Below are 57671 nucleotides of genomic sequence, written 5' to 3'. Positions count from 1 at the left end.
GACCTGTGTGAGTTTATCGGCGTCGAGTATGAGGACGAAATTGGCGCCTCTGTTCATACCTCCTCGAAAGAGAAGTGGATGGCCAACGAGAATTACACGCTGCAGCTCGACCACTCGGTCAGTCAGATTGCCAAAGCCTTCGGCTATCAGGATCTGGAACTGACCAATCCACATAAACCGACGGCGGCTACTATTGCCGCAATGCAGCCCGATCTGAAAACCCGTGTAAAAAAATTCATGGTTCGCGTGCGCGACCGGGTGGTTCGACCTGTTTATCTGAAACTTAAAGCATCGCGGGCTGCAAAGAAATGAAGGATATGAAACGTCCAACTCTCGGGGTTGTCTCGATCTCTTATAACGAAGAACGAGATATGGGCGGCTTTTTGGAAAACCTTGCCGAATGGGTTGACGAGATCATTGTTGTGGATGACGGCTCAACCGACCAAACTGAAGAGATTGCGCAGGCTTATGGCGACAAAGTCAAATTTCTCAGAAGTCCGCGCAAGGAAGGCGAGTACTTCAGCCATCAGCGTAACAAGGGGATTGAGGCAGCCACCAGCGACTGGTTGCTGCATATGGATATTGATGAGCGCGTCAGTCCCGAACTGGCCAAGGAAATCCTAGAAGGCATCGTCGACACGGAAAAGGATGGCTACAGGTATCGGCGACTGAACTATTTCATGCACCGTCCCATGAAGGGAGGGGGCTGGCGGGACTGGAATCTGGTTCATCTGGCGCGGCGGGAAAAGTTCCGCTTCGGGGGTATGTTCCATGAAAGCTGTCTGATAGATGCGCCTGCTGAACGGATAGGCCAACTCAAGGGGTTGATGATCCATTTCAACGAAGACAACTTCGAAAAACGCATCCGCAAAAGCACGACCTATTTGGAAGAGGTCGCCAAAGGTGTCGAAAGCCGTGGGCGACCGGTAACGTGGATTGACGTAGCGGGGCGACCGGTCGCGGAATTTGCCCGCAAATACCTGGTAAAGCGCGGGTTTCTGGATGGTGTGCCGGGCTTTATCTCGGCAGTTCATTCGGCCACAGCAATTTTCAGGGCGAATGCGGTTGTCTGGGACCGGCAGAACGCGATCGCACGGGAACAGCTCGACAAAGATCTAAACGAGATGTGGATGGATACGCCTGTTTCAATAAAGACACCAGATCCACAAAAGCCTGCCACCGAATGACTTTGACCCCGCATATCCTGTTCCACCGACCGACGTTGTGGAGTTCGGACATCCAGTGTTCGACCAAGGTTCTGGCCCGGCTGTTTGCACAGCGCGGGTTTGATGTCAGCTATCTGGAAAACCCGCTTGATCCCGTGCATCTTCTGCGTGGCAAAGGCTATGTACAGGAGTGGAAAAAGGCTCCGTACACAGACAGGAAGGTTCGGGTCCTGAATTTGGCTACGCCTGTGCCGGTTCGTGATGTCTGGCCCCTGAACACCTCCAACGCATCATATTTGAAATATAGACTTATGATGCCGTCGCTTCGGACTTGCATAACCGGGCAGGGGAGGTCTGCACCCGATCTCATATGGACTACCGTGCCAGGTAGCGTTGCGGCGCTGAAAAAGATTTTCCCCCAAGCGCAGGTCATCTTTCATGTCGTGGATTACTATCCGGCGTTTCGCGGTGCAGCGGTTGTCCCGCTGGAGCGTCAGGACTATGCACAGGCGGATGCCGTCTATGTTATTGGCACGAGCCTGCAGACTTATCTGGTGGACGATCTGGACGTTCCCGCCACCAAGGTGGCAGTTTTGGGGCAGGGGGCCGAACTGGAAATCTATCACACGGAAACTGCCACCCCGGATGAGGTCGCGCATCTGCCCCGCCCCCGAGCTATCTGGTGCGGTGTGCTGGCAAAGGGCGACCCAGGCCTTTTTGGAGCGCTTGCCAAAGAGATGGCTGCACGAGGTGGATCATTGATACTGATCGGCCCACAGGCGCAATGGGCGCATAATCTGGCGAACCAGATGCCCGGTACGGTCTCGCTTTTGGGTCCGAAAGCCCCGCCCGATTTACCCGCATACCTCAAGGCTGCAGATATCGGCGTGATGCTCTATGACCGCGGGCGGCAAGAGGTTTATCGCGGACAAAACCCGCTCAAGCTGTATGAGTACACTGCTGCCGGGCTTCCCGTACTCTCAACCGCCCATGATGAATTCAATACGTTACACCCGCCCGTAACGCAGATCGAAACCGAAGCAGACATTGCACCAGCGATTGAGGCTATCCTGGCTGACACCGACGATCAGAAAGCCGCAGTATCTGCATTTTCCGCCCGACATAGCTGGCAGTCGAAGGTGGACACGCTCATAGGGCGATTTTTTCCAGACATTTCTAACCAGCAGCAGAGGCATAGCGTGCAGTGTTAAATGTCGCCTATTTTTCCAACCAGTTTGCGACTTCTCAAGGGCATGGCATCACCCGTTATGCACAGGAGATGTACAGGGGGTTACGGAAGTGTGATGACCTTGCCATCCGGCCGGTAGCGGCTTGGTCCTCGCTGCCGCCCGAAAAACTGTCTGCCCTGCGGGCGGATACAGGTCTTGAACTGGTCGGATTGGGGCGCAGGCTGACGCCGCTGGCCTGGCATTACCTCGATATGCCCACACTAGAGCGCTTGATTGGCGAGCCCGTAGATGTGGTCCATGCGGTCTCTTTGGGATATGCAATTGCCACGCGCAAACCTTACGTGGTGACGATTCATGATCTGGGACCGCTCACACATCCCGAGTATTTCACCAACACCAAGCCCTGGATTATGGAGCGAAGCCTGCGGCAGGCTGAAGCCCGTGCCGATGCGATTGTTTGTGTCTCGCAATCCACCGCAGATGAGGTGGAGGGCTATCTTGGCCGCCATGTGGTAAACCGCATTCGCGTGATCAAGGAAGGCGTCTCACCAGAGTTCTTCGGTCCGCGCGATATGACCTGTCTTGCCGGGTTGAACCTTCCGCCCGATGATATCCCGATCATTCTAACGGCGGGAAAGATCAGCCCCCGCAAGAACGTGCAGGGCGTCCTGCGCGCCCTAAAACTGGTGCAGGACAAGATTGACCACCATTTGGTTCTGGTCGGCGGCGCAGGGTGGGAAACCGAAGCTGTGCTCAAAGAACTGGATGACAGCCACCTGCTAAGTCGCACCCACCTGCTGGACTACGTCACCGACGCACAGCTTCTTGCTCTTTACAAACGGGCGTCGCTCTATATCCACCCGTCACTTTATGAGGGCTTTGGTTTGACGGTTTTAGAGGCTATGGCGTCAGGTGTACCGGTGATCACATCAAATACCTCTTCCTTGCCAGAGGTAGCCGGAGATGCCGGTCTTCTGGTGGACCCGGGCAATGATGATGAGATTGCCCAAGCAATACACGCCATTTGCACGGATACCGCACTCAGAGAGACGAAAATCAAACAGGGTATCGCACGCGCAGGACTGTTTTCCTGGGATGAATGCGCCCGAGAACTGAGACATGTTTATTCAGAACTGAGCCCGCACAGTGCGTTATAGATATCATCTGTTCGGGTTTCTCGTTTTGTCTGCATTCGAGTTCTTCGAAAACTTCCGCGAGCAAATCGGAGGAAGTGCAACTTTGATCTTCAGTCAAAGACTCTCGACCGAGCGTGTGGCAGATCACAGCCATGTGTTCGACAAAGGGAAGATTATCAAGCACGGCACTCATGACCAGTTGACTGCTGCCGAAGAGCACTATGCTGATCTGTTAGAGCGTCAGGGGCTAAACTATAGTGAAATATCATGATTGCTGCACAGAAAACGTACACGCAACGCAGGCCAGTTGCAGCACTAAGCTGCGACCACAAAAAATGCAGCGCAGGTGGCCCAAGGCCTCTATTCGACAAAAGCCCGCCGCACCTAAAAACTCTGTAGCCAAGTATGGAGTTATGAAGCATAGCTCCAAAAGAAATTTTAACTTATGTGTATAGACCCATGAACGTTGTTCGAAAATCTCTCAAAATGATGGATCGCCGGGAAAAGCGGACAGGCTTTTTTCTTTTATGCCTAACGGTTTTAAAGGGGTTGGCCGATACCGCCGGGATTGCCTCAATCATGCCATTCCTGGCTGTTTTGGGACAGCCTGAGTTAGTTGAAACAAACCCGTTTGCATTCAGGGTATACCAAGCCCTTGGTTTTACGTCCGTTGACGATTTTCTCTTTGCGCTTGGGTTATTGGTTATTTTTGTTATTGCTGTGAGTGGTCTTCTGAAAGTGGTAACTGTCTATGCCAGTTTCAGATGGATTGAGATGCGAGAATACGGTTTGTCCCGCAAGCTTCTGCAAACCTACCTCAGGCAACCATATTCCTTTTTTCTAAGCCGAAACACATCTGAGATGGGCTCAGCCATTCTGGTGGAAACGCGGAACGTCATCATCGGGATTTATCGGCCCGCCATTGACCTGTTTGGTGCGGCAACCAGCTTTGTGTTGCTCTGTGCACTTCTTCTCTGGGCCAACCCGGTGACTACAATCGTAACAGTACTGACCATAGGAGGAACTTATTTCCTTTTTTTTGCCTGTTTCAAAGGGCTAATAACCACCAAAGGCGAGATCATACTTGCAGCCAATAAATCTCGGTTTCGTCGAATGAGCGAAACTTTTACGGGGATCAAACAGATTAAGGTATCCAGCCTAGAAAACTTCGCCTTCGCTCTTTTTTCAGATCCTTCAAGAAAACTTGCACAGGCAAGGGCAATCAGTTCCACACTCAGCTTGGTTCCGAGGTTTGGTCTGGAAGTTGTCGCATTTGGCGGTATTGTCATGTTAACCTTGATCCTATTTAAGCAAAACGATGGTTCAATTGAGAAAATCTTGCCATTGTTGGGTCTCTATGCATTTGCGGGGTACAGATTACTCCCCGTCCTGCAGATCATGTACAGTTCATTTATTCAGCTCAGGCTGAATATTCCGGCAATGGACAGTGTCTTCGAAGACGTTCAAAGCATGGCCCGCTTGGCGCGGCTCCCAAGCTCGAAAATTGAGCCAATGCCCCTTGAGACATCAATTAAACTGCAATCGGCTACGTATAGTTACCCAGAGACGGACTCTACTGGTCTGCGGCACATCGATTTAGAGATACTCAAAGGACAAAGCCTAGGCATTGTTGGCACGACGGGTGCGGGTAAAACGACACTCGTCGATGTTTTACTTGGACTGCTTGAAATTCAACAAGGTAGCATTCTCATCGACGAGATCAGGCTTGACCCAAGTAACGTGCGCAGTTGGCAAGCCAGTATTGGGTATGTACCCCAAGATATATTTTTGTCAGACGCGAGTGTCGCTGAAAACATAGCAATGGGAATCGACAAAGCTCATATTTCACCAGAGAAACTCGAGCGCGCGGCACGTGCAGCACGGCTTTACGAATTTGTCATCAATGACCTCCCGCAAGGTTTTGAAACCACCGTCGGCGAACGGGGAGTACGCCTTTCAGGGGGGCAGAGACAACGCCTCGGAATAGCGAGAGCACTCTATAGCAATCCCCAGGTCATTATCTTTGACGAGGCGACCAGCGCTTTGGACAATACGACCGAACGTGAACTCATTTCGGAGATTTCTCAAATGAGCGGAGAGCAGACGATCATCATGATCGCGCACCGTCTCAGCACAATAAAGCACTGTGACCAAATCGTTATGCTCGACAAAGGCAAGATTGTTGGGAAGGGAACATACGAAGAACTTATTGAAGAAAGTTCTGATTTCAGGGAGATGGCCCTACGATAGAAAACAAACCTTCATTTGTATGGGGCGTCTGGCGAAGATGTGTTTTGAGCTTACGTTTAAAGTTCAAACACACTGAATCATTCAACAATACGTGATTTATGAGCAGATTGCTTCTTTGCAGTTGGTTTGGGAGGATTCTTGGCAGTTAAAATATGCTATGATGACGTGACTTAAGTTAAACTAGTTGGTAAACAACTATTAAGTGTGAACCAGAGTGTAGGTAAAGAGTGTGAAAAGTTTTGAAGAAGACGACATTGAAAACACAGAGCGCAGAGAAGTTCTTGCAGCGCTTGTGAAGTATACCGCGGTCGTTGGGGGAGCATCGACAGTCGTTCTCTCAGCATCCGAAGCAGTTGCTAAGTCGGCAGCGAGCGGGACTGGTTACCACCCAGACGATGAAGACGATGAGAGAGTCCGCTGGAAGAAAAAAAAGCGGAGAAAAAAACGGAAGAAACGCAGACGCGCTTATCGTCGAGCCAGGTTGTTCTGGGGCGATGATAAAAAGGAAAATCGCTAAGGTTGCTTGAGTTGGGCAGGTCGTTGGCTAGATTCGACGCTATCCAATGTGCGTCAAGAAAGCTGCAAACCGTCCCGATTGGGCAATCATTTGTGCTCCACTCGGCTTCGAGCGGCTGTATTGTTGTAACTAATGCTCTAGGCGTTGCAGTGTTGGAACAAGTCAAGTCCGCAGGCGGTGCATCCTACATTGTGAACCAATTGACGGATGTCGTTGAAGTCAGTTCTGCTGACAAACAAGCATATATAAAAGTCGTTTTTGAAATTATTGACACTTGGCGAGCTGCCGGACTCTTTGAAGCGAAACCGGCACCATTTCCCCACCCCGCGAAAGAAAGTCCGGATGTTGTCGCGAAACGCATTAGCTTCAGTGGTCCTGGGGGTCACTTTGTTGTCGAATTGGACAGCGAAATTTTATCCGGTGAATTGAAGCAGATTTTAGCCTGTTGTGATCCAAAGCAGTCCAACGCTCCTGCATCAGAAGTATTTCGATGTGTCACTGATGCACAGGGTGGTTTCGCCTTGAGCCTAAATGGTATTCCAATATGGAGCAGAACCGACCGGGATGAAGCGCGATTCCTTTTGTTGAAGGAAGCGGCACAGGTTCTTTTCACCCCTACCGAAGTGGGCGCGGTACTACATGGTGCAGCTGTCTTAGATTCGAACGGCCGCGCCATGCTTTTCATTGCAGAAAGCGGATCTGGAAAATCCACTCTCAGCCAGGGGCTCATTGCCCAAGGGTTTGGGTTTCTGGCCGACGACCACATTCCTCTTTCGGCTGATGGACAATCGGTGTTTTCCTTTCCAACGGCAGCTGCAGTCAAATCGGGGGCTATGTGTCTACCGGAGATCGAACAATTAGTAGCGCTGCATGGTGAACCCAAAAGTGCACGAGAAAATGTTACGTACTTGTCCCTGCCCGCCGGAGCATCTTTGGGCTCCAAAGTGGATATTGGCGCGGTTATAGTGCCGGAATATGCTGAGAACGGGGCGTTTGAACTTCAATCAATGTCACCTGAAGAAGCCTTTTCAGCTTGCATAGTTTCTGGTGCGCGCGCCTGTCGCCGCGACCCTCAAATCCGACCACTTGCATCCCTTTGTAATGCGGTTCCGTTCTACAAATTACGGTATTCTTCATCGAAGCAATCTATTCCAGCTTGCATGGATATCGTAGCGACATGACCCGCGCCGAAGCACGCTTGTCAGACGCACATCGAGCCGTTCTACTCCTTGCAAAAGCCTATGTTTCGGATGTCGTGCCTCACGAGTTGCCAGTTTTACTGCGCGCAACGCAACCCGAGAATCTAGTGAGAATTGCCCAAGGCAATCATCTGCATGCATTGGTCGGGAAAGTACTTATCGAAGTGGCCGAATTGCGTGAGGCGGTACCAAGGGATTTATACCTATATTTTAAAACCATGTACGAGGCTAACCGGTCGAGATTGTCACTGGCGAGAAGGCAACTTGAACAGATCGACATTGCGTTTGCACGGGCAAAGATTCCATGTGTCGTCATGAAAGGTGGCGGGGATTTACTAGACCCTTTGCACCAGGATCCGGGCATTCGTTTCATAGGAGACCTAGATCTCCTTGTCCCTCGTGAGTTTACGGAGGCTGCAAAAGCGGCTCTTTACGAAATTGGTGCGACTACGGCGTCTATTGCGTTGTCTCGATCAAACGACAGCATCAACCAGCGCGGTGTTGCACTCCCCCAGCATCACTTACCTAAAATTTTGCATTCCGACTGGGAACTACCGGTGGAGCTTCATTTTGAAGTTGGCCGAAACCCGATGGATCAAATTCTGCCGGCAGAAAAAGTATTGTCCCGCGCCAATACGACGACATGCGGCCATCTTATGATTATGTCACCCCAAGATCGCGCCTGCCACTTGATTGCACATGCCGATCATCATTCTGGTGAGCTTGATTTGCGTTCATGGTTGGATTGGACGGAATTGCGTAGCAGATGCGATCCCATAGCCGTGCAAGCGCGCCTTGAAAAATATGGTTTGACGGATGTTTTCGCTGTCTTTGAGGATATGTGTGAATCTTTGGAATCCCCGGATGATGGGGAGCTATTAAGTTTAAGAAACTCTTCTTCCGCTTCTGCAATCAGCAGATTTGGTGGCACGCGCAGTCGCAAAATACACTATGTTTCACGTCTTTTTGTGTCCAAAGTAAAAGCTCTTTCGAAATCTCCCGAATATCGCGGGCACGTATTCTCTCGCCTGCTCAACCGATCATGGTGGCGTGACGTCTGTAAAAACCACTGGGCAAAGATAAGAAACCAGCGATGAGTGCGCATAGCCGGATGAGCAGAGAAACAAGAAACGATTTTTAGACAACGCCGGGGCAGAACTCACTATGATGTGTCAATCAAACACTTCTGACCCTCCAGATAGGCTCGACGTAGATCTATGCATTGTTGGCGCAGGTGCTGCAGGCCTGACTGTGGCACATGAGCTGGTCGACATGGGCTTGACGATCGCAATCCTCGATACCGGCGACCTTGATCGAAACCATGCTGCACAGACGTTTTCCGACGTCGAAAGCCCTGAATGCGAAGTGCCGCGTCATGCGCGAATTCGCCAGTTCGGAGGGTCCACTACCGCCTGGTCAGGAAAGTGGTTGCCGCTAACACCGGAAGACTTGCAAGGGAAAAATTGGGGAGAAGACAGTGGTTGGCCCATCGGAATCGAAGAACTGTACCCATATTATGCGCGCGCCTCCATAATCCATAAAGGACCAGCACTCGAGGACTACGCTCAATGGGCGACCGCACCGGATACGCGCCTTAAGCCCGCTTCGGTTTACTGGCTTGACAAGGGACAATTGGATTTTGGCCAAACGATAGGTAAGGTCGTCGTAAAAAGTGAGATGGCGACCGTGTTTCTGCAATGTACAGCAACCAATATCGTCCTCGCAGACGATTTGTCCCGAGTGGCGTATCTTGAAGCTCAGTCCAATCCGAACCAGAAGACGATGCGAGTGATCGCACGAGAATATGTGCTAGCTGCGGGTGGCATTGAAAACGCGCGTCTTTTGCTGGCGTCAAATGGGCAGATGAAGAATGGGATCGGAAACACACACGATGTCGTTGGTCGCTATTATATGGACCACCCCAGCGGAAGTGTCGCGACGGTGACACTCAATCGCGGGAAGACCTTCCCGGACGATCTTGGCATGACCATCCCGTCGAATGGCCAAAACAGGATGGATACCGGGTCATACATGACCCCTCAAACGCGCGAGAATGAGCGCTTCGTCAATTCGTACTTTGTTTGGCGGGCCGCACTGGACGTGGTGCCGACCGCTGAGATCCGCAAGCTCTTTTCAACACTTGTGTTGATCAAACACCGCCCGAACCATTTCAAATTATACGTCGAACTATTGCGCGATCTGTTTAAGGTGCAGAAGATCCTTGCTGTCCGATACTTGTGGTTTATTGTGTCTAAGAAGGCGGGGCTTCGGGGGCCTGACCGCAAGTTCCGGATCAATTACCATATCGAAATGGTGCCGGACCCTGAAAACAGGGTGACCCTGTCGGATAGGCTGGACCCTCTCGGAAAGCCATTGTCAAAAGTGCGCTGGAAGGCGTCAGAAACTGAATTGCAGTCAATCCTGAAGCTCCATGACGAAATCCAGACCCTTCTGGATGACACCAGTGCCGGAACGCTTTCCTGGGATGCAGGCCGACCGCCGAAGATCGACGAGCTGCCCTATTCCAGTGCCTCGCACCATATGGGCACAACCAGAATGGGCGAAGATCCGGCAAACTCCGTTGTTGATGTGCAATGTCAGGTACATGGCATCGACAATTTGCACATTGCCGGGTCTTCAGTATTTCCCTCCGGCGGTTTTGCCAACCCAACTTTCACCATAGTTGCTCTGGCTCTTCGCCTCGCGGCCCGACTTAAGGTAAAGCTCTTATGACGCAGAAAATTTCTATCATTGGTGCGGGAAAACGCGTCAAGTTCACGGTTCTACCCGCCATTCTGGCCTTGGGAGACCAGGTCGTGCTCTCTGGTATCCATAGCCGCAAGCCTCGTTCTGTAGCGCTACCAGATGGCACCGAGCTGTCCACGATCACATCCTTGGATGCGAAGCACTTTGAAGACATCGATATAGTTATCGTAGCTGTGCGTACGAACGCGATCCGAGACGTTCTTAATGCGCTCAACGATATTCCACGCAAAAATGATATTTCCATTGTTATGGATACGCCTCCTCTACGAATTTCTGATTTTGTAAAAACGCGCACATTTTCAGACTTCAAGTCGGTCATCGTAGGGGAGGACTGGTTTAAGCTCTCCCCGATACTGCTCATCAAAGATCTCATTGCCCGCAATGCGATAGGTACGCCGCAACAGATCATATTGGATCGCATGAGCTATCGTTATCACGGGCTGGCAGCCCTGCGATCCATTGCCGATACGCGCTGGCTCCGTTCGATAAGGGCGCCGAAGTCGGAAGATGGCAAAACGTCATATGCGGTTGTCACCGGGAACGGCATTTCCTGCCGGACGATCATGCCAAGAGACTACGCGCGCGGCTCCATATCTGTAGCCGGAACCCACGGTTGGATATCCAACCATGCACCTGATGATGACTCAGGCGGTGGTCATCTTATTGGATTTCCGCAGGAGGCGTCTGGCTGGTATCAGCCGATATCGCTCAATGGGGACACGTTACCCGCCGATGCTGTTGAGCAATACATGGCAGGCCTCCCATACGAGTATCTCGAAGACCAAACCACAATTAACCGTCTGAAAATCAGAGGTTATGCAAGATTGATCGAAGACCTGATTTCCGATTCCGTGGAGTATGATATTGTTGACGGTCTCTATGACTACGTTGCCACCACAGCCGTGGAGCGCCTAAAGCGCTTCCACGATCTTTCAGTGCGCAGCCCACAACAAAGTGTCCTACGTACCATGCTGTGCTTTCATCGGCGAGACCGGTAGAGTGATCTATGTAGGTCTGCATTGCAGAGGCGCTTTCATAAACACGCATAGACCCAGCGCCTCAGGATTAACCGCCTATTACAAAGACGTCCGGTCGCCATACTGATCAGCCTATGAGCAGCCTCATCTGACTGGTCCAAATTGATTGTTAGTACATCATCAGCGTGTGATCCATCGGGACGATGGTTTCAGGCGCTGGCGGGCACCCTTTGGCGAATACCATTCAGTGAATGTCAAAGGGCTGTTGTCGAATGATTGAAAATCTATGCCGCTGTAAACCCCAAGGGCGGTACGGTTAAATCGTCCATACTCATTGCCTTGGCCTCAGCATTGCGCAATCAGGGAAAAGGCGTGCGTATCCTCGATCCGAACTCAAAAGCCACCCTGTTAAGGTGACTGATCTCCGCCATTTGCTCTCAGCTGAAAGGAATCCTAAATCGGGTTGGCTTCCGCGAACCTGCGAATATACGCGAGAAATGCTCGGTCGGGGTCGTTGGGTGGGTCCATTCCTGCTGACCAGTCACGCCATTGGCCTTCAATGTAGTAGATGTCATACCCTGGATGGCGTAGACGAGCGGTCTCGTAAGTTTCAGTCTTTAAGACGTCACCTCTTTTTTCTAGCCAAGCCGGGCGTGGCTTAATGCTTGGGGCAACCGGTACTTGAGCATTTTCTTCCTGCCTTTGAGCCTTAGCCTTACGTCCAACGGACGAAAACTTTAGGGCACGCCCTGCGGCCCCCTGCCCTTCTCCGTCCTTCTTCCACCATCGCAATTCGACGTGAGTCACACGGCGCCCGGTCTTTATTGGGTCAATCGCCACCATGTAATCCGACAGCGCATTAACTTCAGCAATAGCCGGTTCGATCGCACGGAGCTTCAGGTTGCTCCAGTTGGTTAGCTTACCCTTTGGTACACCTAGAATGCCGCGTAGATCATCGACAGAAAACTTCTCAGACGAGCGCCAGCGCAGATTGCCGCGTTTCTGCACAATCTCATACAAGGTCAGTGCATATTTGGAGCTCAGCGCGAACATGATCTCGCGCTGTAAACGAGCAAAAACTGTCGAGTTTGAAATAATTTTGCGCAACCGTGCCGGGATCTCGTATTCAACTAGCCCGTCGTTTCGCACTGTTTCCACGTTGCCGCCCAACAACTGAACCCGCTCGATCGCAGGTTCGCCATCCCATACGACCTCCACTTTCACAATGGCGGACATCAGCCGCTCAATCGACTCCCCTACCCTGTCGTTCGAGTTATGCGACCCACGCAGCATGGATTTCTGGATCACATGGCTGACAGGCTTGTCGATCGCATCCCAAGCGTTTTCCAAAAGCTGATTGTAGATTCGCCGGTCATTCAAGGTCAGCGGTGTAACCTCAACCACATCCACCAACTCGCCAGGCTTGATCAAGCTCTCCGAGTTTGGCCGTGCGTCTAAAGTACGATATGATTTTTTTGACACGCTCTGCCCAACATATAACTCTTACTTTTGTATGGTTTATAATGTAAGCATAACCATCGCCAGTGCCTCGGTCCAGCACCCAATCTGTAGTTTTTTGAACCAGAACCGAGCCTCGCTTGATTCACCGGAATCCCATTAACTCCAATAAAACAAAGGTTTTTCGATTCACCTCTTCCATCCCCAAAAGTAGGATTTAGGCCCGTCCCGAAATGTAAGTTTTAGCCATCCGAAACGTAAGCCAAAGCATTCCAATCCGTAAGAGTTTACGCCCGATATGTAAGAGTATAGTCTTTCAAGATACTGTTTTTATTACAAAATCGTCTATGTGAACATTGAATCCATGAATATTGAACAAGATTGTTTTTTATTTTGGGCTAAAGGGGGATTGGTACCTGCGGCATCGCCAGACATCAAATGCATTCGCATTGTAAATTCTACGCTAGAACGGAGCTACCAATGACTTTCGATTGACTTCCAATTCCACTCCTATAGCCGTTACCTTCAGTTTTCTCGTTTTTTCGGCAATAAGTCCCAAAAACCGCACTTGAGCCAATTCACCAATCGGGGCATGCTTCACGAAAGGCAGATTTCTACAGGACAAAGCCCATGACCACCTCCCCCTTGCCCATCGTTGGGCTGGAAGAGATAGAGCAACTAACTGATCGTGCCAGTACCGTGATGGAGCGATTGCGTGACAGGGTATTTTCCCCCGACACAGGAAAAACGCTAAACTTAAACTTCAATGTTCGTTCCGCCGCCGAAATGGTAGGTCGATCAGAGAAGTTGATCCGTGATGCTGAAGCGGACGGCCGTTTGCCTGAACCCGAAAAAGATCCAGTCACAGGGAGAAGGACCGGATACTCGCTCTCTGACGTAAATCGGATGCGAGAAGTGTTTGGTACCTTACCTCACCGCGCAACAGACGATCCGACACTGGTTTTGTCAATTCAGTCATTCAAGGGTGGAGTAGGAAAATCGACTGTAACAACCCATCTTGCCCAATTCCTCGCGCTCAAAGGCTATAGAGTTTGCATGATCGATTGCGATAGCCAGGCTTCAACGACTTCGATCTTTGGCCTTAATCCTGACATTGACGTGGATGAGACTGAAGATACGCTTTACCCATTCTTTCAGCATGGTGGTCCGCAGACACTTCACTATGCTTTACGCGCTACGTATTGGCCTGGCATTGCGCTCATCCCTGCAAACCTCGGTCTCTATGACGCTGAGTATGAATTCGCAGCTCGAATGGCCAGGGATCAAGTTTTCGTGTTGGACCGTTTGCGAGATGGGATCAGCACCATAGCCGATCAATTCGACGTAATCCTTTTGGACCCGCCGCCTGCGCTAGGAATGATTTCTCTTTCAGTGCTTCGAGCAGCGAACGCGATGGTGATCCCTGCCCCGCCAAATAATATCGACTTTGGATCCACTGCCCATTTTCTCAAGATGATGGGCGCAACGTTGAACGAACTGGCTCAACATGGCGGAGCTCGTGATTATTCATTCGTCAAAATTCTCGCCACCAAGATGAACGACAACAAATCTGCCCATGCTGCCATCAAACGGATGATGGACGCGGTGTTTCCACAAGACATGTTGGCCAGTGTTCTAAAGGACAGTGCCGAAATTGATAACGCTACGGCGAACTTAGGTACGGTGTACGAGATTACTGGGCCTGCAGCACGCACAGAAACCCACAAACGCTGCCGGGCATACCTGGACGCGGTGGGGCGCGAGGTTGAGGTTTTGATGCGCAAAACCTGGCCCAGCCACCATGCAGCATTGCGCAAGGAGGGAGTGTTATGAGCAAGAAACATGACGCAATTTTCGATGACGTACTAAGCGGTCTCGATAGTGGCGCTGCCCCCAAAGCAGAACGCGCTGGCGCTCGATTTCTAAACCGCTCTAACAGGGTTGCGGAACGGTTGTCGGGAGATATCGAGGAGAAGTCCCTGAGGTGGGTCGATCCTGGAGAGTGCCGTATGTGGGAGCGACATAACCGTGCGTATGACCTACTGTCGGAGGACAACTGTCGAGATCTGATTGACGGAATCCGCAGTCAGGGTCGGCAAGAGTTTCCGGCTATCGTGCGAAAGACAGGCGATTCAAATCAGCCATATGAAGTAATCTGCGGTGCAAGGCGACATTTTGCAATTAGCTGGCTTCGCGCCAATAACTACCCACAGTTTCGCTACTTGGTAGATGTTCGGGAGTTGACTGATGAGGAAGCTTTCAGACTGGGCGACATCGAGAACCGTGATAGAGAAGATATCTCTGACTATGAGCGCGCTCGTGACTATGCAGACGCTGTAGCTCGCTACTACGGTGGAAAGCAAAAAGCGATGGCCGCACGGCTGGAAGTCAGTGAAGCTTGGCTTTCACGTTACCTTCAATTAGCCAAACTGCCGAACGAGATCGTTGCGGCATTCCCTTCGATCCGAGAAATCAAAGAACTGCACGCTCGTACGTTGAAGCCGTTTCTGGGTCGGCCCGAAGATCGTGAGAAGCTGTTGGAAACAGCACATCAGATGGCGACGGATGGGGTCAATCGTGACGGCGCGCAGGTTATGAATGTGTTCAAGGCAGCGCTAAGACCTCCTGCTGCGGCAACAGCTAACTCGGTGATCCTTCAATCGTCACCCGAAAAGTCTGCGATGACATACAAGCGCAAAGGCAAAAAGATCGTGTTGGAGTTTCCGATTGACGCGAGCAAAGATGATCTGCACGAAGCCTTCGCGATCTTTGTAGACAGGCATTTTGCCACAAATCGAGACTGATCTACTTTAGCGACATGGGAAATTGCCAATTGGCAATTTCCTCACGACGTCAACCGTTCCAAAAAATTGCCAATTGGCAATTTTGGCAACCTCTTCACTCAAACAACGTTTTAAGCACTCGCAGGGGCTGCATCTTTGCCAGTGCCATCGAACCAATTACTTCGGCCGTTGGAGAGACTTTCATCCGCGACAAGTTCAATAGCTGAAGGTTGGATTTCGACCTGCGTAGCTTGATTGGGAGCCAGATGAGCAGCCACGCTACTAAAGTAAATCCAACTTGTACTCAGTCGAATTTTTGCCGGCGGCCCTTTGAATCCGGACCTGTTAGTAGGAGTAGGGTGGTCTCAATTTGCCCGCATGGTTAGTTGAGAGCATGGGCAGATGGGTGGATCATGCCGCAATACTGCGTCATCTAAACTCAAGCGATACTGAATAATTTATATGGGCCTTCCGCAGTCTCACGGTACCGGTTGCTTCTTGGCAAACAGCTACCTCAACAAGTCCGTTGCCGGGTTTTCTGCGATGTCGACGTCGTCGTAATATTTCTGCGCCTGGGCCACGGAGCGGTGCAGCGAGAGGCGCATGGCAGCCTGGATTGGGGCGCCGTCGAAGGCAGCCTGGGTCAGGAACCCTGAACGCAGCCCGTGGGGCGAGGCGAAGTCTTCGGGCAGCCCGGCCAACCGGAGGCGATGTTTGACGATCTGGTAGATCGCGTCGGGGCTGAGACGGCGTTTCAGAACGCGGTCCGCCTTGGAGATCGGCCGGAACAGCGGCCCGTCGCTGACCTCACCCACCTCGATCCAATGCACCAGCGCCTGCGCCGCCCGGCCCTTGAGGACTAGGCGCGGCGTTTCCCCTTTGGTGGTGGTCTTGGTCTGCAGCAGTGAGATCCAAACCAGGCTTTTCTCGTCGAACTCCTTCAGCGAGACGTCTTCAAACATCAACCCGGTGATCTCCGAGCGCCGTCTGCCACCAGAAGCCCAACCCAGCATCAGCAGCGCCCGATCGCGGCAATCCCTCCGGGACCCCCGACAGGTGGACAGCAGCTGTTCCAGCACATCGCGGGTAATCGGGTGCTGCGATTTTGGGGCAGGGGGGCGAGCTGCAGCGCGACGCGCTTTGGACCGGGCCTGTTTCACCTGCGGCGCATCAAATGGGCTGGCGAGATTCTTCATCCGGTGGAACGCCAGCCAGGAGGCGATGCGCCGATCCAGCGTCGACGGTGCCGGACAGGCAAGAGACCTGCGCAAGCCCTGCGCGATCAGCGCCTCTGCCGTCTGGCGGGCTATATCCGTTTCTGGCGCATCCTTCAGATCTCGGGCGTGATCGAGAATGAAGGCCAGGGCCGTGGCCTCGCTCTCGGGCCAGTTGAGGGCCGTCCCGAAGCGCGCCTGGTTCCAGGCAGTGATGTAGAGCAGGTCGCGCTCATAAGCCCGCAGCGTATTGGCCGGCGTGCCGCGGATATAGAGATCGGTCAGCGCCTCCTGATCTGCCGCAGACAGGGCAGGGAATGCGGCGGGCAGATAGGGCGCGGGCGGTTTCATGGGGCACATTCTGCGTCGATTTCTCCTGAAAATCAATCAAACGTGATAAGGGATACTTATCACGTTTGATTAAGAATTGATGATGTGACTAAAGTAAAGCTCGAAAAGAAACTTTTTTGCGCATAAAAAGGGAAGGGGCCTGTAAACGCTAACAAGCACCTGCAAATGAGCTCAGGTCCAAAAAGTGTTGTGGGACAGTTTATGGATAGTGTGCATTTTTGATGGCGGTAGGTTTGAGCGGTGGCGCTATGGCAACCGGAAATGTGAGAAGAGTGAGCGAAAATGAGTGTAGCTAAGGCGACTGATTTGCAGGGAGCCAAGATAGCCGTCATCTGTAACAACGCGGTTGTGGCCTACCTGAGAGATGATTTGGACCACATTCCTAATCCAAATCAATGGGACCTACCAGGTGGCGTGCGTGAAAATGATGAAACCGCACTGGAATGCGCATTGCGCGAAACAAAGGAGGAATTTGGTATCTGTTTGTCAAAGAGCCCGATTATTTACGAAGCGACATACGTCGCAGAAGCCGCGAGTTTTCTTCCCAGTCGCGAAGTTGCTCTATTCGCAAGCATTGTGTCGGAAGACGTTATTTCGAAGATTAGGTTTGGTGAAGAGGGGCAGTATTGGCGGATGATGTCAATCCACGAATTTGTCATTCGCACCGACACTGTCCCTGAGTTGCAAGCCGCGTTTCGGGTTTTCTGCGAAGGTTGATGGGTGAATGCACACAATTTCTGCGGAAGAATATGACCTCATCTGTTCAAAGAGGTCGAACACAAACAGTCAGCCAGGTCCAAGAGGTAGTAAAATTTGCAATCTCTATCGCAGAGTGCTCGGCTTTTGTTGTCGCAACCAGTGTATCTTCTGCAAATTTTAAACTAGTTCGAAGTCTGAAAATCGCTCCCCTTACTGGTGCTTTTGTTGGCACTTGAACACTTGGTTGAAATTCAACTTGCGCGATGAGCAGAATGGAAGAAAACCAAGAATTGATTCAGGGCACTTTGGGTCGAAACGTTTTATGGACAGGCAAGTTACTTGATGACATCTAGGTCGATTTTCCAATCTTGGCCGACACCGCTCGGCATCGCAGCTAGTTTCGCTATTCTTATTATTATTTCGATTGCAAGTCTTTGGCCATCCGGTGATGTGGTTGATCCGGGTAGCGCAAACAATACTACACATGTAGTAGACAAAATCATGCATTTAGTCGCATACGCGGTGACGATTTTACCATTGGTGGTAGTTAAGCAAAATGTAGGTTTAAGCATTGCGTTGGTAGCTCTAGTTTGGAGCGGCGTAATCGAGCTGTTGCAACCATTTGTAGGGCGATCAGCCAGTACAATCGATTTGTTGTTTAATGCTTTTGGTATAGTCTTGGGTTTAACGGCGGTGAGGCTTCTTAAACTTGCTTTTAAGAACAACTAATCCAATCAAAGCGCGTGATAATCGGAAAGCGGGAGCCCAGTTGTGGCACACCGCTGTGCGGCGTGGCTTTCGGGCGCAGACCCGGAGACCAAATTGAAAATCTATGCGGCCGTAAACTCCAAGGGCGGGGTGGGGAAATCTTCCATGCTCATCGCCTTTGCTTTCGCTTTGCACCATCAGGGCAAACGTGTCCGCATCCTTGATCTGGATTCACAAGGAACACTCTCGGAATGGTTGAATCCGAACAACGGGCTGGAGCCGATCCCTACCGATGAGCTTCTAATCGAGGCCGGGCAATTTGCCGAGGAAGATGCGGAGAATGACAAACTCGCTTATGCCCACATTCTTGAAGCAGAAAAGGCGGGGGGCTTTGACTACCTGCTGATCGACACCAAAGGCGAACCCAGTATGACGGCCGCGATGGCGATGGCTGTTGCCGACATGGTGCTGTGCCCGTCTGATGGATCGTCGGCAGAATACAATCTTATCACAGTGACCTTCAGGATTTATGAAGCTGCGTTGAAGCAAATCGGCAGCAAAGCCGATCCGCATGACAAGTTCCAGATCGTCTTCACCCGACAATCCATCGCGCAGTCAGCCGGTATTCAAAAAGGTAAGCTGGCGCTACAAAAGCGGTTTCGCTGAGTTAGAGATACAGCAGGTAGAGACCTAATCGATCAGGTCGAATGCGCGCCGCATAGCGGGTCGTTTTAGGAAGGCATCTCTACACGAATTACGGTCGACCTAGCCGCCGAGTACCACAAAGAGTAGACGCTATGATTGACGCGACCTATCCAAAGGCACACCATACTGCGACTGATATGGCCGCAAAAAGGGGGCCACCAGATTCGGTAGAGCCAAGGGCAAGCTGCATGCTATCTGTGATAGCCAAGGGCAGCTATTTAATCTGTTTGTCAACGCCGGTCAAATATGACAAGCGCAGATATAAGTGGCGAAACCGCACCGAGATCGTGTTTGCTGGTCGGCTCAAGGATTGCGCGCGCGTAGCGACCCGATGTGACCGTTGCCCCGAGGTATTCCTCTCTGCAATCTCCCTAGCAACCGTCAGTTATTGGCTATAGATTCTTACTCTAGGCCACTTGTCGTGTTTTTTTGGTTGCGCTTTCTTGTCATGCTAAATGCCCGCCTAGATCATTTTTCAGTGGTGGCATAACCTGCTTTTGTGGATAAAGCAGAGTTAATCTTGTCTGAAACTGTCTTTTCTAAGTCTTTTTATGCGCGAAACTCTTGTTGTTGATCTGGATCACACGCTTCTGAAAAGCGATGCTCTATTCGAGAGTTTCTGGTCGGCTTTCAGTCGGGACTGGCGCAGTCCATTCCGATCTGTATTGGCGCTGTCGCAAGGTAAAGCAGCCTTGAAGCGGTATCTTGCCCAGGCGGCACAAGTCGATGTGACAACGCTTCCCTATGATGCCGAGGTGGTCAATTACATTAAGTCTTGGCGTGAAGCGGGTGGGCGCACGGCCTTGGTCACAGCTTCAGACGACAAAATCGCACAGGAAATTGGGGCGCACCTCAAGCTCTTTGATGAGGTTCATGGATCAGACGGCGTGAAGAACCTCAAAGGGGAGCGCAAGGCACAATTTCTGATCGAGACCTATGGCGAAAAGCAATTTGCTTACATGGGTGACTCCGAAGCTGATCTCGCCGTTTGGAAGCACGCGAAACAGGCAATCACGGTCAACCTGTCCGACACAATGAAGACGCGTGCCACCCAAGTTGCAGGTGAGATCGAGCATCTTGCGACCCATTCGCCAACGATTGCTGCCTATCTCAAAGCCATTCGGCCCCATCAGTGGATGAAGAATGTCTTAGTGTTCCTGCCCATGCTGGCCGCACACCAAATCAATGGGGCCAGTCTTTTTGCCTCATTGCTCGCTTTCATCTCGTTCAGTCTGGTCGCCTCCAGTGTTTATGTGCTGAACGATCTTCTCGATCTCAATGCGGATCGCGCCCATCCGCGCAAGCGCCTTAGGCCCTTTGCCTCTGGCAGCATTCCAATTGCCTCTGGCACATGGATGGCTGCGGGCCTGTTGGGTTTGGGAGCTATGACTGCCGCCGTTCTGGGGCCAGCCTTCTTCGGTGTGATGGTTGGGTACTACGCACTGACCACCGGATATTCGCTATATCTGAAACGGCGCGTCGTAGTTGATATCTGTGTTCTTGCCGGGCTTTATACGGTGCGCCTCGTGGCGGGTGCGGTCGCTACGGATATACCGCTGTCCGTGTGGCTCCTTGCATTTTCGGTCTTCTTTTTCTTGTCCCTTGCGGCGGTCAAGCGCCAGGCAGAGCTGGTCGATAACGTTAAGCAAGGCAAGCTCAAAACCTCAGGTCGCGGTTATCATGTGGACGATCTGCCAATCATTTCGATGGTTTCCATCAGTGCCGGATATGTCGCTGTTTTGGTGATGGCACTTTATGTGAGCTCCCCAGCCGTTATGCAACTCTATGCACACCCCGAGGCGTTGTGGGGCGTATGCGCCATCCTGATTTATTGGATCACGCGCACTGTCATGCTCGCGCATCGCGGGGCGATGCATGACGATCCGGTTGTCTATGCGGCAAAGGATCGGGTCAGCCAGGTATGTTTCTTGTTCATACTTGCTTTTGTTGTGGCAGGAGCTGCGCTGTGACCCTGCGAGTATTGATTTTCAGATATGCTGCATTCGCGATGATGGCTACCATCGCGAATTTGGGTGTCCAGCGATTGGTGCTGACCCAAGGTAGTGATGGGATGACTTTTGCTTTGGCCATAGGGGCTGGAACCTTGGTTGGCTTGGTCATCAAGTACATCCTCGACAAGAGGTGGATATTCTACGATCTCGGCACTGGCGTGAGGGCCCACGGGCAGAAATTCTCGCTCTACACCGCCATGGGATTAATTACGACAATGATCTTCTGGGGTACTGAGACTGCCTTCTGGCTGATCTGGCAAACGGATATCATGCGGGAACTTGGTGCGGTGATTGGTCTGAGCATTGGCTATATCGTCAAATACAACCTAGATCGACTATTTGTATTCACCGACAGTCGTTTGGAGGTGCCGACATGATGTTGTCAGGATGGGGGCGCTATCCGATACTAGAGGCCAGTGTGCATGCACCGCGCAGCATTGCTGCGCTTCAGGACGTGGTGCGCTCGGAGCCTAGTGTGATCGCGCGCGGCAATGGACGAGCCTACGGCGACAGCGCCATCAACAACGCCGCTACCTTGGAGACGCGGCACCTCAATCGCATGTTGGCATTCGATTCTGACGCCGGTCAGTTGATAGCAGAGCCCGGCGTCTTGCTTGGTGACATCATCACCGCGTTTTTGCCGCGGGGATGGTTTCCCCAGATCACACCTGGTACCAAGTTCGTGACGCTCGGCGGGGCCATCGCAGCGGATGTGCACGGCAAGAACCACCACAAAGATGGCAGCTTCCGCACCTGTGTCGATTGGGTAGACGTTATGGGGGCTGCTGGTGCGATCAAACGCTGCAGTCGCACAGAAAACCCCGTTCTTTTTGAACACACCGTTGGCGGGATGGGTCTCACTGGGATCATCACACAGGCCGCGATCCGGTTGCAGCCTGTCGAAACGGCCTGGATACGGCAAAGCACACACCCAGCGCCGAACCTGAAAGCAGCCATGGGTGTATTTGAGGCTAACCACGACGCCACCTATTCCGTTGCATGGATCGATTGCCTTGCCAGAGGGGCGGATCTGGGTCGCTCCTTGGTCATGCTTGGCGAACATGCCGGCCTGAGTGACCTTTCCGAAATACAGATCAAAGCACCTTTCGAAGTGCCCCAGAAAACAAAGCGCACCGTGCCCTTTGATTTCCCGGGATTCGCTCTAAATCCGATCACAGTACGCGCTTTCAATGCGCTCTATTATTGGGCGGGAGCTCGAAAGACTGGGCCGCAAATTGTCGATTGGGATACGTATTTCTACCCACTCGACGCCATCTTGCAGTGGAACCGCATCTACGGGCGCAAGGGCTTTGCACAATTTCAGTGCGTATTGCCGCTTGATGCTTCTGAAGAAGGTCTGTCAGAACTCCTCAAAGCAATCTCAAAAGCAGGCGCTGGGTCATTTCTAGCAGTCCTGAAACGCTTTGGTGTGCAAGACAGCGTGTTTTCTTTCCCGATGGAAGGCTACACGCTTTGCCTTGATTTCCCGATCAACGCAAAAACGCTCGCACTGCTCAACGAGCTTGACCAGATAACGCTTGAGCATGGCGGGCGCTTCTATCTTGCCAAGGACAGCCGTATGTCCGCCGAAACCTTTGCCGCCTCGGACAAAAGGATCGGAGCATTTCGTACGCAGCGCAAAGATTGCGCCTGGCAAGAAAGTTTTACCTCAGCACAATCAGAAAGGCTCGCCCTATGACGAAGCCCACCGTCCTCATCCTGGGCGCGCGTTCTGACATCGGCAAAGCCACGGCCCATGCCTTTGCCGCCCTTGGCCATCCAATTCAACTTGCTGCACGCAGAGCCAAGACGCTCGAATCCGACCAATCCGACATCGCGCTCCGGCATGGCGTGAACGTCACCCTGCATGAGTTCGACGCGCTAGACATCCAGTCTCATGCCTCGTTCATTGATCAGCTACCAGAGTTGCCGGAAATTGCAGTCTGCGCTGTTGGGTTGATGGGCGAACAGTCAGAAAACGAACATGATTTGGACGCCGCAACCCTCGTGATGCGCAGCAACTACGAGGGACCCGCCAGCATCCTCGCGGTGCTCGCAAACCGCTTCGAAGATCGCGGCCACGGCACTCTCGTCGGCATCAGCTCCGTCGCAGGGGAACGAGGTCGTGCCACAAACTACGTATACGGCTCTGCCAAGGCTGGTTTCACAGCGTTTTTATCAGGCCTGCGCAACCGGCTTTCTAAAAAGGGCGTGCATGTCGTAACCGTACTCCCAGGATTCGTCGCCACTCAAATGACCGAAGGCATGGATTTGCCCCCAAAATTGACTGCACAACCGAGAGAAATAGGATTGGCCATTGCTCGCGCGGTCGCGAACAAGCGGGACATCATCTATGTGCGAGCTATCTGGAAAACAATCATGGCAATTATTCGAAGCATACCAGAGAAAAAATTCAAAAAGATGAGTATTTAGCTGAGAAAAAAATAATTCTCAACGATCGCGAGCGAACAAAAGAAAAACTTTCTCGAATATAAAAAAGGAGCATTCAATGCGGGCAATCCAGAACCGGAATAGTATTATGAGCTATCTCACAAACGAGATAGTTTTTGTGCCCGTTTTTTTTGCTCTGGGGTTTACGTTGTTCTGGAGCACGTTCCAAGTAGGGTATTTCGGAGATGATTTTGAATTTTTGCGCCTAGAAGGCCCTTGGTGGCGTACATTTTCGGAAGCAAACAGGACGGGATTCCTGCGCCCCATAGAATCTTTTGTAATCTATATATCGCAATCAATCTGGGGAGATGATCCTCTCTTTCTGCATATCTTTAATCTTCTTGGCCACATACTTTATTCAATTACTACTTTTTACTTTTGCCTAATACTTACAGACAATCGAGAAGCATCTCTCATTGCCGCTTTTTTTACGCTTATCTGCCAAGCTGCGGTCTACCCGCTCGGAAATATTGATACAATTTCGCAAGTTTTTGCGAGCCTTTTCGGCCTACTTTCAATCGTTCTGGTTTGCCTGGCGATCCAGAGCTCCGATACTGCCAAAGCTTATTCTCTCAGTTTGGTTGCATTTCTTTTTTCGATATTGAGTAAAGAAGGTGGCGTCGGATATGTCCCTGCTCTTTTTTTAGTCGTTGTATATCAAGTTTGGCGCGATCCAAGCGGGACTAATCGCCAAAAGATGACTAACGTTTTTAAAATATTCTTGCCGTTTCTTTTGGTCTTTCTTGCCTATTTTTTCTTTTACCGAGCGAACGCCGTCGGTGAAATTTCTTCAGATCGATATTCTCTTTCAATTGGATTGAATATCATTAAAAATATTGGCTTAGTCACTGCGGGATTGTTCTTTCCATTTTCTAAGTTTGATATAGTTCTTGCATTGCATAGACAGGACTACTTAGAAGTCGCGTTTTTTGTTTTTCTTTCGTTTTCTTTCTGGATTGCCATCTATGTTGGTGTTCGAGAATTTACGAGAAATCGCGGGTGGGTATTACCGCTTCTTTTCTTGCTACTAGCCTATATCGCCTTAAGTCCCACCTTGCTTACACAAAAAGTTGGCGAGCTATATTTGTACTCATCTCTTCCATTTCTATTTGCATTTATTGGGATAGGACTTTGGCATCTCTGTTCTGACGTCAGGTTTTATAGACGTGCCGTAGCCCTTACAGCTGGTCTCATGCTTGTCATCGTGAATGTCACCGCCATCAAATCAAAGGCGAACTATATGGTCAAGGAGAGCACAACATCGACAGCCTTTTATACAGGGATTGAAAACAACCTTTCCATGTACTCTCACGTAAAGGAAATTTTTATCCTAGACAAAACAAATGACGTTGAACCCTATTATTCCGCATTCAGCCGCCCAACGCGCAGCATGATCGGAAACGCGCAAAACTTTTTGGCATCTCAATATCTCGGATTGCCCAGCATCCATTTAATCAGCACCGCGGATTTTAAATCTGGTCAACCTGAATATGCGTCTTCGGTTGTCTTGACCTTAACACCTAACATGCTGCTTGAGTGCAGCGACCCTGTTTCAGAGGTAGATTGCAAGGTTCTGTCCCAGGTGCCTTGGGACTGGTATATAAAATCAAATGACTAAAGCGCGCCGCCCAAAACCAGAATCGCGGGAATTCCCAACAAGCTGATTTTGTGATTCACCCTGATTGGGAGGATGGATCATGTCAGCACCTTTGCCGGAAGCCCTTCGGGCGCGGTTTCAGAGATTGATTGAGGAAGGGTTAAGCGGACGGGCGGCGGCCTTGCGATTGAAGCTTTCGCTAGCCACGGGAGCCCGATGGGCATTGCGATCCGACAGAAAGGTCGGGCGGAGGCAGCGCCTCAGGGGCGACCGAAAGGTAGGGGCAAGCTTGACCCGCACCGACACACGAATGCGCAGGGGCAAGAGATGAGGAAGGCCATCAATGAGCATGTGTGTTTGGTGCGAGAAATAGAGCAACTATAAGATAGCGGCGGTTATCGGCAATAGGGTCCGCTGCGTCGATGTGTCGTATCAAAGTGGAAGTGCCCTTTGTGAAATCGGTCGGCATCGGGCCCGAGTACCGTACCGAACAATCCGCAAGCGCCGGCGTGAAGTTCGCGCATAACTGTGCTTGTCTCTTTGTTCGTCCATCCTTCTTGAACAGTAATCACAGTGCCATCCATGAGTATGAATGACGATATGTCTATGGCACGCCCGTAAGCATGTGCCGAAAGACGAGCACCAGGTTGATTGTTTTGGGTTTTGCAAGCGTAGTGGCCGGATAAACGCAGGCCCTTCAGTCCACCTCCCTGATCCGCAAAGGCCGGTTTTGCTGTATTCTCCAACCATGTCTTCAAGGTAACGGCGGTCTCGCAATCCATTAGCGCCAACTGGCTGAGCAAGATTTCAGACACAATGCGGATGCGAACAGGTTCGGCAATGCCGCATCCCCGAAGTCGCCCTTTAATCGGCTTGCGGTTTTCACCGATGATGGTCCAATCGCCACAAACTACTCCACGTTCGCGCATCTTTTTGCGTCCAACTTCGAATTGGCGAAACTTGCATGGCCGTAAGCGTGGCCTTGGAGAAATTGTTAAATCTCGTTTCGGGTTGGCAGCTATGGCCCCTTCCTCGGAGTTCATTTCAGGATCTTTTGGTAGTTCGTACTCTACTACCTCTTGCAGTCGCCCATTCGCGCCTTCCTCGCAGTCGGGAGCCGCGTTCGCGATACTTGCGCAAAAGATAAACAATGGAAAAAATACCCGCATTGACCAGCAATATACCTTTTGAGCCCGAAAAAACGCCCTGCTGCAAGTTTCTGAAGATTGACGGTATCCGACAATAATATGTGCGAGTCCGTTCGGACTCTTGAGCAGCCTGATCTGGCTGATCCAAATTGATTGTTAGTGCATGATTGGCCTCAGTTCCATCGAGATGATGGTTTCTGGGGCTGGTGGATGATAACCCAAAGCACTATGCGGTCTCTTCTTATTGTAGTGTTTCCTCCATTGTTCGATCAGAATTTGAACCTCGCGCAAGCTGTAGAAGATCTCGCCGTTGAGCAGTTCATCCCTCATCCTCCCGTTGAAGCTTTCGCAATATCCGTTTTTCCAAGGTGATCTTAGCTGTCACTGTACCCTTAATTACTGGGCGCTGGCTCAAAAAGGTTTTTTAAATCAGTGCCTTATTGTGCCTTTAATTTCTGGACTGTATCACGAATTACCGGATTTCACTCTCATTTCCACTCTCTGATGGTTACGATGAGCCTGAAATCCTCCGCTACGCAATCAACCTATTCTGTTCCATGGATGCTGATGGCCTACACTAGGCGACCTGTGGATATCCTGAAATTAAGGGAACCGTGACAGCTTAGTCCCGACACAAGTCCTGAGTTGGTTATTATCGACTTCAATTTTTGTAAAAGAAACCTAAGCTGCATGGGTACGATAGTAGGCATTGGGCTCGTTCAGAGCATGAAAAAAGATACGTTTTCAACCGATTGATCTTGTCGCAGACACTGCTTACTTGGCGTGCAGAATCTGAGCACTTTCATTGCGATGGATTGGAGCAAAAGATGTTGAAAGCCTGGACCGCCAAGCGGCGAGAGAAATATCAAGTATCTCGGCCGATAGAGCCAGAACATCAGTTCTATGCAATCGGTGATATCCACGGTCGTTCCGATCTGTTGGAACGTGTGCTGTTGCAACTGCCTGAGGCCTCCCAGGTTGTTTTCGTCGGGGACTATATCGACCGTGGTGAAGATAGCGCAGGTGTTTTGCGTAGACTTATTGGTCGCCCCAACTCTCATTTTCTCATGGGAAATCACGAGGAGATGCTGTTGGCATTTCTAGAAAATCCACTTGCGAATGGCTCTAGATGGCTGCGCTATGGTGGTTTACAAACATTGGCTAGCTTTGGTGTTTCGAACGTGACGGAAACCTGCGATCCAAACAGACTGGAAGCTGTACGAGATGCTCTTCGCAAAGCGATGGGGCCAGAGCAAATCTTCTGGTTGCGCAACCTGCTCTACCAGTATCAAAACGGCAATGTCACCGTCGTACATGCCGGAGCTGACCCAAAGCAAAAAATCGACCTACAAGACAAACACAATTTTATCTGGGGTCATCATGACTTCGGAAAGGTCATGCGAGAGGACGGTTTATGGATCGTTCATGGTCATACCATCGTTAGTAACCCAGTTGCGGAAAAAGGTATTATCTCGATCGATACTGGTGCCTACGCGACCGGACAGCTTTGCGTTGCCAATATTTTTCATGGTGGTGTCAGTTTCAACGTTGTTGGTTGAGCACTAAAGATTGTGACAGTGAGGCTTCAAAGCCGCCCAGCGTAGCTGCGTTGCTTGAATGAACTAATTACCTTCACCCAGCACCATGGGCCCCTCAGCCCCCGTCATCGCGCAGTTCATCTCATCAAGGTTGCGCTGGTTGATGTATCTTATGCAACTTTGGCAATAGGCATGCAGCTCATGGCCTCAGGATAGACCAAATTCGTCTCTAGGAAGCCGGCTTTGGTTCTTGCGGATAACCCAAGCCGTTTTCGTTTAGCCGTGGGCTTTCTCTTTGCTTGCCTGCATCGCCAGCTCGTCGCGCCGCCAAGCCCCCATGATCAGCTTTTTGACCCCTGCATAGGTTTCGTCAAAGGTTTGACGTCCCTTTGCATAGGTCTCGCGATTAAAATCACGGTAATCGGCCTCGTAGACGGCGGATACTTGCTCGCTTGCCTGGCCGATGAGAGCGGTAAAATCCTGGCGATAGGGTGAAAGCGCCGTACCAAGGTAGGCTTGCATAAGAGCCGAGAACTCCGCCTGCTGTGCCCCATCGTAGCGAGTAACCACTGCGCGCACCGCGTCCCATTCGAAACGGAGTCCCGTATGTCCAAGCGCACGAGCCGCAATATTCTCCTCCTCTTCGATGCTGGTAAAGGTTGCGTGCAGCATATCAAAGAACCGTCCAGTACTCTGGAACTCGAGAAAAGAGGCCCCTGTCGGCACCAGCAAGATATCGGCGGCGGCCAGAGCGTTGATCGTGAGATACCCAAGGGCAGGAGGCGTATCGAGTACCACCAGATCATAGCTGTCCAGCGCCCCGTCGGCCTGCAGGCGCTCTGAGAGCGCATGCCAGAGCTTCCATGATCGGGCCTGCATGCGCCATGCGGGCACCTGAAACTCTGCCCAGTAGAGATCGAGCTGAGCGCCCAGCAGGTCGATGTTGGGCCAGTGGGTACTCTGCACCAGATCTTGAACGCGCCTCTCCATGGCCTGCGCCACCGTGTCATCGAGGGGTAAGGGATTTTCTCCGCGATCAAGACGTCTCTGGTTTTCGCGCCGCAAATGCTCTCCGTAGTGACGAGCCAGCACCGGAAAGACGGTGTGCCACTCATCCGCAACGCGACCACCAAAAATCGAGGTCACCGACCCCTGGCTGTCAAGGTCCACCACCAGAACCTTGTAGCCATCCAGAGCGGCGGACATGGCTAGATGTGCTGCCGTAGAAGTCTTGCCCACACCACCTTTAAAGTTGGCAACCGAAACGATCTTGGACGGCAATCCCTTGGGGCGGTAGGGCAAGTAGCCACGGGTCTTGACCCCTTCGGAGGCAAAATGTGCACGCAGGCGTAGCACTTCATCGAAGGTGAACCATTTGGCTCCGCCTTCGGATTCTGTCCACCCCTGCGTCAGATCTGGATTCTGACGCAGCACCCGGCGAAGATGGGCGGGAGCTACGGGAATGAGATATTTTGTAATTTCCCAGGTGGAGAACCGACGCAAGGTTTTCCGTTTTGTTTCACCCAGGCCGCGTGCGGTGAGGTCATCACTCCCGCGCCTGCAGGCTTTTGCAATGGTTGCAATGCTTTCAGTGGTCAAAGGATGCCCAAGCGCTTCTAACGCCTGATCAGGGGAAATTCCGTGATAGGGAACGGGGCTGTCGCTGCTCATCGGCACTTCTATGTTTTGTGTTTTGCTCAATGTAACACAAAAGGTGTAACATGGAAGTTTTATCCGTTTCTCGCTTACTTTTCTAAGAAAATAAGGGTTTTGCGGAGGCGATACGATTTTTTTGGTGCGCTGAGGCCACAAATCTCTCGTTAGTATTTTGTTATATATAGTTAAAGAAAATTGGCTTTTTTTAAGTTACTGATTTAGAAGGAAATTCAATCGTCGATTAGGGCTCAACCGACTCCGAAAACCCGAAAGAATGACTCCAATACCCCGAAAGACCGACTCTGATCCCCCGATCTTTGCGTGAAACCCACTAGGCGGCGCGACGGCCTGTGGATAAGTTGGGTGTCACTAAAACCACGAATCCCCAGAAGGGGACGTTAGAAGCTTGATCCTGAACACGGGTCGTGAGGCAGATGAGTAAAAAATATGACATCCGCAGCAGTGGGCGATTTTTTTGTATGCGATTTTTTTGGGGCCAGTCCGAAACACGATCTGGCCTCGCTGGAGCATCCACTTTTTTCGCTGTCGACCCGTCCCGACCGTCGTATCCTTAATTATGTCCATAACGATGTGACGGTGACGGTGACACCTTCGGTTCGGGGGCGCGCCACGATCTTTGATGCGGATATCTTGATCTTTTGCATCAGCCAGCTGATGGCGGCGCTCAATGCGGGGAAATCGGTGTCCAGACGGCTGACACTGACGGCGCATGACCTGATGCTTGCGACTGGGCGGGAGACCAGCGGCGATGCCTACAGGCGTCTCAAAGAGGCCTTTGAGCGGCTCGCGGGTACCCGTATCACCACCAACATCCGCACAGGCGACACCGAGGTTACGACGGGTTTCGGTCTCATCGAAAGCTGGGAAATCGTGCGCAAGACCCGGGCCGGGCGGATGGTAGCGGTCTCCGTCACACTGTCCGAATGGATTTTTCGAGCGGTCAAAGCGCGTTCGGTGCTGACCCTCAGCCGCGCGTATTTCGGGTTGCGCAAACCGTTGGAGCGGCGACTTTATGCACTAGCACGCAAGCATTGCGGACAGCAGCAGAGCTGGCGCGTCTCTGTAGAGGTGCTCTTGAAAAAATCAGGCTCTGTCAGCCCTCGCCGCGTCTTTCGTGCCATGCTGCGTGATATTATTTCCCGCGACAGCTTGCCCGAGTATCAGCTTACGGAAGAGCAGGGTGACATCATCGCCGTTTCGCGCCGCGACATGGTGATAGATGACGGGCGGGGTCTTATGCTGGCGCCGGAGACGCTTGACGAAGCCCGCAAGCTAGCGCCAGGCGCTGACGTCTATGCACTGGAGGCAGAATGGCGGCATTTCGCGGCACGTCGCCCACCAAGATATGCAGATGCAGCTTTCCTAGGCTGGTTGCGCAAAAAGATTCTTTAGCCAAAGCTTTGCGATTTCTGGTGTTCTTTCCAAATGCGTTCAGCATTGGGCGGGCAGTCGAGAAGATGCTTTTAGCTAGTTTAATAGTTTTGCATCGTTGTTTAGGTGCCTCTGATTTGAGGTTTCTCTAATGGTGTTCCGTTAACGGTGGCCGCATTGTTTAAGGTCTGGTGTGGACGTGTCGCGGTTTGATGCCGCCCCTTTGATAGCAGCTACTGTAGCAAAAGAGACGAACTATGGAACTGAAACGGAAGGACGAATTCCGGGCTGATACGGGCCTCCAACCTTTGAGCCCGGGGGGCCGACGCTCGGCAGTTGATCTGGTCTCTAGTGATCAGTGCCAGAGGTATTTATCACCGTAGTCAAGCGGAAAACTGCCATTTAGTGTCATTGACTTAATTGAGGATCAAAAAGACCAAAAAATATCATACAACTTCAGATGAGGCAGAATTTGCGTACAAAAAAGGTCCGTGATCATGGCAGCGCTTCTAACTGGAGCAGTAGTAGGCTGGATAGCAAGCTTCGCTCTGTGGTTCGCTTACTCGTTTAGCTTTGTTCCGGGTCTTTTATTGGGTGCTGCGTTTGGCACGGCTGCGGTGTTCCTCATTCTACTGATGCAAATTACACCTAAGCTTTTCGGCGAAAGCTCGGAAACGAAACAGCATGCCAACTCGAAGTATACTGCGTTCTGATCTGACCCGTCCGTCGGATTGACACCTGTCACCTGTTGCCGGTGAAAGCTTCAAACGCAACGCCACCGCGAAAACCAATGTATCCTGACCCTACTTGCCAACTGGGTGGATTCAGTTCTTAATTACAATTTTTAAACCGGCTCAACTGTTTGGTAAATGGCGTTACTGATCCGTGCAATATAGACGAGAGATTGATGGGCTGCGAGCAGTAGCCGTTTTGCCGGTAATACTATACCATGCTGGATTTGCTGTGTTCAGTGGCGGATATGTAGGTGTCGATGTATTCTTCGTAATCAGTGGCTACCTTATCACAAGCATACTGATTATTGAGCTTGAACAAGAGAAATTCTCGATAGCGCATTTCTACGAACGTCGTGCACGTAGGATTTTGCCCGCCCTATTTTTTGTTATGTTCGCCTGTTTGCCTTTTGCGTATATGTGGATGTTTCCATCGCAGTTAAAGGACTTCGCTCAGAGTTTGGTAGCGGTTGTTTTCTTCTGTTCAAATATTCTATTCTGGCAGCAGAGCAACTATTTTGCACCTGCAGCGGAGTTGAAACCACTGTTGCACACGTGGAGCTTGGCGGTAGAAGAGCAATACTACCTCCTATTCCCGATTTTCCTATTGATGCTATGGCGATTTGGTCGGCAACGCGTGTTTTGGATTGTCGTTACTGTAGCAGCTATCAGCTTCCTGTTGGCAGAATGGGGCTGGAGAAATGCACCCATTCCAAATTTCTATCTCGCTCCGACACGAGCTTGGGAGCTGCTGGCGGGATCTATCTGTGCATTTTTGACAGTAGGCAATGCGCAACGATCGAGCGATCTTCTGAGCACAACGGGTTTGGCGCTCATTATTTTGTCCATCTTTGTTTACGACGCAAATACACCTTTCCCCAGTGCATACACGCTCGCGCCGGTTGTAGGTACAATGCTAGTTATTCTGTTTGCTGCAGAAGGTACTATTGTTGCACGTATCCTGTCGTTGCGCGGCTTTGTAAGCATTGGATTGATATCTTACAGCGCCTATTTGTGGCACCAACCGCTATTCGCCTTTGCCCGCATACGCAGCTTAACTGAGCCAAGTCTTCCGTTGATGGCGGCACTTGCTGCCGCATCTTTGCTGCTGGCCTGGGCGACTTGGTATTGGATTGAACAGCCATTCAGAAAAAGAGCAAACCCAATTCTTGTCACGCAGCGTAGTGTGTTTGCGGCCAGCGGAATTGTCGGAGCAGTCTTTGTTGCTGTTGGATTGGTTGGGTATATTCACAACGGGTTCGAATGGCGAGTAGACGAAAAATACTTAGCTGCCCTCAACGTCAGTCGTGGCGACAGCGCGAGCTGTCACAGTGATTGGAAGGAAATTAACATATCGCAAGAGGTTTGCAGGCTTGGAAGCCATGACAACGAGGTCTCCATTGCAATTGTTGGCGATAGTCATGCGTCACGGTTATCTGACAGTCTGTCAGAGGAGTTAAATAGACTAGGGTTATCAGCGGTAACTTATACAGGCGACTGGTGCGCTCCACTTATAAATTTTGCAACAAATTATCCGATTTGGAAAAGAAACTGTCTGGGTAAAACTAGGGCGGCGATTTCCCGGATACTGTCTGCGCCTACGATAAAAACCGTCATTCTCCACGCTGAGTGGGCAAACTATACTGCTGGAAAAAGGTGGAAGGAAGCAGAAGCACCTGCAGGTTATGTCTATAGTGAGGATGGGAATTTAAACCACTCTCTGGCGGATGTTTCAAAAAACTCATTCTACTTTGAAATGGCGGTAAACCGCACTGTCAGCGATCTGGTAGCCCAAAACAAAAGGGTAATAATAGTATTACCAGTACCTGAGCACGAGCACGATGTAGCAGCCACAGTTGTTAAACTTCTTCTTTTGGGGAAAGCCCCCAATTCTCTGGCCTTAACGGAACTTGACTATCATCGGCGAGCAGGTGAAGCCAGGGAAATCCTGCTTAGAGTTGTTGAGCAGTATGGGCTCGATGTAGTTGATCCATTTTTAATAATGTGTGCTGAAGGGATTTGCCCAATTTCGAACAGCGATGGACTTCCATTGTATACAGATGCAAATCATTTAAGCTACCCTGGTTCCAAACCCATTGCCACAGCAATAGGACTATTGTTGGGTGACTGATCACTCCTAGTCCTAGACGGCGTGTTCTACGTGAAGAAATGCCCTAGAATATTTTGAAAACCGAGACGCGGGAACTGACACAATGCGCTCAAGGAAATCATCGGAAGTGTTTATCGGCGCTTTTATCTCGACAACCTCTTCAAAATCCCGGTACGTCTGTGCGTTCCGCTCAAATTGATAGACTATACTGGTATCAAAAGTAATTCGCATTTGCTGGAACTGGAAATAGGAACGCCGATACGAAATGAGAGCTGTGGGTAGGATTCTCCCATAGCTCTTATCAAATAACCCCACCTTCTTTATCCGTTGAAATTCAGCTGGCTGAATAGGACTGACTGTCTTAAATCGCCCTTCAACTGATGAGACCTTCCGCTCCAGCGTCAAGTGAGATTGATCATCATTGTACCAGCGCACCCGAATTTTGGATCGCGGATGGCAGCCCTCCTCCGATTCAAAATAGGTTCTCAAATCTGGTGTATCGAAGTATTGACTAGAGATCTTTCGGCCAGGATGCAAAAGCGTCATGCCGTTATTGGATAGTTTTGCTCGGAGCTCTTTTGCGCCACTGGACGTAAGTCTAAACTTTCTTTCCTTACGAAAACTCATTGTGTAATTTCATTCAAAACAATATTTGATGCAGGGTCGTGGTTTACTTCGCCGGCACATTGGAAGCTATTAATGCGTAAAAAACCGCCGCCAAATTCTTGCTTTTTCTGAAAGGCCTCGGCACAAACCTTAACTTGATCGCCGGAAAACTGTTCGATGCTAACGCGGGAAAAGTCCTTTGAGGACACTCCTATCAGTGCATTCCGAACATCAACCTTAGATGCTGCAAACAGCGAATCCTCCCCCACTGAAATGCCTTTGTCTCCGCAGCCGGAAAGAACAGCTTGATTGACTGCAAACACGCCTTTTGACACATCGAAGCAATCGTTGCCAGTGTCAGTCACACTAAGGCGGTCGATGGTAATCTGGGCAAAATCGATATCGATTGCATCGGAATAACCGTTCTGCACAGCAAGTGCGCTGAGAGAACCTCTCGAGGATACAATGTTGACAGTGTCTTCACACTGACCGTTCCGGCCAGAGATCGTAACGTCTTCAAATGTGACGTCGTAGAAGTTTAGGCAACCGGTAAGGCCAAATTCATTGAACCGCTGGCCTTCCACAAGTGTGAGGTCTTGTTGTGCGCCTTCAAAGGCGACAGTCCAGTTTTCTAGTTTAACGCCACGTATTAAAACCCAGTCGTTTGGTGCTTCTTGTGATATTGTTATCGAACGATCGTCTTCGTTGATATCAGCTTTACTGCCATGCGACAGAACGATCTGTCCTGAGAGAAACGGTAGGATTTTAGGAGAATTTGCTTCTAGTGTTGTCGGTTCGGGCAACAGAGAAACCCTTTTTCCGTCAAGCATATTTTCACTTATTATGCTGATCAGATCTGCCGGCGACAACTCGAAGCTGCCGTCCACACTTTCATGAAGAACTGACCGTGCTAGAAACGAGCCTGTGCTGGTTCTATCTATTATATGGAGGTAACGCGTATCCAAGCCGTGATTTTTCGTGCGTTGGATTAGTTGCGTTTGCAGCGCATCTGGATCGGTTGGAGACTTTTGAGCGCTGTTGGTTGTGCGCTTCATCATTGCCTCATGATACACGTGCAATCTTTGACTAACTGTCGATAGGACATCTTCGAATAGAGCGTCTGCGGCACTCTTGTCTGCACCTGCACGGTCGACAAATTTTTTGTAGAATGAAGCATCATGTTTCAAAGCTTTAATTTTTTCAGACGTTTGCAAAATGACCTCCGGAGAGGCGAACGCCATGAAACGTTCTAGTGCTTTTTCAAACGTGGCTCGGTCCCCAACATAATCCGGTTCCTGAAATCTGATATTGCCGTCATAGTAGATTGGCTCGAACGTCTGTGTGAAACTGTTGAAATAGAATTTTCGATTATGTGGACGCAGCGCATGGTGGCCATGCATCGCTAGTATGATAAGCGCGTAGTCTTCTAGCATATGCTCGTCGAGGCCCGTATTAGGCATTAGGTCAAGTCCAAAGAAGTAATCCTTTTTTTCGGCTTTTTCGACTTTTCCTGAGAAATCCATATAGGCAGCCTGAAGCTTTAAGTAGGCGTCGAGAGAAATTTGTGTGGAAGTGTCGCCCTTTTCAGCCCATTTTGAGTTCGATTGCCGCGCGAGCGAGACATCCTGCAAATCAAATTCTCCAAAACCGTCTAAGTCCCAAAGGAGGCTTTCATCTCCTTCAAAAATTGGACCCTCTCTGCGGTTCCGTCTTTCAAGCAACTCTTTCTCGGCATTTTCCTGGAAAAGCATTTGTTGCTGAACACCGTTGATACTGGCCGAAACTAGAAACGTTTCCGGGGACAGGTAACCGAGTTCCTGCAGTATCAAGGCGGCCAGGACTTCATTGATACCTACCCTTGTTTCGGGCAACAAAAGTTTGAAGCGGACCGCGTTCAGTATATTGCCTTCCCGCAACCTAACATCGAGGCTCGACACCACATTGCCTCCGGGCAACAGTTTGATGTGGTCTTTCCAATCCCCGTTTTGTCTGACTCTTGCAGGATATTCGCATGAGCCAAAAGGATATCTAATGTAGAGTGTTGCGCTTCTCCTCTTCTTGAATTGATCTTCTATGATGAGACCACTTGAAGCGAGGATGGATATACTATTTTTAAACCACTTCCGGCTTTTCTTGATTTCAACGGCTATGTGTTCAATCTGTGCTGGGTTGGCCAATTCATCACGGTATGCATACGTTGAAAAATTACATTTGGCGCTCGCAGTTTGAGCAAGTGTCACTACCCACACAAAGACTAAGAGCTTTTTGATACCAGCATGTAACATTATTTGTTCAAACGTGCGTCGGTGACCGAGCCATTCCCTTCCAAAGATGCCATGAGGTGTTGAAGTCCGGGAAAATTGTTGGAAGCCAAAATATATGAATAGTTTCCCCCACTGCGAGCCTCTGAGATCAGGTATTCATTGTCCTGCAAGGTTTTGACTGAATCGTTGGCTTCGACCTCCAAGGTGCTCAGACGGTTCCCCTCGCTAAAGGATGTTTCAAAGAACGGTTTGCCGGTCACTCGCCGCGAGATAGAGCTGGCCAGCATCAATGCTATCAAAGCTAAACCCATCGCAAATACGAAGAATAACAACCACTTCAATGAAACTGAAGCTGCAATGCCCATCGTTATTGCCGCAAAATAGACCGAAAGCTCAAAAGGCGACTTTACTGGGTTTCTAAAGCGAACAATTGACAGTGCTCCGATCATACCCAACGACAAAGCAATATTACCTGAAATCACTTTTGTGACTACGAACGTAATGATCGGAAGCGTCGTTAAAGTAGCAGTATGAGCAAACGTAGCGACCCATCCTTGTCCGATCATTACAAGACCAATACGACCAAAAACAGAAACTGATATTAGCAAGCAAACCGTAAGCAGCTCTGGCAAAATGCTGGTTATCAATGCTGAGCCTCCTGGGCAATGAAACTGGTTATGTTTTTGCAATACCTAATAGGCACCAAAGAAGTATGTAAATGCAACTGTCTAGCCTCAGTTTCTGCGTCGCTAATTTGCGATTTCTCCAGTAGAGTGACCTGCTCCCGGTTGTCGGGTCACCCGGCTGGAGATTTTCCGGAGGTTCGAACTCAGGATCACTATCGGACCAAACAAACTCAGGCTTGCCGTGCTTCACGAACAATCGATGCAGGACGTCCAGAAATCGTTCGTATTAACCTGGGCATTGACAGTCACGCAGAGCGCCTCTCGGGTGCACTCCTTCAACATTGTTAACTTTTTGTAACTGCGTCTGTTGTTAGTGGCAATTGAAAATTCCCCACCCGCGAGCGGCCGGGCGAGAGTGCTAGGCACGATAGTCATGCGCATTGCTTTGGTGCGGAATTTTAGATTTGGTTTCGATGCCATATCATTTCTCCCTTGAGGCCAATTAATAAGTTAAAGGAGCGGAGAAATTCCGCAGCAGGTCCAACCTGTTCAGAGAAGCGCAAAACCTCACTGAAGGTTGGAGGAAGTACGCCAACACGAAGGGACCACGCAGTGCGTTTGATTATAGATTATCGGCATTGGAACCACTATTCAGATGGACCACCTGCAAGTCATGTAGTAACAACCCATCCAGACTAATAAAATCGGGTTGACCGCGAGGGGGCTTTAAGTTGAGTAGTGGTGTTCTTGCCGTGATGCAGCCCTATGTTTTCCCTTATATTGGTTATTTCAACTTAATGAAATGTGCCTCTCATTTTGTGCTGTACAATGATGTCAAATATATCAAACAGGGTTGGATAAATCGAAACAGAGTAATGACTAACGACGGCCCAAATATTTTTACCATACCTGTAACAAAAGTTAGGCAAGATACGACTATAGACGAAATAAAAGCAGTGAATTTGGAGCGTTTCAGAACAAAATTTCTGAAGACACTGGAGTACGCCTACGCAAAGTCAAAGTATTTTGATGCCGGTGTAGAGTATGTCGACAAAGTTCTCAGCAGTGAAAAAAGTACAATAAGCGAGATAGCCAAATTTTCGATCACTTGCGCTGCTGAAATGTTTGATATTGATTGCAAGGTATATGAGTCATCAAAACAGTTCTCTGATACGAAAGGGATGGAGCGTAGCGAAAGATTGATTCACATCGCCAGAAAGCTGAATTGCAGCTCGTATATTAATTCTGCGGGGGGTAGCTTTCTATATGAAAAAGAACAATTTAAAGACAGGGGGGTAAATCTAAAATTCATTAAGCCGAATTTCATTCCCTATGAACAAATTAATTCGAAAGAATTTGTTCCCGCCTTGTCAATAATAGATTTATTAATGAACCAGTCTATCGATGAAATTAAAAGTCACCTGTACAGCTACGAGTTAATTTGACAGGGTAGTGTGCGCTCCAAAGGAGCCACCGCATATCTGCTGACGTCGCCTCCCTTTTTCTGAGTCGGTTCGTCAGGTTGTACTGAGTTCGTCTATGCTGATTTTGAAGGATGCGGATGTGTTTGCGGCGCGTAGCCGCCCGCTGAACCTCATGAGGTTTGGAGAGCGTGGAGCAGACGAAGATATCAGATTGATGATCCGTTCGTGCCCTGGTGCCATATGAAAATAGTTATCCTCTGGAGTAAATCCCTTGGTGTCGATGTAAACAGATTGAGCAAATTTCTTTGTGTGCACCCGGACTTTCCAGTTCCCGCTAGAATCTGCAAAAGCAGTGCCCCTCAGACCCGTGTCCGATCTCGTGATTTGTTGGAAACCGGCGGGAAAATAATGTGCGTGAATGGTTCGGTCGTCAGCCAGGCTATCACGTGCTTCGGCGACGGTTAACCGGGCTGCAATTAAGGCAATCCGATTCGGGCCAAAACGGTAGCTGAACGTTGGATCGAAAGAGTGACCGACCAGGCGCTCGAAATTCTCCCGGAACCTTGATCTGGCAGCGACACGGAGGTTTAAAGTAACCTGTTTAATACGACGGTCCTCGTGGTCGAACGCCTCGAGATCGAGCTGTCCACACAGGTCTTCCGGTCCGTCATTGATCACATAAACATCAAGACCATTCAGACCCTCATCACTGAAGAATACAGAAATGGGTGACATTACCCTCTTGATGTAGTGATACGGCGCCTTGGGGTCGCCTATCGAGTCCACGAGCCCCCACCCCGAGCCGAGCCAGAGATCTTTGAAAAGCCATATGAGCGCTCCGCGGCACCGAGCCTCGTCGCGGCGCCAGCTCGAAAGCACGCGCATCATCACCTCTCCGACGGTGATCCTGCTCAGGTATAGATAACGATCCGGGTCGCTATAGCGCAGGTCACGCGCGCTGATACCAAACAGTTCTTCCAGGTAATGATCGGACACGTCTGCGAAGTCCCAACCCGATCCTGCATCACGCGGGACTCTCTCTTTATATTTTGGATCGTGCCCGGGCGCTCTGTTGCCTAGCAAGGTTAGGAGAGGCGCGGTATCGGGTGGGATGGAGAAGGCCAAGCACTCAGCGGCAAATCTCGGCTCGTTGAGGCGCTCATCTCCGAAAGGACGGAGATAGGCTCCGACTCCAAAATAGTGTGACACGCCCCAATCTGTGTGGAATGGCAGCGCACCGCCACTCGGACTGTTCTCGCAATAGGGTACGTTTGGGTCGATCTCTGCGCAGAGACTGGGCAGGTGCTCTTTGAAGAATTGACCTTGCCAAGTCTCTTCCGGCAAGCCCATCATGGCGCCTTGCTGGTAGACCTCGCTTCCGCCGCAAATAATTGCAAGGGACGGATGCCTGCAAATGCGCCTCATCTGCGTTTTAACTTCTGTTTCTACAACAGCAGCAAAGGCTTCGTCAGCGAAGGGATAGTCCATGTTTGCAAACATGAAATCCTGCCAAACTAAAAGCCCGAGCTCATCGCATAGTTCGTAGAAGTCCTTGGTTTCGTACGCCGTGGTTCCCGAGATTCTCAGCATGTTCATCCCGGCGTCCCGAGCAAGCGTGAGAAGGCGTCGATATTCTTCCCGAGTTCCTCCATGGTGTTGGAGATCGGGAGTGATCCAGTTGGCACCTCTGCAGAATATCTCTGTCCCGTTGATGATAAAAAGGAAATCATCTCCATCGGGGCCTTTGCTGACTTCGATGTGGCGGAAACCCACTTTCCCAAGATCGACTTCAATGGCCCGGTGAGTAAATTGGAGAAGGACGCTTGCCGGGTAGAGAACCGGTTCACCATGGGTGCTGGGGTACCACGGTCGAACACCTTGAATTTCTGAAGCCAGTTCGATGCTGACCCTATGACTTTTGGACGTGACCACTTTGCAGTTCAGCTCAAGGCCTGCGACTCGCAACAGGGCCGACTGTGGAGCTTCCTGCTCGTCCAGCCCCATTCGCAGGTGCAACTCGCCTTGCTCCCGCTCTAGAGAGTACGACGTCACCAAACTCAAGTCGCTGACTTGAGGACCGTGATGAGTTGTGAGCGTGACCGGCCGAAATGGTCCAACGGGCTGAGCAACTGGCGACCAGCCTGGCATACGACCAATACAAGACGTCCGAAACAGGCGAAAATTCTGATGGCGCACCAAGCGTGTCTTCCATCGGGGCCTAGGTTGTTTTGCTTGGAGCATAGGTTCCAGCGCTTCACATCTGATGAGGAGACGGTGTTGTCCTGGTGCAAGATTGCTCAGACGAAGGCAACGGGGTTGAAACATCGACGTGCTCTTGAGGATTGATTGCTCGTCCAGCCAAACCTCTGCGACTGTTGCTAAACCCTCGAAGGTCAGGGAGTGGGGGGCGTCCGGTTCTGAGTCGATGGTGAATGTGCATTGGAACCAATGATCGTATGCGTCAAGATTGTAAGATTCCGAATGAACGTCAAAGCCGTTCTGAGTTGCGGCCGCACCTGCAGTGCCAGCTGCAAGCGCTGGCATCCAGCCTTCGCAAAGGACCGCGGCGCCCGGTTCGGTCACTTCGCCAGGTTCCGTCTGGAGCCAGCGCCAGTGCTCAAGCGTGATCTGTACATCGCTCGAGGCACGCGCTGAACTGTCAACGTAGTCGACCTCTGAGATTGTGGTCATGGTGTCAAGGCGCTCGCCAGTTTGTCCATCCCGCGCGCCCAATGCTCCTCCAGTTCGGTGATATTGGCCGATAGATCCCTGACTTTGCGGGTATTGACGATCCTGGCAAGTTTCAGAACACAGGTTTTCGCGGTGTTGGACAAGGCAACGAAATGCTCTGCCGGTTCAGAGAGACCCGAAACCCCGCCATTTGAGAGCCAGCGCAAATACTGTGCTGTGAGATCGAAATTGGCGCCGCACTGACGCAAAGTTGCGAATACATACAGGTGGTACTTTTCCAAGTCCCCCTCGGCCAGCCAGGCTAGATCATCGCTCAGTCTGGTACCGAGTGCCCGCATTGGATTTCTTTCAGGTCGATACGACAGATACTGTCTAGCCAGTTCGCGGGAAAGCTCGACGAGCTGTGCGGTAGGACGGATTGTCAATCGATCGAGGTCAAGCAATTCGCAATAGGGGGGCAGATAATCAGCCGGACCATCTCGGCCGATCCGAAAAATACCATCGTAGTCCTCCTCATGCAGGCGAAAGTGCCCGGCGTTGTGAAAGTAGCTGAGAGCCTTGGTCTCCCTATCGATCGACGTGATGCCAATTGTGGTCTTTACATGTGCCCTTCGATAGTCTGTTGCGCGGGTATCCGGGAGGTAGAAAGAGTCTACCTCGGGACAAACAATACGCCCCGCATTCACATGTTCCTCGACGTGATCGATGAGCGGGCGCCAGAGCGTCAATTCCTGAACGTTGAGGCCGTAAAGGGTTCTCATATCCGATAGTGGCGGTTTGAAAAACGTGAAGTGGTCACCTTCAAAATCGCTTGCCAAGGTGAAAGCCATACACGCGAATGCGTCCAATCCAAGGCCGTTCAACATACTGATGTACACATCGGTGTAGCAGTTCGTTTCGGGCCAGTTTACGCTGCAGTATTGCCGACTAAATGAGTCGTAAGCGTCAGGATCCAGTCGCACTTCGAGATCCTTCATTTCCAAAGCTGTTTCTGCACTTCGGCCGGCCATTCACGAGGATCCATCCCATGGGCTCTCAGCAGTGCTAAAACGGTCCGTTCAATTCCGAATCCTAGGCAGGCGGTATGGGCAACCTCGCCATCATGTGTATAGATTCCGAAAGTCCTTCCGAAGTGGTCCCGGTGATAGTTGAAAGAACTGATAGCAGTTCGTTCTTCTTCGACGGTTATTTCAACGCTTATCTCGAATTTCAGCTGCTGCTGCCGTTGCGACACCGCCATCATTTTGCCAGAGCGTCCGAAGAACGGATCCGATGCCTCGTCAACTTGGATATCTAAGCCGAGACCGCCCAGAAGCGCCTGTGCGCGTTCAAGCCAGAGTGAACGCCACTCCTGAACTTGCTCCGGGCTGCCTAGACGAACCAGTTCCCGTTGACGGAACGATTGCATTCGCGCTGGGTCGTCAGACGGTTCGCGCCGGAAGACGTAAGGACTCGAAAGATCCACAAAGCGACCGTTGGGATCCAACTGTCCAGCGCAGGTTGGGTACAGTGGATAGCAAGCAGCCGGGCTCATTGCCAGATCACTCATTTCCACCAAGTCATCCCAATTCTGACTCATTCTCATTCTTTCGGTCAACGTTAGATGCGCGCTGTTATCGCCGCAGAAGCAATGAATGAAGCCCGCAAGGTGGGGCATCGATTCCAAATAACCTGTCCGTTCCAGCGTCGAACGTGGAATCATCGGTGGGAAGCTGAGGCGCTCGGCGCCGTCTGCACTCGAGTAGGAGCCCACCAGTGCTGCGAAGCGCGTTGCGACGTCTTCGAACACCTCTCCGCGTCCATAATATCCTTTGACCCCAGTAGGAACGATATGCCCGGCCGCAACAAGACAATCGAAAAAATCGCGCTGAGGCATTACTCTATTCATTTTCTAATCCCCTTTGTGGACCAGCATCAGGGTTGCATTGGTTGTGCGAATTCGGTCGTTGCTGATCATCAGAGCTGCTGAATGCGCGTCGCGAAGATGTCGGGAAAGGCTTACCTCGGTGCCGTTCATATAGGCTAAAATTCCAATTGCCCTTAAAGCGCCAGTGACGATATCAACGACCGCTTCGGAGGAATTAATCTTCAGGTTATTCAATCGAAGGGTGAACGCTACATTGTCCAGAGCCGCCTCATCGTTCAAATCGTCCAGTCTCATGAATTCGCGCATGACAGCATCGATATCGCTTTTCATGGACTGCAAGCGCGCATCCAAATCCGTTATGTTATATGCGACCTGCGGTATAGTGCCGACCTGTTTTCTGGCTTGCTTGCGGAGTACGGCTCGCGCCTTGTTCACCGCGCCTGTGGCAATCCCAAGCCAGCAGGAAGACCAGAGAATATGAGAGTAGGGCACCTTCGTGAGCGTCGTGACTTTGCGGAAGTCTTTGCTAATAATCTGCTCGATAGGCGCGCGAACATTGATCCTTCCGCCTTCGCTGCAGGTGCCGCGCATGCCGATCGTATCCCATGACCCCTTGTTAGAAATCGAATAGTCGCCTTCCAGAGCGAGAATCATGGCTTGATCACTGGGCGCGGCATCGGGGTTGTTTCGAGCCGTTACCAGAAGATCGTTGGCGCAATCCCCATAGGAAATCGTCGTAGCATGCTTTTCCAATGTGAAAATGGGGCCTGCTATTTCCAGCGCGCACTCGCTCCGCCGCATGTTGCCGCGCGGACCAACCTCTGATGTAGAAGATGCGATCAATCTCTGTTCTGCCGCACAGCGACGAAGATATTGGCTGACAAACGGGTTGTCATCGCTGTGCCTAACTAAGCTTGCAACCATGATGTGGTGCATAGCAAGGATCAGACCGCTGGAGCCGCAGTGACTTCCAATTGTGCGACAGTGTCGCGCCAGTTGCTCGATGGTGCATCCTGTGCCGCCGAGTTCTTTCGGCACTGCCGCGCTGAGAGCGCCTGCTGATCGCAGCGCTGCGAAAGTTTCCTTGGGGAAACGCGCATCCTTATCTACAGAATAGGCCGCCGGTGCCGTGACATCACGCCCGATCTCATCGATTCTGGTGTCAAGAACTTGGATGCTAGGCGCACTAAAAGGATGTTCACTCTGCTCGACCTTCGGTTCGCCATCAAAGATGGTCATGCTGCAGCGTCGGTTAGCGTAGCGACCGCCTCGCTGATTGATGCGATACTTTCGAAGACCTCAGGTCGTAACATCTCGTCAGGAAATTCAATGTCGAATGCATCTTCCAGCGCCAGCATAACCTGCACATTGGCATGAGATGTCAGGCCGGCGTTGTAGAGATCATCATCTACGCTCAAATTCGCCACTGGAAGTGTTAGACGAGCGTGCTCTTCGACCACAGCACGGATTTTAGTTTGGAGTTCTAGCATTAGACTTTTCTCCTAATAGGTATTCACTAGTTACTGTTTACTGTCATCAGAGTTATAGGATCCGTAGCTTAGACTCTGATGAATTGACTCTACAGTTTTGCTCTATATTCATTTGAAAGCTATCAACTTTAAGAATTTTTTGCTGGATATTTTTTCGACTTGAGAGGAAGTGCCCAGAACCACGGACTGACTCTTGAGGTCCCGAGTAACGATTGCACCTGCCCCAATAAAGCAGTCGTCTTCGACGGTGATACCATGCGTCAGTGTCGCATTAGCTCCGATGAAGCATCTCTTGCCGACAGATGCGTTCCCTAAGAGGGTCGCCGAGGCAGAGATGAAGGAGTGATCGCCGATCCGGCAATCGTGACCCGTAACCACGTGGTTCCAGAGCTGTACATTCTTGCCAACTTTCGTATTCGGGTTTAGCGCGACCAACGGTAGTATGAGACTGTTTGCACCGATTTCAGTATTCGACGGAATATGTGCTTGGGGATGAATGATTGAAATAAGTTCGTATCCCAAAGCTTCAGCGGCATTCACACGCGCTTCACGGACGGCGTTCAAATCCTGGAAGCCCATCGCGATAAACATCGAAAATTCCTGTGAGGAAAATTCCTCTGCTATACTTTCGAATGGTACGACGGGCCTTCCATCTACGGAATCACAGTCTTGGTAGGCTGCGTCCACAGTGAATGCGGCAACAGAACAATGAAGTTCATTTGAGAGATAATAGCTTACTACTCTGGCCGTGGGGCCAGTTCCGAAAATTACAACCGGTTTCTTATGAAGCTGGTGTTCAACCTGATAAGATGTTTCTAATCGCGCCTTAATAAAATCTGGTTCATTCACAAAGCAAAAATTCCACGAATCAACACTTAACCACTGTACCATCCCAGCGGTATGCATATCCACAGCAGCTTTCCATCAGCTGGTCTGAATTATGGAGCGTGTGGAAACAGTTCCGGCTTGGAAAGCAAATTAGTTCTCGTTTTAGCTCTCGTTCCGATGTGTGACCAACACTGGCCCCTGTCATTCAGAGACACGACTCGCTATCGCTCCACATCAACTCTGCTAGGTGATTTCGCCAGCAGTAAGTTCCTCGTCGCGAATGACTAAACTATTTAGCCATAATCGATTGGGGAACGCTCCCGTCATTTAACCAAGCCTCGAGGGGCGTTAGCGGATCCAGAGCAGCTGCGTTTATCCCTCCGGGCCCAGACTGGACCCCACAATGATCCAATCCCGGCACCATGAAGAGGGCAACGCTCTCCCTCAGCACGTCTTCCCCGCCGGCCACTTTGGAGGCCTGTTCGTACCATTCGACCGTCTTGTATGGTGTCACGAGAGCATCTGCCCAACCATGATAGACGATCATTTTGCCGCCTGCTTCACGAAACGCAGAAATATCTGGATTGTCACCATTGTAAGCTTCTGTAGAAGCGGCCATCCGCGATGGATCCATCTCGAAATCGAAGTCCATCGGCGTCCAGTTCGGGCCAGGATCTTCATCAAACGCCATGTATTTGCCGAAACCGTCTGCCAAGGCAGGTCCGAGCTTTCCACGCCCGTCGGCATCCCCGGTCAGCCACAACCACCAGAAGGGTTCGGATCCTTCTGGCACACCGCCGGGGTAGAGTTGCTCGCCGGCTGCGTTACGTGGCCCATCACGCCATTTGCCGAGCGTGTCGAGTTGTTGGTTCGTCAGTCCGAGTCCCTCGTAACTGATGTCACACTGGCGTGGGTCAGCGATCACACCGTCTTCCAAGCCGTCCACGGCGTCGCACTGGTCAAAAACGGCTTTTTCGACAATGGCGGCTTCGTCAGGTCCAAGAATCTGAGAACCGTCAGGCGCTGTGTTTGCCTGAACGATCCACGATATCTTGGTTGCCGCGAAACCGGGAAAATCCATGGCCGGTGCGCCTGAGATGATACCATCGAACATTTCCGGGTAGCGAAGTGAGGCGATATGTGCCATGCGACCACCGTTCGAGCAGCCCTGGAAAATCGCCTGCTCTGATGCATTGCCGTAAAATGCCTCGATCAGCACATTGGCGACGCGGTTTGTCTCACCGATGGAGCGCCAGCCCCAGTCCCGTTCGGCATCTGGATTGTTGTACGCCCATTCCGCATCAACGATCGACGAGCCCAGGTGACCGCTGTCAGACCTCGCGGTCGCATAACCACGCTCGAGCCCGAGACGCATCGCGTTGACCCAGCTTGTGTTGGCATCCTCACGTGCCAGAGTGCCGCACAAAGCGGCACAGCCAGCTTGATAGAACTTGCCGTTCCAACCATCCATCGGTAGCCCGACTTCAATTGAAATTGCTGGCAAGGCTGTGGCCCGAATTTCGCAATAGGCTGGAAGCGTATCCGAGGCCGCGATCGCGCGAGCGGATGTGATATGCCCCCCGGATATGCCGACATGTTGCAATTCAGTACACTCGTCAGAGCTATGCTGAGCGGCTGCAGGTAATCCAGTCAGCGAAAGCGCAAAACCAGCCAGCATATAAAGCGTCATCTGTCGCAAGTAACTTCTCCGTTCGCTAGTAAGTTATTATGTCATTCAAAGATGCCTAATCTACCCGGAGCGCGACGCGCGTCTCTGCTTAGTCGCTCCTATTCAAGAATAATTGTTGCATTTCATTGCGGATTTGCTCGTCGGTTAGTTGCGCGACGTCCGGGTGAGTTGGAAAATTGACCAATCTATTGAAGATATCTCGGGAACGTGGCGTCGATGCGAGCGGTTTATAGTACTTCGCCAATACGATTGACTGCGAGTTGTCACATTTTTTCGGAGTAATCTCTTGTGTTGCCAGGAGAGGCCAACTCATCGCGATCGCCTTACCATCGAACGGAAGGAGCGGGCTGAGTCCCACAGTTTCGGCAATCTCGATGACCCGTCTGATCTGTTCAAGATAAAGTGGCGCCCAATCATGAAAACGTGCGAGGCGGTCCAGATGAAAAGCGCAAGAAATATCCGACAGCTTACCATTATTTTGCCAGCAGGCAGCTGGAAACGGCGCAGGCCCGTAGATGAGAAGGGATCGTAGATTTGCATATTCATCCACTGGGACAAGCGCCAAACCACCTTCCCCTACGCCGTAGGGTTTAGTGTGGTGCAGGCTAAAACACTGCCATGGCCAGTCAGGAACCTGCATACCCATGCCCGCAGCGTTATCGAACAGGAGTGCCTTTCCCGTCCGCTTTGCAAAATCAATATACGGTTGGAAATTGCGGCAGATACCATGTGGATTTGTAACGATCACACCGTCATAGGAGTTGAGGCCAATGCTCTCCAAGATCGACAAGTCGAGCAGCCCTACTTCGTCGCAGTCGAGAAATGCGACATCAGAAAAATACCCGCGACCCAAGTTGCTGAAACTGAAGGACGATGCCAACCAGCGAAGGGGGCGACCATGCTTTAATTCATGAAGTCGTGCCATCGCTTCTAACGCAACCGCGCCGTTGCTGCATGGAAAGAGCGCGTGATCTGGCGATAGGTTCATGTGTTGCCGGTAAGCTTCAATCAATTGGTGGAACAATGGCCCCTCGTTGGCCCATTGATTTTCTTCCTGGCAAGCCGCTAGCAGTAAAGAAATACGTTCTAGGTCCGGTGTTTTGCTTTCTATGAACGATACTCTGGGCTTCGGATCTTGGACGTCGGCTGCGTCAACCTCGACCACTGGTTTGGAATGCTTCTGGTGTTCCCGTAAATAAATCTGTTTCATGTTTTACCCTAAGCGCCTATCGGCTCTGATGTTTACTCCCGATCTTCAAACGTCACGAATTCACTGTAAAGCATTCATAAGTAGAAACCTTGAGTCGATCGAAGGACTACCGAGAAGGATTTGACCTGCATATACGAGCGATCTCGTTTGCCATGGTGCCCATTGTTATGTAGCTACGTTGTCCAATCTCGACTTAATCCGCAACCGACGTATTCACACCTAAGAAACCGTGCCAGCCCACCTTACATCGTTCTGCAAACACTCTACTAGGGGTGAGGGAGACAAAGATGTTCGGTTTCGGCATGGTACCCGACATGATTTTCGTTGGAAACCAAGACACTTTCACCGATTGAAGTATCTGTCTAAACCACGTTTACTTCCAGAATTAAGGTATTCGCGATTGTTTCGGCGTCGTGCTAGACAGCAGCCTGATTTCAGGCCGCCCTATCAACCGGAGGCAGCACATAACATGAGCAGAATTGGGAGGCCAATCGTCGTTTATACGAATGCCTTTGACGAGACAGCTGGGGGACCCATTGTGCTTCATAGGCTTGTCGATCGCCTTAATCGCCTAGGTGAAGACGCTTATGTCTACCCCAGAACAATGCAGCATCCATATCCCCCCTTGCCTGAATTCAAGCCTCGCACTTGGGTAAAGAGGTGGTATCTCAACAGATTGGCACCTTTTAGAGCCCGGAAAGGCTTTCGTACCCACCCCGATTTTGAAACACCGGTAGCGAACAAAAAAATCCTAAAAGAGGCAATCGTCGTTTATCCCGAAACTGTTGACGGCAATCCTCTGAGAAGTAAGCGTGTTGTGCGCTGGCTCCTCCACAAACCAGGTTTTTTTCGCCCATGGGTAAGCTTTGGCCCAAACGAACTGACGTACTTCTATAATCCAGAATTCGCGCATGGTGTCGTAGGAATTGATCAAGAAAACCACCTAAAGATCAGTTGGCTCCGGAGTGACGTGTACTTTGATCGCAAGCTACCCAACCGTTCCGGCGCATGCCGGTTAATCCGGAAAGGCAGATTCACCGGCCTCTCGGAAGTTCCTGAAGGCGATGATGCAATCCTCATTGATAATATGACACATGAAGAGAAGGCTGACGTCTTCAACAAGACAAAGGTTCTCTACAGCCATGATCCATTCACACAATACACGATATACGCAGCAATGTGTGGCTGCATTCCGGTTGTGATTCCGCAACTAGACAAATCACTACACAACGAGTTCAAAAACAGGCCAGATCGTTGGGGAACAGCGTACGGCGATGAGGAAATCGAGTGGGCCCGAGAAACACGGGGCAAACTACTCGACAGGATTTCCAAGGAACAAGAAAGTGAGAATGAAATGCTAATGGCTTTCGTCGACCGACTTGGGGAACGCTTTTTGGATTGAGAGGTCTTGCCTGTAAAATTTCAGACTTGATCTGACGTATACCTCAGCGGTTTTTGGTGAGAATGGGGTGTTGGCTGAACTCGGCAAAGGCTTCACTCAGCCATACTTGATTATAAAACCGCAAGAAGAAAGATATAAGAATGAACTCTACATGTGAGCCGCCCCGATCAAGGCATCGTCAGAGTGAACTTCAATAAATTGCTCGCTTTGCCGAATTGTGGCAGATAGAGGAACGAATAAGCAAAACACAAAGAAGGCTTTTGAGATATTTCTGACTAATAGCTTAGAGGTCGACCCATCCGAGATAAATCCTAAATGAATATACTTTATGTAACGCGATCTGATAAACCTAGACGCTCTGGGCCCAACTTGCGTTCTGAAATAAAGAAGAGCTTTAAGTCTGCCACTCTAGCAATAAAAAGACACTTTTTCTTTTCGGCCATTGACGGATTCTTTGAGGCCGCGCTTAGCCACGCTGGAAACGTAACTCGCGTTTCGAATTCTAGATTTTCAGAAAGAAGCCTCATTGGACAGGATGTCTTAGTCGTAAATTTGCGCTGTGTGGATGGTAAACTGAGAGGTGACTCTTCCAGGTTGATAGAGATGGCAAAAGTCTTTCCTGGTACAAAGGCACTATTTGTTAATGCTGATGAAGCGCAATTTATGCCTGATGATGAAGTCCTCGATAACTACGATATTATCTTTAAGAGAGAACCGTTTTCTGACCTAGATCGATACCCAATTAGTTCTTCTAATAAACAAAAAATCAAACCGACGATGTTGTCTTGTCCTTATTTTACGCATGCGCCGTATAAGTTATTGAACGCGAAAAAGCATAAAAAACTCCTTAAGCAGGATATTTCAGAGAAGGAGATGGATGTTTTTTTTATTGGTAAGGCTTCCAAGGAACGTATCGAGGCTTGGGCGAAAATACAGAAAACACCTGACTTAAGGATATCTGGTGGGCTGCTGCCTCGCAAAGGATTAATTCAAGTAGATCCTTCCTTATTGACCGCGCCAATAACGGAGAAGCACTTTATTTCTAATCTTAAAAAATCTCGAATTAGCCTTGCCATTGACGGGCATGGAGAGTTCACATTCAGGCACCTTGAAATCTGGAGCGCTGGTGGTTTTTTGCTCGCCCACGCAAACCTGAAAGACATTTGGCTACCTTTATCTATGCGCGAACACGATCACTATGAATGCTACGGTGATGTGGATGAGCTATTGGAAAAGATAGACTACTTCATCAGGCATCCCGAGGAAGCCAGTCGTATAGGCGCAAAAGGTCGTGAGGTTTTCCAAAACGAGTATTCTGTGGAGCTTCATGGAAATGATATTCGCAAGAACTTAGTTGAATTGAACTAGGCGATGTTAAAAATTGGCGCAGCCAGAGGCGGATCAATGTGATGTTGATGAAGCCAAGGTAGCTTTTTGCGGTTTTGTCGTACTGGGCGATGACGCGGTGACTAATCTTCAGCTTTTTTGAAGCAGCGCTCCAACAAGTTGTGCTAAATCAACGTAAAAAGCTGAAGGATTTTTGGAGGCCAACAAATATTGTGGTGCGGCTACGGTCGTCATTGTCCTCTTCGTCCAGCGCGGTGTAGGATATCCCGCTGACCAACCCCCAATCAGCAGTCAGATCATGACGATAGTTCAGCCCGATTTCGATGCGTCGGGTATCGTTCCTATCGTCATCCAATGCGTTTTGATCGAAAATATCCAAACTAACCCCAAAGCTGGAAACGGGGTTGATTTCCTGATCATAGGCAGCGCGTAGAGAGGTATTGATATCTTCATTATCCTCATCACCGACAACCACTCGCTGACTGAGTCCGAAGGTCAGTTGAGCAGCGGGCAGATCATACCGGTAATTAGCTTCGATCAATGGGTCCGAACCTACCGCATCAGCACCCGTCACACCTAGAGATACATCCAGCGCCCCAAGGGGCAGGTCCATATCTCGACTGACAGCCAAGAAAGACCGCCGACCGTCTGAATTGGCAAAAACTTCTGACGCATAGCTCAATCCGAGGGTCCCATTGGGCATTTCGCGCGTAATTTCAATCTCACCACTAATACCATCATCGTCTTGGTTTGTTCCGCCCCTGCGCTCAATCTCGGTGTAACTCAATCTGGCGTTCACGGTTAAGATCGGCGTTACCGCGAACTCGGTGGCAAGGCCTAAGTCTTTTTCTTTTCGATCCGTGCCATCCGGATTCTCAGTATCAAAATCAAAGTACCGCCCTATCAGGCCTAGTGTGACACGAGGATCGATGCGAAAATCTACTTGCCCAGAAAATTGGTCCAACGTGTTGTCAAAATTATCATCAGTATCTTCGAAATTGATCTCGTTGTGGTCCCAATTGAAACTGGCCCCCAGCGGAGCTTCTTCTCCGACAGCACCCCGCAAAGCATACCCAAAGATTCTCTGCGTACCTTCCGTTTGAGAGATGATATTACCATCCTGATCGAAATCCTGGTCGGTAAAAACAAGGTCTCCATCGACATCCGATTGGCGATACCGCAGATTTCCACCCACAGAAGCGTTGCGGGTTGCTCGGCTGTAGTTGAGCGTTGCGAAAGAGTTGTCGAAATCAAAATTTTGGTCATTGGTGTCACGGAACTCTTCGATGTCGGTTCCGAGGTCCAAAGAAAAGTTCTGGATGCTGGTTGCGCTTTCCAGCCCAAATCCGAGAATCGTGCGCCCAAAGAAATCAGAGTCCCCATCGACATCCAAATCCGGATTGTCGCTCCACTCCAGCTGTTGCGTAACGTCCAATGTCATGAGTATGCCCGAGGGTACATCCTGAGCGCGCACACCCGGAGTGACGCAAATCAAAACCGCACAGGCCAAAGGCCCCCGTCGTACTACAATAGATTTTTGCCTGTACGCTGTTTCGCTACTCGAATAAGCGCCTTGTTGGGACCAGAATAACATCTCCGTCCTTTAGCTCGATATCTGTTGTCACGGCTCCATTCGCGAGAGCCTTATAGTTCAGAATTGTTACACGTTGCACGCCGTCAGCGCCAGTGCGTCGTAACTGAATACGTTTTATAGCAGCAAAACGGGATACTCCGCCGCTGACAGCCACCGCCTGCAAAAGAGTGGTTCCACTTTCAACCTCGACGCGGCCCGGGCTATTCACTTCTCCTATGAAAAATACATCAATCGTTGGACCCGAGAGGCCGCTGAACGTTGTCGGATCCTGAAACGGCTCGACCCCCACAAAAACCGTTGGCGGGGCTGCAAAATTCGAACTTAGCGCATTGCGTAGCGACGCCTGCAGTTGGCCAATGGTTCGATCGCCTGCGCGAAGCGTTCCAGCAAAAGGAAAACTGATCTGCCCGTTTGGCAAGACTGCCACCGCACGATTAAGACTCGGGTCTTCCAGCACTTCGATCTGAAGTATATCGCCAGGTCGGATGCGGTAATCACTTTGTGCATGAGCCGTAACTGCACTTAATAGCACAACCATGACCAAAGAAATTAAATGAGCGAACTTCATAGTGGATGCCTTTGCTACAACAGCAGAAATGCTGAGAAAAATAGCTTAGCAATACAATACATAGAAGAATAGCCCTTCAAAATCGATCCCGTATTGTAGTGATTAAGTCACGTTTTCGGAATTTAGGGTATTTTAGGACCAACAACTTCGTTCTGACGTTTGGCCTGCAAAGAAAACCACTTTCATCATTGATCAATCTCTGAATCGCGTCGCCGAGGCGGCGTGCTGGTATCTATGGATATAGTAATGCACTGTGCATAAATGGTCAGCTGGCTTGAGAAACTCATATGGGCGGATTCAGAATGACTGGGTCTTTCCATCTTGATCTATTCAAGGGGATAGGGCGCCGATAATGCGCCATCAAAGGGCTGCTGGGCGCTATATCAGATTTAACAGATACTGACCGTATTCATTCTTCTTATAGCGTTCCGCCTGCGTTACAAGATCGTTCCGAGTGATCCAGCCCCGCTCGAATGCGATCTCTTCGGGGCATCCGATCTGTTGCCCCTGGCGTATCTCAATGGTGCGGACAAAATTTCCGGCATCCAGCAGACTGCCATGCGTTCCAGTGTCGAGCCAGGCATACCCGCGCCCCATACGCTGGACCTGCAACGTGCCGTCTGCCAGATACATTTCCAGCAGCGTGGTAATTTCCAGTTCTCCTCGGGCGGATGGCATCACATGCCGCGCCTTTTCCGGTGCTGTGCCATCGACAAAATAAAGTCCTGTAACAGCAAAGTTCGACGGTGGGATTTCGGGTTTTTCGATAATGCCACGGACAGTACCATCGGTGTCGAAATCCACCACGCCGTAGCGTTCCGGATCCACCACCTGATAGCCGAAAACCGTCGCCCCCGTCGTTGGGGCCGCGCGCATTAGATCCGGCAGCCCATGGCCGAAAAAGATGTTGTCGCCTAAAATCAGCGCTGAGGGGCTGCCGGCCAGAAAATCCTCAGCCAGCGTGAAGGCCTGCGCGAGACCGTCGGGGCTCGGCTGAACGATCCAGGTCAGGGTGATGCCGAATTGCGCACCGTCTCCAAGCATGCGCTGGAACTGCGCCTGATCTTCGGGTGTGGTGATGATGGCGATTTCGCGGATACCGGCCAGCATAAGTACCGATAGAGGGTAGTAGATCATCGGCTTGTCATAGATCGGCAGCAGCTGTTTGGAGACGCCCAGCGTGATCGGGTAGAGGCGCGTACCGGAACCCCCGGCGAGAATGATGCCCTTGCGTGCGGTACCGCTGTTCGTCATGTGAGTGCCTTTACGATCTGATGCGTGGCGCTGCGCCAGTCGGGACGTGTAATACCGAATTGGGACGAGAGTGTGGAGCAGTCCAGCCGGGAGTTAAGCGGACGCGCCGCCGGTGTCGGATAGGCGCTGGTGGGGATGTCCTCGACCGAGATATCTCGGCCTGCAGCCTCGAATATCTCACGAGCGAATCCGGCCCAAGATATGTCCGCCGCACCTGAAAAATGGTATATCCCGCCCCTGTCAGGATCTGACAAAAGCGTTCGGGCGATTGTCATGCAGGCCTCGGCAATGGTGGCCGCAGGTGTCGGTCCGCCGATCTGATCTGAAACGATGGTCAGGTGATCCCTGGTCTGAGAAAGCTGCAGCATGGTTTTCAGAAAGTTGGAGCCATGGGCGGAAAACACCCATGAGGTGCGCAGGATAGCATGGGTCCCACCCGAGTTTTGGATCAGAACCTCTCCTGCGCGTTTGCTTTCCCCGTAGACACCCAATGGTCCTGTCGTATCCCCCGGATGCCATGGGCGATCACCGCTGCCGTCAAAGACATAATCGGTTGAAATATGCACAAAGGGAATGTTGCGGCCTGCGGCATGATCCGCCATGATACCGACAGATGCGCCGTTGACGGTCATTGCGATGTTGCGCTCGGTTTCGGCCTTGTCCACTGCGGTGTAGGCTGCCGCATTGACGATGGCGTCGGCTTGCGCCGCTTCGAGCGCTTCGCGCACCTCCGCAGGTCTGGACAGGTCTGCCGTGTCCCGGCCAAGGCATGTGACCCCTTCGAAGCGTGCCAGTTCCGTGGCCACCTGGCCGGTCTTGCCGAAGACAAGGACTTTCATGGGACGGACCCGAGCCGTTTACCCACCCCATCCCGGTTTTGCAGCCTCCGCCACCAGTCCTCGTTGTCGAGATACCACTGCACGGTCTTTTCAAGCCCTTGCTCCAGCGTCACAGACGGTCTCCAGCCCAACTCGTCGCGCATGCGGGACGGGTCGATCGCATAGCGCAGATCGTGGCCCGGCCGGTCGGCTACAAAGGTGATTTGGTCGACATAGGACGAGGGCGCGCTTTGATCCGTTTCGGGATTTGAGGACCCTGTTTCCGCTTTTTTTGTGTCTAATATTGTGCAAATCATCTGGACCAAATCAATGTTGCGCACTTCATTCTCGCCCCCGATATTGTAGCTGCGTCCGACGCGGCCCTTGCCCAAGACTGTCAGCAGAGCGTCCGCATGATCTTCTACATAAAGCCAGTCGCGTACATTTTCTCCGGTACCGTAGACCGGGATTGGCTTGCCGGCGAGCGCGTTGAGGATCACCACTGGGATCAGTTTTTCGGGAAAGTGGTAGGGTCCATAGTTGTTCGAGCAATTGCTCAGTAGCACAGGCAGCCTGTAGGTCTCGTGCCAGGCACGGACCAGGTGGTCAGAGGCCGCTTTTGAAGCCGAATAGGGCGACCGCGGATCGTAGGCGGTGTTTTCGGTGAACTGGCCCGTGTCGCTCAGCGATCCGAAAACTTCATCGGTGGAGATGTGATGGAAGCGAAAGCCCTCGGGTCTTCCACGACTGATCCAATGACGGCGTGCCGCCTCCAGCAACTTATAGGTGCCGGTGATATTGGTCTCGATAAAGGTGCCCGGTCCGTCAATCGAGCGGTCGACATGGCTTTCGGCCGCAAGATGCATCACTGCATCGGGTTGGTGAGTGGCAAAGATACGGTCAAGCGCTCCGCGGTCGCGGATATCGGCCTGTTCAAAAGCGTAGTTGGGGTGCTCTGCGACAGACGCCACATTGTCGAGACAGGCCGCATAGGTCAGCGCGTCGAGGTTCACGACCTCATACCCACGCATAATGGCCAGTCGCACCACGGCAGAGCCGATGAAACCCGCCCCTCCGGTGATCAGCAGTTTCACGTGGTGCCCTCCCAGACAAATGGGCTGTCAAAATCAGCAAAAGGCGGGGCGCTTGCGTCCTTATCGGACAAAACAGGCTCTAAACCGTATAAATTCCAGTCGATATCTAGGCTGTCAAAGCGCACCAGGCCTTCATATTCCGGTGCATAGTAGTCTGAACACTTGTAGAGGATTTCGGTCTCTGGCTGCAGGGTGGCAAAGCCATGCAGAAAACCCGCAGGTACCAAAAGTTGCCGACCGTTCTCGAAACTTAGCTCATAACCCACCCACTGCCCGTAGGTAGGCGAACCTTTGCGGATATCGACTGCCACATCGAACAGGCTACCCCTCCCACAGCGCACCAGCTTGTCCTGGGCATGGGGCGGAGCCTGAAAGTGCAGTCCACGCACTGTGCCGGTCTGAGAGGACAGCGAGTGATTGTCCTGAACCCAATCATACGTGAGCCCCTGCCCGGCCATGATGCGTTTGCTCCAGCTTTCGCTGAAAAAACCGCGCGCATCGCCAAAGCGTTTGGGCGTTAGCAACAGAACACCTTCTAAAGCCGTCTTTTCAACCTTCACGCCCCTGCCTTTCGAACCTTAGTAGGACTCTGAATACAGGGGCGGAAGGACAATGCAACAGTTTCAGAAGCTATTGCCGGAAATCCGCCCCATACTTCCGAGTTTCAATAGCACTCTACTGTGCACAACTGTTCACTTCGGCGTTTTCTGTCTTCACCCGCAACTCCTGGTTCCCGGGCACGTCATAAGGATCGGAGACGCCGATAGAACCCTTGATCTTGCCTCCTTGCGCACTGCGCGACGTGCGGCGGCATAGGCGACTAGGACAGAGATGATCAAAGAACAAGAAGTTATAGTCCGTGAAAGATGCCCGTCCCGCTTCAACCCTTTCGCCGGCTGTAGAGTGTCTTATGGGGCAAGCTTGGCCATCTGTTCGGCGGTTAGCCAACAAAGGTCACTCATGTCAGCACCCTGTTTTCTAAACCATGAATCACGCAGCAAGGTGGAAAGCAATAAGTCCTGAGCTTAGGCCGAAATTGATCCGGCCCAAGGAGTTAGCCAAGACCGTCGAACTGGCCAGTGTCGATGAATGTACTCGTAAATTCGAGATCATCATCAACGGGAGCTGTATCCAGTCTGACAAT

The 57671-nt window shown here is 51.0% G+C and carries 48 protein-coding genes and 4 pseudogenes (1 of these 52 running past the window's edge); 28 read left to right on the top strand and 24 right to left on the bottom strand.

Going from position 1 to position 57671, the window contains the following annotated elements; genetic code table 11:
• The 11 genes from ACR0JG_RS19460 to ACR0JG_RS19410 all read left to right on the top strand — a co-directional run.
• Nucleotides 1-312 carry the final stretch of a sulfotransferase family protein gene (locus ACR0JG_RS19460; RefSeq protein WP_480572120.1) on the top strand. Its footprint begins 627 nt before the window's first position, so only the last 312 of its 939 coding nucleotides appear in the window; the start codon falls outside the window, past its left edge; the stop codon is at nucleotides 310-312.
• A 5-nt stretch (nucleotides 313-317) separates the two neighbouring features.
• Complete coding sequence (locus ACR0JG_RS19455) at nucleotides 318-1187, top strand: glycosyltransferase family 2 protein (RefSeq protein ID WP_480572117.1); 870 nt, start codon at nucleotides 318-320, stop codon at nucleotides 1185-1187.
• Nucleotides 1184-2377: a glycosyltransferase gene (locus ACR0JG_RS19450; RefSeq protein WP_480572114.1), complete on the top strand. Its 1194-nt coding sequence runs from the start codon at nucleotides 1184-1186 to the stop codon at nucleotides 2375-2377. The genes ACR0JG_RS19455 and ACR0JG_RS19450 overlap by 4 nt, the downstream gene beginning before the upstream one ends.
• On the top strand, nucleotides 2371-3513 hold the full coding sequence (locus ACR0JG_RS19445) for a glycosyltransferase family 4 protein (protein ID WP_480572111.1): 1143 nt from the start codon (nucleotides 2371-2373) through the stop codon (nucleotides 3511-3513). Before ACR0JG_RS19450 ends, ACR0JG_RS19445 begins: the two co-directional genes overlap by 7 nt.
• On the top strand, nucleotides 3503-3763 hold the full coding sequence (locus ACR0JG_RS19440) for a hypothetical protein (protein WP_480572108.1): 261 nt from the start codon (nucleotides 3503-3505) through the stop codon (nucleotides 3761-3763). The genes ACR0JG_RS19445 and ACR0JG_RS19440 overlap by 11 nt, the downstream gene beginning before the upstream one ends.
• Before the next feature lie 188 nt (nucleotides 3764-3951).
• Nucleotides 3952-5742 (top strand): ABC transporter ATP-binding protein, encoded by a 1791-nt coding sequence (locus ACR0JG_RS19435; RefSeq protein ID WP_480572105.1) that lies wholly within the window; start codon nucleotides 3952-3954, stop codon nucleotides 5740-5742.
• A 229-nt stretch (nucleotides 5743-5971) separates the two neighbouring features.
• Entirely contained in the window at nucleotides 5972-6259 is a 288-nt protein-coding gene (locus ACR0JG_RS19430) for a hypothetical protein (protein WP_480572102.1), read from the top strand.
• A 152-nt stretch (nucleotides 6260-6411) separates the two neighbouring features.
• Nucleotides 6412-7440, top strand: a complete 1029-nt coding sequence (locus tag ACR0JG_RS19425) for a phosphoenolpyruvate carboxykinase (ATP) (protein ID WP_480572099.1) — start codon at nucleotides 6412-6414, stop codon at nucleotides 7438-7440.
• Nucleotides 7437-8555: a nucleotidyltransferase family protein gene (locus tag ACR0JG_RS19420; RefSeq protein ID WP_480572096.1), complete on the top strand. Its 1119-nt coding sequence runs from the start codon at nucleotides 7437-7439 to the stop codon at nucleotides 8553-8555. The genes ACR0JG_RS19425 and ACR0JG_RS19420 overlap by 4 nt, the downstream gene beginning before the upstream one ends.
• A gap of 70 nt (nucleotides 8556-8625) precedes the next feature.
• Nucleotides 8626-10191, top strand: coding sequence for a GMC oxidoreductase (locus ACR0JG_RS19415; protein ID WP_480572094.1), 1566 nt, complete (start codon nucleotides 8626-8628; stop codon nucleotides 10189-10191).
• Nucleotides 10188-11222, top strand: coding sequence for a hypothetical protein (locus ACR0JG_RS19410; RefSeq protein ID WP_480572091.1), 1035 nt, complete (start codon nucleotides 10188-10190; stop codon nucleotides 11220-11222). Before ACR0JG_RS19415 ends, ACR0JG_RS19410 begins: the two co-directional genes overlap by 4 nt.
• A gap of 432 nt (nucleotides 11223-11654) precedes the next feature.
• On the opposite strand, the gene ACR0JG_RS19405 is transcribed toward ACR0JG_RS19410, so the two are convergent.
• Nucleotides 11655-12632: a RepB family plasmid replication initiator protein gene (locus ACR0JG_RS19405; protein ID WP_480572088.1), complete on the bottom strand. Its 978-nt coding sequence runs from the start codon at nucleotides 12630-12632 to the stop codon at nucleotides 11655-11657.
• 657 nt (nucleotides 12633-13289) lie between these two features.
• Here ACR0JG_RS19405 and ACR0JG_RS19400 point away from each other — a divergent pair.
• Both ACR0JG_RS19400 and ACR0JG_RS19395 read left to right on the top strand, forming a co-directional pair.
• A complete protein-coding gene (locus ACR0JG_RS19400) occupies nucleotides 13290-14492 on the top strand; it encodes an AAA family ATPase (protein WP_480572085.1) in 1203 nt (400 codons plus the stop codon).
• The gene (locus tag ACR0JG_RS19395) at nucleotides 14489-15463 is read left to right on the top strand and encodes a ParB/RepB/Spo0J family partition protein (RefSeq protein WP_480572082.1); all 975 of its coding nucleotides are present in this window, start codon (nucleotides 14489-14491) and stop codon (nucleotides 15461-15463) included. Before ACR0JG_RS19400 ends, ACR0JG_RS19395 begins: the two co-directional genes overlap by 4 nt.
• Nucleotides 15464-15951: 488 nt before the next feature.
• On the opposite strand, the gene ACR0JG_RS19390 is transcribed toward ACR0JG_RS19395, so the two are convergent.
• The gene (locus ACR0JG_RS19390) at nucleotides 15952-17007 is read right to left on the bottom strand and encodes a tyrosine-type recombinase/integrase (protein ID WP_480572079.1); all 1056 of its coding nucleotides are present in this window, start codon (nucleotides 17005-17007) and stop codon (nucleotides 15952-15954) included.
• A 282-nt stretch (nucleotides 17008-17289) separates the two neighbouring features.
• On the opposite strand from ACR0JG_RS19390, the gene ACR0JG_RS19385 reads away from it, so the two are divergent.
• From ACR0JG_RS19385 to ACR0JG_RS19345, 9 genes and pseudogenes are all read left to right on the top strand, one after another.
• Nucleotides 17290-17724, top strand: coding sequence for an NUDIX domain-containing protein (locus ACR0JG_RS19385; protein ID WP_480572076.1), 435 nt, complete (start codon nucleotides 17290-17292; stop codon nucleotides 17722-17724).
• A 324-nt stretch (nucleotides 17725-18048) separates the two neighbouring features.
• Nucleotides 18049-18435 (top strand): VanZ family protein, encoded by a 387-nt coding sequence (locus tag ACR0JG_RS19380; protein WP_480572073.1) that lies wholly within the window; start codon nucleotides 18049-18051, stop codon nucleotides 18433-18435.
• Between the two features lie 93 nt (nucleotides 18436-18528).
• Nucleotides 18529-19080 (top strand): AAA family ATPase, encoded by a 552-nt coding sequence (locus ACR0JG_RS19375; protein ID WP_480572070.1) that lies wholly within the window; start codon nucleotides 18529-18531, stop codon nucleotides 19078-19080.
• A 69-nt stretch (nucleotides 19081-19149) separates the two neighbouring features.
• Nucleotides 19150-19517: pseudogene (locus ACR0JG_RS19370) on the top strand (transposase family protein); the annotation flags it as partial.
• A 153-nt stretch (nucleotides 19518-19670) separates the two neighbouring features.
• Nucleotides 19671-21089 (top strand): UbiA family prenyltransferase, encoded by a 1419-nt coding sequence (locus ACR0JG_RS19365; protein WP_480572067.1) that lies wholly within the window; start codon nucleotides 19671-19673, stop codon nucleotides 21087-21089.
• A complete protein-coding gene (locus ACR0JG_RS19360; RefSeq protein WP_480572064.1) occupies nucleotides 21086-21508 on the top strand; it encodes a GtrA family protein in 423 nt (140 codons plus the stop codon). The genes ACR0JG_RS19365 and ACR0JG_RS19360 overlap by 4 nt, the downstream gene beginning before the upstream one ends.
• Complete coding sequence (locus ACR0JG_RS19355; RefSeq protein ID WP_480572061.1) at nucleotides 21505-22830, top strand: FAD-binding oxidoreductase; 1326 nt, start codon at nucleotides 21505-21507, stop codon at nucleotides 22828-22830. Before ACR0JG_RS19360 ends, ACR0JG_RS19355 begins: the two co-directional genes overlap by 4 nt.
• Nucleotides 22827-23564: an SDR family oxidoreductase gene (locus ACR0JG_RS19350; RefSeq protein ID WP_480572058.1), complete on the top strand. Its 738-nt coding sequence runs from the start codon at nucleotides 22827-22829 to the stop codon at nucleotides 23562-23564. The genes ACR0JG_RS19355 and ACR0JG_RS19350 overlap by 4 nt, the downstream gene beginning before the upstream one ends.
• Before the next feature lie 106 nt (nucleotides 23565-23670).
• Entirely contained in the window at nucleotides 23671-25200 is a 1530-nt protein-coding gene (locus ACR0JG_RS19345) for a hypothetical protein (protein WP_480572055.1), read from the top strand.
• Nucleotides 25201-25574: 374 nt separating this feature from the next.
• Here ACR0JG_RS19345 and ACR0JG_RS19340 read toward each other — a convergent pair whose 3' ends face one another.
• Together ACR0JG_RS19340 and ACR0JG_RS19335 are read right to left on the bottom strand one after the other, a co-directional pair.
• Nucleotides 25575-26348: an extensin-like domain-containing protein gene (locus tag ACR0JG_RS19340; protein ID WP_480572052.1), complete on the bottom strand. Its 774-nt coding sequence runs from the start codon at nucleotides 26346-26348 to the stop codon at nucleotides 25575-25577.
• Nucleotides 26349-26483: 135 nt separating this feature from the next.
• Nucleotides 26484-26699 (bottom strand): annotated as a pseudogene (locus ACR0JG_RS19335) (integrase core domain-containing protein); the annotation flags it as partial.
• Nucleotides 26700-27154: 455 nt separating this feature from the next.
• On the opposite strand from ACR0JG_RS19335, the gene ACR0JG_RS19330 reads away from it, so the two are divergent.
• Nucleotides 27155-27886 (top strand): metallophosphoesterase, encoded by a 732-nt coding sequence (locus ACR0JG_RS19330; protein ID WP_480572049.1) that lies wholly within the window; start codon nucleotides 27155-27157, stop codon nucleotides 27884-27886.
• A 255-nt stretch (nucleotides 27887-28141) separates the two neighbouring features.
• Here ACR0JG_RS19330 and ACR0JG_RS19325 read toward each other — a convergent pair whose 3' ends face one another.
• The gene (locus ACR0JG_RS19325; protein ID WP_480572046.1) at nucleotides 28142-29536 is read right to left on the bottom strand and encodes an AAA family ATPase; all 1395 of its coding nucleotides are present in this window, start codon (nucleotides 29534-29536) and stop codon (nucleotides 28142-28144) included.
• 432 nt (nucleotides 29537-29968) lie between these two features.
• On the opposite strand from ACR0JG_RS19325, the gene ACR0JG_RS19320 reads away from it, so the two are divergent.
• Entirely contained in the window at nucleotides 29969-30934 is a 966-nt protein-coding gene (locus tag ACR0JG_RS19320) for a replication initiator protein A (protein WP_480572043.1), read from the top strand.
• An 864-nt stretch (nucleotides 30935-31798) separates the two neighbouring features.
• Nucleotides 31799-33775, top strand: coding sequence for an acyltransferase family protein (locus ACR0JG_RS19315; RefSeq protein ID WP_480572039.1), 1977 nt, complete (start codon nucleotides 31799-31801; stop codon nucleotides 33773-33775).
• Nucleotides 33776-33787: 12 nt separating this feature from the next.
• Here the strand turns inward: ACR0JG_RS19315 and ACR0JG_RS19310 are convergent, their stop codons facing one another.
• Genes ACR0JG_RS19310 through ACR0JG_RS19300 form a run of 3 tightly spaced genes read right to left on the bottom strand, consistent with a single transcriptional unit; the run spans nucleotide 33788 to nucleotide 37271 of the window.
• Nucleotides 33788-34381, bottom strand: a complete 594-nt coding sequence (locus tag ACR0JG_RS19310) for a VTC domain-containing protein (protein ID WP_480572036.1) — start codon at nucleotides 34379-34381, stop codon at nucleotides 33788-33790.
• Nucleotides 34378-36645, bottom strand: a complete 2268-nt coding sequence (locus ACR0JG_RS19305) for a hypothetical protein (RefSeq protein WP_480572033.1) — start codon at nucleotides 36643-36645, stop codon at nucleotides 34378-34380. The genes ACR0JG_RS19310 and ACR0JG_RS19305 overlap by 4 nt, the downstream gene beginning before the upstream one ends.
• Nucleotides 36645-37271, bottom strand: a complete 627-nt coding sequence (locus ACR0JG_RS19300) for a DUF4956 domain-containing protein (protein WP_480572030.1) — start codon at nucleotides 37269-37271, stop codon at nucleotides 36645-36647. The genes ACR0JG_RS19305 and ACR0JG_RS19300 overlap by 1 nt, the downstream gene beginning before the upstream one ends.
• 710 nt (nucleotides 37272-37981) lie before the next feature.
• On the opposite strand from ACR0JG_RS19300, the gene ACR0JG_RS19295 reads away from it, so the two are divergent.
• The gene (locus ACR0JG_RS19295; protein WP_480572027.1) at nucleotides 37982-38695 is read left to right on the top strand and encodes a WbqC family protein; all 714 of its coding nucleotides are present in this window, start codon (nucleotides 37982-37984) and stop codon (nucleotides 38693-38695) included.
• A 72-nt stretch (nucleotides 38696-38767) separates the two neighbouring features.
• Here the strand turns inward: ACR0JG_RS19295 and ACR0JG_RS19290 are convergent, their stop codons facing one another.
• The 8 genes from ACR0JG_RS19290 to ACR0JG_RS19255 all read right to left on the bottom strand — a co-directional run bounded on the left by ACR0JG_RS19290 (nucleotide 38768) and on the right by ACR0JG_RS19255 (nucleotide 48450).
• Nucleotides 38768-41365 (bottom strand): glycoside hydrolase family 2 protein, encoded by a 2598-nt coding sequence (locus ACR0JG_RS19290; protein ID WP_480572024.1) that lies wholly within the window; start codon nucleotides 41363-41365, stop codon nucleotides 38768-38770.
• Nucleotides 41362-42342 (bottom strand): DUF1839 family protein, encoded by a 981-nt coding sequence (locus ACR0JG_RS19285; protein WP_480572021.1) that lies wholly within the window; start codon nucleotides 42340-42342, stop codon nucleotides 41362-41364. Before ACR0JG_RS19285 ends, ACR0JG_RS19290 begins: the two co-directional genes overlap by 4 nt.
• Nucleotides 42339-43253, bottom strand: a complete 915-nt coding sequence (locus ACR0JG_RS19280; protein ID WP_480572019.1) for an amino acid--[acyl-carrier-protein] ligase — start codon at nucleotides 43251-43253, stop codon at nucleotides 42339-42341. The genes ACR0JG_RS19285 and ACR0JG_RS19280 overlap by 4 nt, the downstream gene beginning before the upstream one ends.
• Before the next feature lie 3 nt (nucleotides 43254-43256).
• Entirely contained in the window at nucleotides 43257-44471 is a 1215-nt protein-coding gene (locus ACR0JG_RS19275) for an acyl-CoA dehydrogenase family protein (RefSeq protein WP_480572016.1), read from the bottom strand.
• Complete coding sequence (locus tag ACR0JG_RS19270; protein WP_480572013.1) at nucleotides 44468-44722, bottom strand: acyl carrier protein; 255 nt, start codon at nucleotides 44720-44722, stop codon at nucleotides 44468-44470. The genes ACR0JG_RS19275 and ACR0JG_RS19270 overlap by 4 nt, the downstream gene beginning before the upstream one ends.
• Before the next feature lie 108 nt (nucleotides 44723-44830).
• Nucleotides 44831-45628: an acetyltransferase gene (locus tag ACR0JG_RS19265; protein ID WP_480572172.1), complete on the bottom strand. Its 798-nt coding sequence runs from the start codon at nucleotides 45626-45628 to the stop codon at nucleotides 44831-44833.
• A 211-nt stretch (nucleotides 45629-45839) separates the two neighbouring features.
• The gene (locus ACR0JG_RS19260) at nucleotides 45840-47240 is read right to left on the bottom strand and encodes a tannase/feruloyl esterase family alpha/beta hydrolase (RefSeq protein ID WP_480572169.1); all 1401 of its coding nucleotides are present in this window, start codon (nucleotides 47238-47240) and stop codon (nucleotides 45840-45842) included.
• A gap of 88 nt (nucleotides 47241-47328) precedes the next feature.
• Nucleotides 47329-48450: a DegT/DnrJ/EryC1/StrS family aminotransferase gene (locus ACR0JG_RS19255; protein WP_480572010.1), complete on the bottom strand. Its 1122-nt coding sequence runs from the start codon at nucleotides 48448-48450 to the stop codon at nucleotides 47329-47331.
• Between the two features lie 469 nt (nucleotides 48451-48919).
• Here ACR0JG_RS19255 and ACR0JG_RS19250 point away from each other — a divergent pair, with 469 nt between their 5' ends.
• Together ACR0JG_RS19250 and ACR0JG_RS19245 are read left to right on the top strand one after the other, a co-directional pair.
• On the top strand, nucleotides 48920-49852 hold the full coding sequence (locus ACR0JG_RS19250; RefSeq protein WP_480572007.1) for a hypothetical protein: 933 nt from the start codon (nucleotides 48920-48922) through the stop codon (nucleotides 49850-49852).
• A gap of 603 nt (nucleotides 49853-50455) precedes the next feature.
• Nucleotides 50456-51220 (top strand): glycosyltransferase, encoded by a 765-nt coding sequence (locus ACR0JG_RS19245; protein WP_480572004.1) that lies wholly within the window; start codon nucleotides 50456-50458, stop codon nucleotides 51218-51220.
• A gap of 4 nt (nucleotides 51221-51224) precedes the next feature.
• Here ACR0JG_RS19245 and ACR0JG_RS19240 read toward each other — a convergent pair.
• The 8 genes and pseudogenes from ACR0JG_RS19240 to ACR0JG_RS19205 form a co-directional block, all read right to left on the bottom strand.
• Nucleotides 51225-51360 (bottom strand): annotated as a pseudogene (locus ACR0JG_RS19240) (IS5/IS1182 family transposase); the annotation flags it as partial.
• Nucleotides 51361-51368: 8 nt separating this feature from the next.
• Nucleotides 51369-52640: a hypothetical protein gene (locus ACR0JG_RS19235; protein WP_480572001.1), complete on the bottom strand. Its 1272-nt coding sequence runs from the start codon at nucleotides 52638-52640 to the stop codon at nucleotides 51369-51371.
• Nucleotides 52641-52755: 115 nt separating this feature from the next.
• A complete protein-coding gene (locus ACR0JG_RS19230; RefSeq protein ID WP_480571998.1) occupies nucleotides 52756-53361 on the bottom strand; it encodes a polysaccharide biosynthesis/export family protein in 606 nt (201 codons plus the stop codon).
• A gap of 378 nt (nucleotides 53362-53739) precedes the next feature.
• On the bottom strand, nucleotides 53740-54615 hold the full coding sequence (gene rfbA / locus ACR0JG_RS19225; RefSeq protein ID WP_480571995.1) for a glucose-1-phosphate thymidylyltransferase RfbA: 876 nt from the start codon (nucleotides 54613-54615) through the stop codon (nucleotides 53740-53742).
• Nucleotides 54612-55454 (bottom strand): dTDP-4-dehydrorhamnose reductase, encoded by an 843-nt coding sequence (rfbD, locus tag ACR0JG_RS19220; RefSeq protein WP_480571992.1) that lies wholly within the window; start codon nucleotides 55452-55454, stop codon nucleotides 54612-54614. The genes rfbA and rfbD overlap by 4 nt, the downstream gene beginning before the upstream one ends.
• A complete protein-coding gene (gene rfbB, locus ACR0JG_RS19215; protein ID WP_480571989.1) occupies nucleotides 55451-56527 on the bottom strand; it encodes a dTDP-glucose 4,6-dehydratase in 1077 nt (358 codons plus the stop codon). The genes rfbD and rfbB overlap by 4 nt, the downstream gene beginning before the upstream one ends.
• Complete coding sequence (rfbC, locus tag ACR0JG_RS19210; protein ID WP_480571986.1) at nucleotides 56524-57087, bottom strand: dTDP-4-dehydrorhamnose 3,5-epimerase; 564 nt, start codon at nucleotides 57085-57087, stop codon at nucleotides 56524-56526. The genes rfbB and rfbC overlap by 4 nt, the downstream gene beginning before the upstream one ends.
• 63 nt (nucleotides 57088-57150) lie before the next feature.
• Nucleotides 57151-57340, bottom strand: a pseudogene (locus tag ACR0JG_RS19205) (adenylyltransferase); the annotation flags it as partial.
• Nucleotides 57341-57671: the final 331 nt, after the last annotated feature.

Source organism: Ruegeria sp. AD5, assembly GCF_056542345.1.
The sequence above is the reverse complement of the archived record's forward strand: the minus strand, read 5'-3'. Positions and strand labels throughout refer to the sequence as shown.

Excerpts from the sequence above, each read along its gene's own strand:
- ACR0JG_RS19455 (WP_480572117.1), top strand. The coding sequence starts at position 318 with ATGAAACGTCCAACTCTCGGGGTTGTCTCGATCTCTTATAACGAAGAA.
- ACR0JG_RS19450 (WP_480572114.1), top strand. The coding sequence starts at position 1,184 with ATGACTTTGACCCCGCATATCCTGTTCCACCGACCGACGTTGTGGAGT.
- ACR0JG_RS19435 (WP_480572105.1), top strand. The coding sequence starts at position 3,952 with ATGAACGTTGTTCGAAAATCTCTCAAAATGATGGATCGCCGGGAAAAG.
- ACR0JG_RS19420 (WP_480572096.1), top strand. The coding sequence starts at position 7,437 with ATGACCCGCGCCGAAGCACGCTTGTCAGACGCACATCGAGCCGTTCTA.
- ACR0JG_RS19415 (WP_480572094.1), top strand. The coding sequence starts at position 8,626 with ATGTGTCAATCAAACACTTCTGACCCTCCAGATAGGCTCGACGTAGAT.
- ACR0JG_RS19410 (WP_480572091.1), top strand. The coding sequence starts at position 10,188 with ATGACGCAGAAAATTTCTATCATTGGTGCGGGAAAACGCGTCAAGTTC.
- ACR0JG_RS19400 (WP_480572085.1), top strand. The coding sequence starts at position 13,290 with ATGACCACCTCCCCCTTGCCCATCGTTGGGCTGGAAGAGATAGAGCAA.
- ACR0JG_RS19395 (WP_480572082.1), top strand. The coding sequence starts at position 14,489 with ATGAGCAAGAAACATGACGCAATTTTCGATGACGTACTAAGCGGTCTC.
- ACR0JG_RS19390 (WP_480572079.1), bottom strand. The coding sequence starts at position 17,007 with ATGAAACCGCCCGCGCCCTATCTGCCCGCCGCATTCCCTGCCCTGTCT.
- ACR0JG_RS19385 (WP_480572076.1), top strand. The coding sequence starts at position 17,290 with ATGAGTGTAGCTAAGGCGACTGATTTGCAGGGAGCCAAGATAGCCGTC.
- ACR0JG_RS19380 (WP_480572073.1), top strand. The coding sequence starts at position 18,049 with ATGACATCTAGGTCGATTTTCCAATCTTGGCCGACACCGCTCGGCATC.
- ACR0JG_RS19365 (WP_480572067.1), top strand. The coding sequence starts at position 19,671 with ATGCGCGAAACTCTTGTTGTTGATCTGGATCACACGCTTCTGAAAAGC.
- ACR0JG_RS19355 (WP_480572061.1), top strand. The coding sequence starts at position 21,505 with ATGATGTTGTCAGGATGGGGGCGCTATCCGATACTAGAGGCCAGTGTG.
- ACR0JG_RS19350 (WP_480572058.1), top strand. The coding sequence starts at position 22,827 with ATGACGAAGCCCACCGTCCTCATCCTGGGCGCGCGTTCTGACATCGGC.
- ACR0JG_RS19345 (WP_480572055.1), top strand. The coding sequence starts at position 23,671 with ATGAGCTATCTCACAAACGAGATAGTTTTTGTGCCCGTTTTTTTTGCT.
- ACR0JG_RS19340 (WP_480572052.1), bottom strand. The coding sequence starts at position 26,348 with ATGCGGGTATTTTTTCCATTGTTTATCTTTTGCGCAAGTATCGCGAAC.
- ACR0JG_RS19330 (WP_480572049.1), top strand. The coding sequence starts at position 27,155 with ATGTTGAAAGCCTGGACCGCCAAGCGGCGAGAGAAATATCAAGTATCT.
- ACR0JG_RS19325 (WP_480572046.1), bottom strand. The coding sequence starts at position 29,536 with ATGAGCAGCGACAGCCCCGTTCCCTATCACGGAATTTCCCCTGATCAG.
- ACR0JG_RS19320 (WP_480572043.1), top strand. The coding sequence starts at position 29,969 with ATGACATCCGCAGCAGTGGGCGATTTTTTTGTATGCGATTTTTTTGGG.
- ACR0JG_RS19310 (WP_480572036.1), bottom strand. The coding sequence starts at position 34,381 with ATGAGTTTTCGTAAGGAAAGAAAGTTTAGACTTACGTCCAGTGGCGCA.
- ACR0JG_RS19305 (WP_480572033.1), bottom strand. The coding sequence starts at position 36,645 with ATGTTACATGCTGGTATCAAAAAGCTCTTAGTCTTTGTGTGGGTAGTG.
- ACR0JG_RS19290 (WP_480572024.1), bottom strand. The coding sequence starts at position 41,365 with ATGACCACAATCTCAGAGGTCGACTACGTTGACAGTTCAGCGCGTGCC.
- ACR0JG_RS19285 (WP_480572021.1), bottom strand. The coding sequence starts at position 42,342 with ATGAAGGATCTCGAAGTGCGACTGGATCCTGACGCTTACGACTCATTT.
- ACR0JG_RS19280 (WP_480572019.1), bottom strand. The coding sequence starts at position 43,253 with ATGAATAGAGTAATGCCTCAGCGCGATTTTTTCGATTGTCTTGTTGCG.
- ACR0JG_RS19275 (WP_480572016.1), bottom strand. The coding sequence starts at position 44,471 with ATGACCATCTTTGATGGCGAACCGAAGGTCGAGCAGAGTGAACATCCT.
- ACR0JG_RS19270 (WP_480572013.1), bottom strand. The coding sequence starts at position 44,722 with ATGCTAGAACTCCAAACTAAAATCCGTGCTGTGGTCGAAGAGCACGCT.
- ACR0JG_RS19265 (WP_480572172.1), bottom strand. The coding sequence starts at position 45,628 with ATGCATACCGCTGGGATGGTACAGTGGTTAAGTGTTGATTCGTGGAAT.
- ACR0JG_RS19260 (WP_480572169.1), bottom strand. The coding sequence starts at position 47,240 with ATGACGCTTTATATGCTGGCTGGTTTTGCGCTTTCGCTGACTGGATTA.
- ACR0JG_RS19255 (WP_480572010.1), bottom strand. The coding sequence starts at position 48,450 with ATGAAACAGATTTATTTACGGGAACACCAGAAGCATTCCAAACCAGTG.
- ACR0JG_RS19250 (WP_480572007.1), top strand. The coding sequence starts at position 48,920 with ATGAGCAGAATTGGGAGGCCAATCGTCGTTTATACGAATGCCTTTGAC.
- ACR0JG_RS19245 (WP_480572004.1), top strand. The coding sequence starts at position 50,456 with ATGGCAAAAGTCTTTCCTGGTACAAAGGCACTATTTGTTAATGCTGAT.
- ACR0JG_RS19235 (WP_480572001.1), bottom strand. The coding sequence starts at position 52,640 with ATGACATTGGACGTTACGCAACAGCTGGAGTGGAGCGACAATCCGGAT.
- ACR0JG_RS19230 (WP_480571998.1), bottom strand. The coding sequence starts at position 53,361 with ATGAAGTTCGCTCATTTAATTTCTTTGGTCATGGTTGTGCTATTAAGT.
- rfbA (WP_480571995.1), bottom strand. The coding sequence starts at position 54,615 with ATGACGAACAGCGGTACCGCACGCAAGGGCATCATTCTCGCCGGGGGT.
- rfbD (WP_480571992.1), bottom strand. The coding sequence starts at position 55,454 with ATGAAAGTCCTTGTCTTCGGCAAGACCGGCCAGGTGGCCACGGAACTG.